This window comes from Deinococcus multiflagellatus (genome assembly GCF_020166415.1).
Classification (GTDB): Bacteria; Deinococcota; Deinococci; order Deinococcales; family Deinococcaceae; genus Deinococcus; species Deinococcus multiflagellatus.
Window position 1 is genome coordinate 56,555 of sequence record NZ_JAIQXV010000016.1, and the last position, 57,234, is coordinate 113,788.

Below are 57,234 nucleotides of genomic sequence, written 5' to 3' on the forward strand. Positions count from 1 at the left end.
CTGATGGGCCAGGTAGGCGGTGGTCAGGGACACCAGGGCCGCGACGTCCTTTTCGCCAGCGGCTTTCACGGCACGGCGGCGCAGTTCGTCGTCATGCAGATTCGTCCATTCCCGAGTTTGCGCGAGGAGCGAGCCTTGAAACGGAACGAGGGTCATGGGAAACGCCGCCCCAACTCCGCATTGAGGGCGTCCACGTTGAACGCGGCGGGGTCGTACGAGGGGCCAAGGCGTTTCAAGCCTTTTTGCCCTGCTGGACTGTCTGGCGCAGCTCGCATGGCATTCAACACGCGGGCATATTCGTCCTCACCGAAGAAGGCCTCAGGAATCGCCTGCTCCATGCCGTTCAGGCACTGGAAGCGTGGCGTGGTCGTTGGCACCAGGACGGCCCCAGTCACGCACAGAACCACGCGCCATCTGGCGCGCCAGTCGTAGAGATAGATCCCTGTCTGGCCCAAGGACAGGGCCTGATCGAGCTGTACCGTCGCGGCATCAACTGCCCCCTCACCCAACGTGGGGTCAGCGGTGCGTGCCTCATACTCGGTGTCTCCGATCCGGAATTGATTGAGATGCTCATCGCTCCAGCCGTAGGCCGTCTGGAGGGCATGGTGCAGGTCCAGCAAGGTGGCGTCCGCAGGCACTTGCAAGGTGCGGCGCAGTTGCGTTCGGCCGTGCAACCGAGTGTCGATCTGGTACATCAAGCAACTGGACTCCGGCTCGAGGTCTATCAAATCGTCATCGCCTGACTCCACATCATCTAAAGCTGGAGGGTCCTGAAGGGACCAGATCCCCCGGCTGACCTTGATGAACCGGGGGTCCCGGGTCAGACTGGCATTCAAGGTCTGTGCGCTCACCTTGCCGGCCGCCGTATTGTCCATGAGCATACGGAGAAGCTGGCGCGATTCGAAGGGCCCTTCCTGAAGCGTCATGACGTACGCCACGTAATCAGCGACGGCTGCACCCGTGCTGTACGGGTGAAACGCAGCGACCTCACCTTGCCGGCTGGGAATCTCGGTGAGCGAGGCTGTGTGTTGACCTTCGCGAGACAGGTGCACGGGACCTGAGGGGGTGTGAAGCAACACGGTCTGGTGCGGAAGGGTGATGGTCACGCCCGCCTGATCCGTAAGGGTGAGCCCTTCGCCCGTGAACCGAAGGTGGAGGGTGGGGGAGGCTCGTGGCGCCATGTCCTTATCCTACCTAAGACCGATTAGGTATGAGAAGAGCCGCATAGTTGAAATTTGATTTGCGAGGCTCCCCCACCCTCATCACCATTCGGAGGCCCCCTCCTGGCCTTCCTGGAGCCTCGCGAAATTTTCGCTGTCTAGGACAGCATGAAAATGCGAGCAAATCCGCTCAAGCCTAAATTGATGAGGGCAGACAGGTTGGGGGCAAAATTCGTGGCGTTCTCTTGTCATTTCGAACCCTCACGCCCTCAGGCTCACGCGCATGGACACGCCCTTGGCCACCCATCATCTACTGCGCGGTCTGACGCCTGGCTCTTTGCCGTACACGCAGGGGCTCCGTACCCTACTGCCGGTCATTACTTCGGGTGAGGATCGGGACCCGAACGCGCTCCATGATTGGGAGCGCCTCCGCAAGGCCCACTTGGACCTGATCGACCCCACCCACCGCCCAGACCATGCCCTGGCGCTGCTGCCCCGCGCCTTGATCCTTGGTTTTGAGGCGAGTGCCTATATCGCGGGCCTCGCTGCACTGATCATCGTGCGGCTTGCCCTGCTGTTTTTCATGCCCCACCTAGCCGAGGGGGTGTGCATTGGGCTTTCCATGGGCGCGAGCATGCTCGCACTGGTGCTGACGCAACGGCTGTACAGCCACCGCCGTCAGCAGGCATTGACGCGACTGGGGATTGAGACCCCAGTCGATGCACCGAACATCTCTGGTCCGCACTTGTAGTGCCGCCAGGGAGCGGGTGTCAGATCGGCGCGCTTCTTTCTCTGTCACCGATCAGCGCGGCTGCTGCCAAAACCCTTGCGCCGAACATCCTGACCTCTAAGTGCAGCCGCCGCAGACCGGCCCACGCTGCCCAAAGGAGACTGTATGAAGAAGATTTCCACTGCCTTATGGCTCGCTGCCCTTACAAGCGTCACTGTGCACGCGGCGTCGCTGGATCTTGCTCTGTATGAAACCGTCCGCGTGAATGGCGCAGCCACCTTGCAAAAAGTCACGACCGCGCTGCCCGGCCAAGTGCTGCGACAGGTGGCTGTAGTCACCACAGACAAGGCTGTGAGTTCGCCCCGGGCCACCATCCCGGTGCCGGCCTACACCACGTTTGCCGGCAATCTTGCCCTGCCGAGCGGCGCGACCGCCACGTTTTCACTTGACGGCAAAACCTTCAGCCCCAAGCCCATGAAGAGCGTCACGGTGAATGAAAACGGCCGCAGTGTCACGAAATTGGTGCCGGCACCCGAACAGGAGTACCGCGCGGTCCGCGTCACCCTGCCGGCCATGAAGCTCAACACCCCATACACGGTGGCGTACGACATCAAGGTCAACTGACCTCGCTTACCAAAGGACTTCCATGACCAATCACCTGCGCCACCTCACGCCGTTGCTGCTGCTGGGTGCGCTGACGTTCTCCAGCGCCAGCGCCCAGACCACACCGTCCAATCCCACTGCTGCGAGCACGACCCGAGCCGGAACGGAAATCACCAACACTGGCTACCTGGATTACCTGACAGATGAAGGTACCAACGCCACAGACACAAGCAACACGGTCACTGCGACGGTCAAGCACGTCCCAGCGGTCTCGGTGACGCCAGACGGTACCCCAGGTGCTCCCTCCGGCGGAGCGCCTGTGTGTGGGCAAACGGTCATCGGTGTGCCCGGGACAAATGCGGTACTGACGTACCAGATTCAGAACACCAGCAACGGCCCAGATGTCTACAGCCTGACCACGTCAGTCAACAATGGGCCACCTCAGCAGAACACGGCTGTGACTTATTACCTTGACGATGGCGACGGCACGTTTGATCCAGCAGTCGATCAGAGTGTCACGACCGTCAGCCTGGACGTAGGTGAAACGCGCACGCTGTTTGCCACGTTCCCCATCGGCCAGGACGAAGCAGGGACCACCCAATTTCAGATCTCGCCGGTCGCCACCAGTGAAGCGAACAAAACGGTCGCAGACACTGCCAATCTTGGATGTATCGACACCCAGGACCGAGTCGGCGCAGAACTGATGGATGACAACTTCCGTCTCACCACAGCCCCGGCCACGGTCATCACGGAGCACACCCTCCGCAACACCGGCAACGTCACGCTGACGGCAGACAGTCTGCAGCTTGACCAGCAAGGGGGCAATTACCCCACCACCTACCGCCTGGGCACGCAATCTACGGAATACGCCAGCCCTCAGCAGGCGCTGACAGCTTTTGGTGGCCTGACAGCGGGGCAGAGCGTGCAGCTGCACGTCACGCAGAGTGTGCCTGCCGGAGAAGCCAATGCCACGGTCAGCACTTTGCGGCTCTATGCATACACCCCACAGATCGGTTCGCCTGAGCGTCTTATCCTGACCCCCTACGACGCCGCCCGCTTCCGCACCGACGAACTCTATATCGGCCGAGGCATCGGCCGACTCGACAAAACCCAGGCGCTGTGCAGCCTAGACGGCGCTGGCACGCTGAACTGTCCAGCGGCGCAGACCATGTTCGATGCCATTGAGCTGTACAAGCAGCCCATCGAAGTGCAGCCCTGCAGTGTTGTGAAGTATGTCCTCTTCGCGCGCAACGACGGCGACGCACTCCTGCGGCAAGGGCGCCTGCGCGACACCATTCCTGCAAATACGACCCTCCTAGACACGGTTCCCCTGTTCAATTCGCCTGCAGCGCTTTACCGCGTGAATGGCGGAACGTGGACCAATACGGCGCCCACCAATCTGCCAGAGGGCACCAGCATTGAAGTCGGCCCTGATCTCAACGGTGATGGTCAATTTACTGCTGATGACGGTCTCCCGGCACGCAGCCGGGCGATCGGCGCGGCCCTGTACGTTCAGGTCAAAGGCCCAAACTGCGCTGTTCCCACAGCCTTCCCCGCTGAAACGTATCTCCCCTTTCAACCCACGTCGGTCGCCACCCAGACCAACTGATTGGGACGCCTCTAGACCGTTCGTTAGCCATCACGTCAGGGGCGACCGTCTGGCCGCCCCTTAAAGGACACACCATGAAACGACTATTGCTGACCTGTCTCCTCTCAGCCGCTTCGGCTGCCCTCGCTGCGGGTACCCCTGCAGGGACCATCATCACCAACACTGCCAGCCTCGAAAGCGTGGATGACGCTGGCCAGAACGTCACCACGCCCAGCAACGGGGTCACCTTGACCGTCCGCCACGTGGCCGCCGTCGAGATCACGCCCAATGGCTCAGCCACGCAGCCTGGTCAGACGGTCATTGGTCGGCCAGGACAGGACGGCGTGCTGACCTACCTCATCAGAAACCCCAGCAATGGCAACGACATCTATACCCTCGACACCCAGGCGCAGCCGGGCGTGACCAGCGCCCTGGTGACCTACTGGGCCGATGACGGTGACGGCAGATTTGACCCTGATAAGGACTCACCGGTTAGCACTGTGTCTCTACAGCCCGACGAAGAACGTGTTCTCTTCGCCACTTACCCTGTGCCGAGTGGTGCCCAGAGTGGCGCGACATTCGTGTTTGGTCCGCGGGCCACCAGTGGCGTGGACCAGGCTGTGACTGACCGGGACAACTTCGGGCAAATCAGCACTCAGGCAGTGCTCAGTCTGACCTTCAGTGCCAGTCAGAACGGTACGTCCACCAGCCCAGGCAGCGTGACGTATACCCATGAACTGCACAACACCGGCAACGCGCCACTGACAGCTCAGGCGCTGGCGCTGACAGATTCGGGCGGGGCCTGGTCGTATGCCTACCAGATCGGGGACGCTGGAGCAGCAAGCACGCTGCAAGATGCCCTGGCCCTCTGGAACGGAACCCTCGCCTCGGGCCAGCGCCTGCCTATTCGGGTCACTGTCACGGCGCCCACAGGTCTGGCGGGCGGCGTCCAGGACACCTTGCAACTGGGTGCGTCCATTGTGACGCCGTCCAGCGAGACGGTCGACAACCAGACCCCCGCGCCCCTCACACTCACCGATGTGACCATGATTCTCAAAGGTGTGCCCAGCAGCGCGAAGACCGTGCAGAGCTGCGGGCAGGACGCGACCTGCGCGGCGCCTGTTTCCATTACTGATGGGCTCGTTCAGCCCAACGAATACCTGCTGTATACCATCACCGGATCGAATGGCGGCAATGGTGGTCTGCGCCGGCCCATTCTGAAAGACACGCTGCCCCAGCACCTCAAAGGCGTGACGTTTCGCGGCGTCGCCAGCCTCAATGCCGGACAGCTGCTTTACAGCCTGGACGGACAGAGTTGGACGCTTCAGGTCCCGTCCATCCAAGACGCTGAAGGGGTGACGGTATATCTGGGCTGGGACAGCAACAGTGACGGCGTGGTCACTTCGGAAGACGTGCTGCCCGCCGGCGAGGGCCTGACCCTGACGCTCATCACGGCGGTCAAGTAAATGCGGCGGGCTGCGAATGCCGTGCGTCTCGCGCTCGCGCTGAGCCTGGGGACCGCCGCGCTCGCGGCCCCGACGCCAGCCGGCACGACCATCACCAACACAGCCATCTTCACCACTGACGAAGCCGACACTCAAAGCAACCCCGTCACGCTTACGGTTCGGGACGTGTGTGGCGTGGCCCTGAGTCCCGCAGCGCAGCAGGCCTCTGGCCAAGTAGGACAGCTCACTGCCTTCACGTTCACGCTGTTCAACACCGGCAACGTTACGTCCACCTATCCGCTGCAGGCGCTGGGCACGCAGACGGGTCAAGGCGCAACGGCAGGGGCCAATGTGGCCCTGCTGAACCTATCGGGTCAGACACTGACGCCACCCACCGTCACGCTCGCAGCGGGCGAACGCCGCGACGTGGTGCTGGGCGTGACCCCGCAGGGGGCGGGCGTTGCGGTGGGCCGACTGCGTGCTTCGTGCTCGGCGGTTGTCGATGCCGAGGGCCTGGCCCGCGTGGACGCTTCGCTTGTGCCGCTGGTTGCCACCAAAGCTGTGGATAAGGCACAGGCCAAGCCAGGGGACATCCTGACGTACACCGTCACGGTCACGAATCCCAATCTGGCCACGGTCACTGATGTGCGTGTCACTGACACGCTCGATGCACGCCTCAAATATCTGGATGCCCAGCAGCCCGCAGGGGTTGCAGGCCAGACCGTGACGTTTCAGCTGCCTTCCCTGCCTGCGGGCTCTCAGGTCTCATTCACCTTCAGGGCCCAACTCGACACCCTTACGGATGACGTGCTGGTGGACAACGCGGCGCAGGTGACCAGCACTGAACTCCGAGCTCCTGTACCCACCAACACCGTGCGGACCCATGTCTGGGATCCCAGCCTGGCCATTACCAAGGTCAGCGGGCAACTGCATGCGGGGGTCGGCGACGCCCTGAATTACACGCTGACGGTCACCAACACCAGCATGTCAGCGCGGCTGGAGCGGTTTACCGTGCAAGACCATTTGCCCCGGGGATTGCATCTGGACGCCGCAACGCTGCGCCTAAACGGACAACTCGCAACCGACCTGGATCCCGATCCTCAAGTGATCCAAGTCAGCGGTGACCACCTCGCACCTGGGCAGGCGGTGCGGCTGACCTACGTCGCCACGGTGACGCCCGAGGCGCTGGGGTACCTCACACTCCGCAACGTGGCGCAGGCCTGGGCCGTCAGTCCGTCTCGTCCGAATGAGCCTGTCCGGACGCCTGAAGTCGACGCCATCGTTCGAGTGAATGCGCCGGGGCTGGGGGTTTTGTTGGGCCGCGTTTACCTTGATCTCAACGGCAATCGGCGGTTTGACACCACTGACCGGCCTGTGAAGGGCGCCAGGCTCGTGGTTTCCGGCGTCGCGACTGCGCTCACCGATGCTGAAGGCCGCTACGCGATTCCAAACCTGCGGGCCGGTCAGTATGCCGTGGGCCTTGACCGGGCAAGCGTGCCGTACAGCGCCGACGTGCTGTCTGGCTCGCTCCTTATGCCCGGAACGCGCTTGGTCACCTTGTCTGAAGTGGTGGCCGCCGACTTTCCCCTCCTCCCACCAACAGGAACAGGGACAGCCGCCCGAAGCGCAGAGATTGATGGCGGGAGCTGGCGCGTAATGAAGACCGTGCAGCGGACCTCACCACTGGTGGTGCTGGTGACACTCACGCTCAAGGCTACAAAGCCCATCACGCTTGACTTAAGTGACCCTCTCCCCCCTGGAGCGGCCCTTCAGTCAGGCGTGCCTACCTGGCGCGGCCAGGTGGATGCAGGGCAGACCGTGACCCTCCAGTACACATTCACGTCCGCGCTACCGGACGCGTCTCTGACCACAGATCCTGCAGTGCAGGTCCAAGGAGCTGCCAAGTGAAGTCCGCCCTGAATCTTATGCTCGTGACCGGGCTCCTGAGCCTTTCTTTTCCGGCCTTTGCGGCCAGCGAGCCCCTGCCGACCGTTACCACCCAACAGGCGGGCGAAACCCGCGTCATTCTGGGTACCACGGGCCAGACACCGCGGCTGACCAGTGTCGGGGACGGTCTCCTGTGGCTCAGTGGCGACCAGGTGCTCACCCTGGACGTGGCGTCCCGTGGTCTGGTGAGTGTGCTGTTGACCTCGCCTGCCCTTGATCCTCAAGACTACCGACTCGCTGAGGAATATGGAGACGAGCAGTATGACCGTGCTGGCACGAGAACGGTCTATACCCTGACATCACCTGATGGCCGCACGGTGGCCCAGCGGGCGTATCTACCTCAATCAGGCAGTGCCCGCGACCTGTTGTTCACGGGTGTTCTCCCTGCTGGGCGCTACACCCTGCGGGTGGCCACCACAGGCGCGTCAAAAAACACGTTTGCCCTCGGGGTCGTGGGCGCCCGGGTGAGCGCGCCTCAGGTCAATGTCACGGTGCTCTCCCGGGAGTGGGTGCCACTCGCCACCTTACAGCCCAGTGCAGACAGCAGCACCCTGAGCATCTACGACACGGACGGCGAAAACGAACTGAACCTCCGGCTGCGCTTTCCAGATGGACGACTCCAGGCCCTGAGTGGCGGCAGAGACCGTGAGGTCCTCACGGTGACGGTCCCTGCCGCCACTGCAGGGGCAATTCTGCTGGAGGCCCGAATTCCTGTGGGGGCCGCTCAGCACAGCAACACCGTGGGGCTCAAGGTGCAGAACCAGGACATGACCCTGACGCCACCGGCGCCTGAGTCGCCTCCGGGCGAGGTGCACGTCACCCCGTCCGCGAAAACCCCCGCTGTGCCGCTGTCCACGCCTCCAGTTCAGGTCCGACCGCCTGAACCGACCCCTGCTGCCGTCCTGCTGACGCCGCCTGTGGTTTCACCCCCGGCCGCGTCCCCTCGCGCGCCGCTTATTCTGCCCTTCACGCGTGGAAGCACCGTCTCTTTGCGATTAGACGTGCCTTCAGGCGGCACGCTCCTGGTGGCCCACACCCTGCCGCAAGGCGCGACCCTGGTGCCGGGCAGCGCCACGGATGATCTGGGCCGCGCCGTTGATCTGCGTGTCGGACGATCCGGTCGGCTGTACTTCACTGTTCCGGCCACCGTTCGTCTGGTGTCCTACCGCATCACCCACAGCGCAGCTTTGTCTGAACTGGCGGCGCCTGCCATCGTCCGGCTGACCGAGCAGGGCCGCGACCACCTTCAGGGTCAGATCGACGAGGATGACGCCCGGACAGCTCAGCGGCCCAAAGTGATCAGCCTGTCGCGCGCGGAAGGCCTGCTCCGGTTCCCACTGGACGGCGCCGTGCTGCAGGAACGCAGCACGGCGGTTGAGGTGCATTACACCGGGAGCGAGCCGCCGCTGCTCGTGAATGGACAGGTGATCAGCCCTGAGCTGATTGGCAAGCGTGTCCAGGGCGAAGGCTTTGGCGCCCTCACGTACGTGGCGGTTCCACTGCAAACCGGCACGAACATCTTGGAGGTGGGCGGCGAAACGGTCACTGTCCGTGTTCCAGGGAAAGCCGCGCAGGTGGTATTCACCCCGGTCAGCCTTCAGGGCGATGCCCGCACCCCAGCTGTCATCGGGGTTGAAGTGCAGGATGACGCGGGCTTGCCCGTGCGCGTGCCCAACCTCACACTCAGCATTGAAGGTGCGCAGCCCCTGAATCCGGACGCGATTCCAGCAGCCCCGGGGTATCAGCTGGCCCTGACCGACGGCCGGGCCGAGCTCCGCCTCAAACCGCAGGCGAGCGGTCAGGTGATCTTGACCGCGGGAAGTTACGCTGGACGCGCGACCTTCACCCTGGGGGCTGGCCAGGGCCAGCTGATAGTGGGCCAAGCCAGCTACACCTTGGGCGGGGACAACCTGATGAGCGGCGCGGTGTTCCGCGGGCAACTTGCTGGCCGCGCCACCCTGGAGCTCCCCTGGGCGGGCGGCCAGCTTCGGCTCAATGCAGACAGTGAAGGCTTACAAGTGTTGAATGACGTTCAGACGCCCCGTCACTTGGTCACTGGCGACGCCAGTACAGTCCAGAATGATCTCACGGCGCGCGGCGCAGTGGCCGCTGAATACCGTCGAGAAGGCGTGAGTGTCCGCTACGCGCTCAAGGCAGCAGTGAATCCCCTCACCACTGCGGTGTACGACGCGGATGGGTTGGCAGCGGCGGCAGACTTGGGGGGGGCCGAAGCGTTCGTCTACCGAGCCCAGGTGACCCAGGGCCGGCAGCACCTGAGTGTCCAGCCGATCAGGAGCGTGATTGAGCTGGGCCCCGGCGTGACCCCCGCCAGCGAAACCCTTCGTGTGACTGGTCAGGTTCAGGGCGTTAGCCGCGTCCGCACGTTGACTCGCGGCATTGACTACAGCGTCACCTATGACACAGGCGTCGTCACCCTGACCCGGCCAGTTGCCCTGACGGATCCTGACCTGGAGCAGCCGCAGCTGGACATCACATTTGATCGGCCTGGGGACCCAGCGCAGCTGACCCCCGTCTGGGGCGTGGGGATGCGCCGGGCGTGGGGAAGTTTCAAAGGCAGCGGAAACAGTGGAGGAGAAGTCGTTCTGGCGTACGTTGACGAAGCGCGCAACGGCACATTCGGTGTTCGGGCCACCCTTCAGGACACCAGCCGTCTCGTTAGGTTTTTGGGGCTGGTCAATGCTGGCGTCCGCAGTGAAGTCAGCCTCAAGCAGGCCTTTGGGCAGGGGCTGGTGACCGCCAACGTCGTGGTGCAGACCGAGGGCTACCGGGGAGTCCTCGAAGGCACGCCGGGCACCACAGCGAACGTGAGTGCCGCCCTCCCGCTGTCACCGACCTTTGGTGTCCGTGCGCGCGCTGAGTACGCCAGTGCACGCCAGCGGCTGGACAGCGAAGTGCTTGGGGTCCACACGCAAGGCGCCTTTACGTTCGGCCTGGGCGCAGCGGCCAGTTCAGAGGGAAATATTCGGGCTGTCGTAGAGGCCAGTCTTACCCAGCCTGTTGCATTGAAAGTCCGGCATGAGCAGAGCTTGACTGGTCAGGGAAGTGCCACCACGCTCAGCGCCAACGTGCCACTCACCCCAGCCTTGGGCATCAAAATTGAGGACCGGATCAAGTGGGAAGGTGGCCAGGCCCAGCATCAGGGTGCTGTGGGCTTGGCGGGCCGGGCAGGCGTGAGCCAGTACGACATTTCGTATGAGCTGCCGACCTTGGCCGGCGACAGTGGACGGGTCCGGGCCGCTGTTCAGGCGGACATGCCAGTCAGCGAGCGCCTGAGTATCGGGCTTCGCGCTTCAAGCACTGTCCTGCCAGCATTAACCGCGCAGGCCAGTGTGGACGCCCGGTACCGCACCCAGACCTGGCTGGGGACTCTTGGCGCTGATGTTGACTGGCAGAACGGCTGGACCACCGGTCTGCGCGGCACCCTGACCCACAGTGACGGCCCCTGGACAACGTCGCTCAATGCCCAGAGTGTTTTCGGCGTGCGGGGTGGGCACAAGTACGCTGCCGGCCTGGCGTACCGCGGCGAAGTGCTGAACGTCCTGGCCACCGCCCGCTATGAAACGGGTGCCCTCGCGCCGATGGGTGGTCTAGCCTCGGTGTCCACCGACGCGACCTATCACTTTGGATCTGCGGCGGTACGCGCTGGCTTCGGACTGCGCAGTTCGGCGGCTTTCGAGACCTTGACGTGGCAGGCCTACACCGGCGGCACGTACTGGCTGACACCACGGTTCGGCCTTGGCGGCCAGTACCGCGTGATCGGTCAGCAGGCCACAGGCCTCCTGAGCCCGGCTGCCAGTGTCGAAGCGACGGTGGTGCCAGCCCCCGGGTTGGGGGTCACGGCCGGGTATACCTTTGCGCGTGAAGGGGCGCTGACGTGGCCGTCAGGTCAAGGTCGTGGCCCCTACGTCCGTCTGGATCTTCTGGTCAATCAACAGAAGTAAAGCAGCTGGGCGGAGGTGTCGGGTCTTGGACCCGACACCTCCGCTTTTGCCTGCGCTCCAGAGATGTGGGACATCCTTAAGTATCCCCTTCAATGCCGCAGTCGTCTGCCCTAAAGCAGTTTCTCTGGCCGTAGCCGTCAGAACCCACGCGCCAAACACCATGAAAGTATGAATGCACCCCCTGATGTGAGGCGCCGCCTCGCCCTCCTGGTGCTGGGACTTGCCGCTCTATGCGGCCGGGCCCAGGCCGAAGTGGCAATAACCAACAAATTTTCGCCGTCCACAGCTGTAGTCGGTCGCACGCTCCAGTACTCCCTGACCCTCAACAGCACCGAGGTGACCCCCCTCATGGACACGGGCCTCCGGCATACCCTGAGCGGCATTTCAAACATTCACGAGGGCACGGCTACAAGCTCTTGTGGAGGCGCCGTCGGAAGCAGTGGCAACACCCTGACCTGGACAGGCGGCACCGTGCCGGCTGCTCCGGCCAGTGGTACGGTGACCTGCACCATTACCGTGCAGGTCACCGCGAACACCACCCCCAGTACCTACACGGCCACGGTACCTGCCGGCGCCTTGACTACTGCGGCTGGGGTCAGCAACCGGTTCAGTGCCAGTGCCAGTTTCAACTCGACGCCGCTGCTTTTGCCCACGCTCGAAGCCGCGATGACGGACTCCCGCGTCGCCTACAACTATTTCGGCATGCAGTTTCTCCAGATGCCCGGCGCGACCAGCGGTGTCGCTCTTACCAACCAAAATGCGGTGCCGCTCAACCTGCGCAGCGCCGTTCTCAATGTCAACCCGCAGTTCAGCGGCGCGCCGACCCTAAGTGGGCCTGGTTGCCAAGGCACCATGGGCGCCATCAGCACCACACCTTCCTATCACACCGTCCAGATCACAGATTTGACACTCCCCGCCGCTGGACGTTGTCTCCTGACCTTTGACGTGAGACAGTCAACCGCGCTGCACTACCAGGCCTATACCGATGGCGTGCCGAGCAGTACCCCGGCGACAGTGGGTTTCACCATGCCGCAGATACGGCTGAATGAAGTCGACCAGGACACCAGCATGGCCAACAAGACGGTGAGCGCCCGTTACAGTGCCACGGGCCGAGTGCCCATCGGTTTTGCCAAACTCATCAATCACCAGGACAGGCTTACAGTCAGTGGCGGGCGGGACAACACGCTGACCCTCAGCCTTTTGGTGAAGAACAACACCCGGGAGACACGGTTTTTCTCCTACCAAGATCCCCTCATCGCGGCTGGCGATTACAGCGCGAGCAGTGTCGTCAGCGTGGCAGAAACGCGGGACCAGGAGAACACCAACGACTATTCCAGTGGCTCACAGGTGGCGCGCACCCCCCAGGCCTGCAGCACACAGGGCGTCCACTTTGACCGGCAGGCGAAATTGGTGCAGTACAGCAATGTGGCGGTGCCTGCGGCCAGCGTTTGCCGGTTTGATGTAACGTTCGTGCTCCCGAAAGGGTCGTATAGCGGCGTGGCCTACTACCTCATACGAAACAATCAGGTGCAGACGGACGTGCTTGCCACCTCATCCAACAACGGAGGGGCGGCCGCAGCGGCCCTGACGGTCCAGACTGAAGGTCAGCTGACGTTCTCGGGTTCGACCGGCTACTACCTCAACGCCTTGTGGCTCAGCGCTTCCATCAGCAACCCTTCGAACGAGGACATGACCGGTGTCGAGTTCACCGCGCCTTGGGATGACTTTCTGCCCATTGAATTTGATGCTGAGCGCTCCTACAGCACTTGCGGCGGTACGCTGTCTGGCCTCGCAGGGGGAAAAGGTGCTGTTTTCCGCGGCGGCCGGGTGCCAAGTCTGGAGGAATGCAAGGTCGTCATCGCGATACGTCCCGACAGCGTGCTGGGTACCATGAGCAGCACCGCACACGTCTCTGCGCCGGTGAACGTCACAACCACCAGTGGCCACCGGATCAACAGTCAATCAGGCGGCACGTACCTGAGCGTATATGGCAATACGCTCTTTCTCACGGCCAGCAGCTCAAAAATCCCCACTGGCGCTGCAACCCACCGGCAAGTGACCCTGACCAACTACGCCGCACAGGTGCTGCAGGATCGCCCAATAGCCCTTAGTATTGCCCCGCAGGAAACATTCCTGGCTCAGGACCTTGACGTGGTCTGTCAGACGCAACCTGGAAACATCCAGCAGGCCTACCGTATTCCGTTTGGTGCCGTCTCGGTCTCGGGTCAAACCATGACATTTACCCTGCGGGATATCCCTGCCTACACGATGGACCAATCTCGGCGGATCGATGAGCAGGTGTTCGGCGCGCGCGCGCCCACGCAATGTGTCACCACCGTAGCCATTCGGGGCAACAGTGCTGGCACCTTCACCAGCACCGCGTCGACCGCTGATCTGGCCAACTACTACGGCTCGACCCCCCCAGCCACCCTCACCCGCTCTGCCACCGCCGCCTACGTTGAGAGTCCGACCTACACCATCAATCACACGTTCGCGCCGCAAACCGTCTACGCCGGTCAGAGCACCGCCCTGCGCTTGACGGTGCCTACCCCCAGCTCATCGGCGTATGCCGGCGTCCTCACCCGATTCCGCATTGCGACGCAGTTGCCCTCCGGCATGGAGGTTGATCCACAGGCTTTGACGAAGTACGGATGGCACCAAGCGTCGGACGGCAGTCACATCTACCTGTCCGGCTATCCCTACACCACGCAGACACTCAACCCTACGTGTGATACCCAGCGTCAGTGCACGGGCGCAGGCATCCTGGTGCGCCCTGATGGTCGCTCGCTCGTGTTCTATGCCAGTGAAGGCTCAAAGCTGCCTGACGTGCCGGTACTGGTCACGAAGTTCGGTGACCTGACCAGTATCATCGCGGCCGCGCAGACCGAAGCGGCGGACGGCAGTTCCGCACGCATCATCGCTGACACCTCGGCCAGCGTGAAGGTGCTGCCGTCTATCGTGGCGCGCGCTGCCTATGATCCCCCCCGCATCGTCAGTGGTGGGGTCAGTCGCCTTCAGGTGCAGATCGTTAATGCCAATCCAGTGCAGGAGACTGTGAGGGTGCGCATCCCCCTGCCCATGCAAGTGAACATGGCAGACGCTGCACTGACCGGCTGCGCGGGCGACCTGACCCGGTCCTACAACGCCGCGACCCGTGAATTGGTGGTAGACGGCATTCAACTCCAACAAAACGAGCAGTGTGCCCTTCAAGTCCCTGTGCGTGCCACCACGGGCCGGGCCGCCTCGACCTACACGACCACCATTCCAGCTGGCCACGTTACTGGTCCAGCGTCCAATACTGGCAATCAGAGCGCTGCCGCAGCCCCCCTTGCGGTTGATCCGCTGCCCGTGTGTGTTGAAGCTGCACCAGGACAGCCCGGGCGTCAGAGCTTGACCCTGACCACGCCAGGACAAGGCCGCGCGACCCTGATCCTGATCAACAATGGCAGTCAGGACGCGACTGCGCGCAACCTCGTCTGGACGGTCAGGCTCCCGGACGGTTTCTCAGCCCACTATGCCTTTGACGGCGGCATGCCCTCTCCCTCTCTTGATCAGGCCTGGTCTGACCGAGTGGCCGCTCGCGGCGCTCTGCCCCCCGGCGAACAGACCCACTTATCGGTGACCTATCACAGCCCGGCGGGGCTGCAACGTGGCGATGTGGCCCAAGCTGAGGTATCGGTCACTGCAGACCACGCGATGTGTGCCGGCGCGCAGCAGTTCTACACCCTGACTGTGGTGCAGGCTGACCCTAGCGTTCACAAGACGCAGGCGCTGTGCCTGGTTCTGGCCAATGGAGCGTTGCAGTGCGGCTCTGAGACCGACGCGCCGCTTGAACTGCGCCCCTGTGAACGTCTGCGCTACACCCTGACCGCCACTAATACCGGCGACGGTCCACTTCAGCGACCTCAGCTGCGTGACCGGCTGGATGAGCGGTTGAGCCTGAGTGCCGCTTTAGGTGTCAGCTCACTGGGGACGTCAGTGCTGTACAGCGCAGACGGCGGGCCATTCGGACCTCGCCCCACCGATGTCCGACAGATTCGGGAGCTGCGGGTGGCGCCCGATACCAATCAGGACGGACTGATCGATGCCCGTGATGTGCTGCAGCCGGGCGAAACCCTGACGCTGGTGTTGACTGCGGGCCTTGCCAGTCCCTGTCCAGCCCCCTAAACCGTCATCTGCCGCTGCGCACCGGGTTCCATGATCCGGTGCGCAATTCTTTTTAAACCCGCCCGCTGAAACAGTGTCGGCATGACGAACGGAGAGACTTCTGTGAGCATCCTGGAATCCAGGCGGAATATGGCCCGGAAAATAAAGTGTCCCTCGTGCAAATCCGCCCATCTCAGGTTTGCGGAGCATCAACCAGGCACTGTTGAACGCTTTGAGCAGCAGGATGACTTCACCATTACCAGTGCTGGTGTCACTGCCGACACCACCGGCGAATCGTACGTGATGGCTCACTGCCAGGTGTGCAGCAATGAGTGGCGGGTGCGGGGGCTGGGGCAAGTGCGCAAGCTGGCGTATGCGCAGATTCAGTCTGCGGCTGAAAGGCATACAGCGAACTGGGACAAACCCTCACGACCTACATGATGGTTGAACTGGTGGAGCCGTCGACCTCTACCAGAGGTGTACACCACAAACACACAGGGCGCCGCATTCCGGGGGGAAAGCAGAGGCGCCCTGCGTGTTTGGTCTCAGGCGGATTTGACGAGTGCGGACAACACCGGCGTCTCACCCTGCTCGACGTCCACTTGTGCGCGCCGCAAACTGCGGATGACATCAGGACGGTCAAGCTGTTCGGCCAGCCGCAGAGCTGCCTCAAAATCTTCCTCTAAAGGCGTCGGCTCAATCTCGATCAGGCGCAGCAGATACTGCAGTCCCCGCATGGACCGGTTCCCATGCGCCGCTGCCCGGAGAAGCGCCGCTGCATGCGCGGTGAAGCGGGCGCGCATTTCTTCAGCCCAGTCGGTTTGAAGATCTTGAAGAAACGGCATGCGGTACAGCCGCATCACGTCCTCAGCTGTGCCCGCGAACAGCTCGAGCGCGTCACATTCGACGGTGACGTCGCTCGACAGGCTCATCCGCCCTTCTTTTCCGGATTCCACGTCGATAACCCGCAGTGCGGGCAGGCCTGGACGCGCCACCGCCACACTCTCGTCGAGCTCCTTGCGGTTGACCTGCAGGCGTTTGCGCTGCGGCGTGCGGCCGCCCGGCGGGATGACGCTGCTGGCCAGGCGTGTGCCCAATTCTTCCTGGCCAGGCGCCAGGGCCAGATAGGCGAGCAGCTCTGCTGTTCCAGTGCGTGTCCGCAGTTGAATGCCGTCAAGCATAAGCCGAGGTGTATCCAAAGTGGTCACCCGGAGCACTGGGCGGCGTGCAACCTTGAACGCGAGGCGGCCAAGGGCGGCCACCTGCGGCTCTCCGTGAGCTTCAAGGATCGGGGTCAGTTGCGGGAACAGCCGCAGAGGGCGGGTCAGGGCGTAAGGCGCGCGCGCCGTCATGCTTCGCCGGAGGACGTCCAGTGCCCCGCTCAAGGGCTCGCCCCGCTCATAAGCGGCCAGCAACACCACGGCGCGCGACATCATGCCGTAATCGAGCCAGTCACTGAGCTGGTGCAGTCCATGGCGCTGCACCAGAGCGGCCGCTTCCTGGAGATGCCCGCGGAGCGCCAGCAACGCCGCCTCGAACGCCAGGTACTCGTTTCGCATGTTGGCCGGGAAACGTTCTGGAACGCTTTGGGTGCGGGCGAGGGTGTGGGACGCTGCGTCCAGATCACCAGCGGCCAGCTGAATCTCCAGCTGACGGAACAGAGCGTCGAACATGATGGCCTTTCCCCACCACAACTCAGCCAGAGAAACGGCCCGGTCTGCATCGGCCAGCGCCTGACCGAGTTGCCCGGCTGTGAGGTGTACGGCGCTGCGCGCAGACAGCAGCACCGGCACCGCCTCCGGATGGGTGCGCTGCAAGCGCTGCAGCGCGACTTCCAGAATGTTCAGTGCGCCGTCCAAGTCCCCGGCCTCCCGCCGCAGGCTGGCCAGACGCTGCGCCACGAGCAGCAGGCGGTTGTTGTCGTGGCGGTGCCTCTCCACCAGCGTAAAGGTCCGCTCGTGCACTGCCAGGGCGGCCTGGTATTCCCCCTGCGCCTCCAGCTGAAAGCCGTGCAGGCTCAGCACATTGATGAGCATCGGGACGTCGCTCAGCGCGTCCGCCAGGGCCAGCGCGCCCTGAATAGCTTCTCCAGCTTCAGCGATTCGGCCCTGCTGGATCAGAACCGCCGCCAGCACGCGCTGCAGCTGGACCCGGTCACGCGATGTTCTGGCGTCCTGCAGGCCAGCCTCGCTAATTTCCAGTGTGCGTGGCAAGTCGCCTTCCCGAAAAGCACGGAGCGCACGGACAAACGCCATACCCGCAGGAGCGTGGCCACGTACTTTGAGCTGCGCCTCAATCAGGTCAACGGCGGCAAGGTCGCCCAGCTCCTGCTGTGCGGTGGCCAGATCAGCCAGAACTGGGGACGGCAACTGGGTCAAGGCAAACGGCTGGAGGCTCAGTACCACCATGCGCCAGTCGCCGGCGCGGTACCACATCGGCAGCATTTCCTGCACCAGGGGAAGCGCGTCATCGGCCGCGTCGGCCTGTGTCAGCGCCCGCACCGCCTCCAGCGTCCGGCCCCGAGTCGCGTGCCAGTGGCCGACCTGGCGCTGCATGTGACGCAGCCGCTCCGGCTGCGCGGCCAAGCGTGTCCGGAGAAGCTGGCGCAGCAGGCGGCCGGGCACCAGGCTGGTCCCCTGTCTCAACACGGGCAGCGCCTCCTCGACGGCGGCTTGCCAGTGGGGTGGAGCGTTTAACCGTAGCGCTGAGAAGACGGCGTCATCCCACCGGTACAGCAGTGCCGCGTCCGTCAGGATCTCTGTCAGGTTGGGTGCAAGCCGCGCCAGGGCCGCTTCCAGGTGGGGGTGGGCCACGTCCAGCGGCGCGGCCCAGGCGTCTGGAGCCACCAAGCTCAGCGGCGTAGCGGGCGGCCTGGGCGCAGTCAGAACAGGCGCCTCTGGCGTGCAACTGACGGCAACTTGCAGCTGATCCTTGGCGGCCCCGCACAGCATCCACAGCAGACGCGCAGACGATTCACCCAGGCGGTCGGCATCGTCAATCAACAGCACCACCTCATCTGGATGGGCTGTAAGGTCATCGGCCAGGGCCGCCACGGCCAGCTCCGGCGTGGTGTCAGCCAGTGTGGCCATCTGGTCGTAGTGCTTAACCCCAATGCCGACGTGGGCGAAGGCCCTGGCCAGGGAGCGGTTGAACTGCCGCCGGTCGACGTCATCGTGGGCCACACTCAACCATGCCACGGCCAGTGGTTCTTCCGAGGCTGCCCGCAGCGCGTGACCGAACTGGGCAAGCAGCGTGGTTTTCCCTGTGGCTTCCGGCGCGACGATGCCCACCGCTGCATGCTGGAGTATGCGCGCCAGCCGCTCGAAAAGCGGCGCCGGCAAAGTCTCTGAGGCAGAGGGGAGTTCAAAGCGTTCGAAAGAGAACAGGGTCATGACAGATCTGTCAGAGATTGTATGGGCCTTCTCAGGTCAAGGTGAACCCCACCTGCTGGGGTAACCGCGCCTCTGGTGATTGCAGGCGCCTTACCGCCGTGGGACCTGTTTTTCCCTTTTTTTCCAGAGGGGTGATTATCATGACTGTGGAAGGAAAGAACGCCGTCTTTCCTCGCCAGAGTGTGCTGAACCTAGACGTGACCTCCACTAGCGTCTATTTCTCCTTCATCATGCCGCCCAGCACACTCCGCCGTCTGGCATCAGTAAGGCGTCACGCGCATCAGCGTCAGGCTGATGATCGGCGTGGTGCTTGTTGGCATGGGGAGCCCCATCATGCAGATCACCCCAGAACTCCTCCGACAACTCAATGACGCGGGCCAGATGGCCAAGGTGATGGAACTGACCGACGCCCTCGGCCGGTCTGTTTCAGATCAGCCGGGTGAAACAGCCTTGTCTCTGATGACTGAACGCGGCGTGGCACTGATGCGTTTGGGCCGGATTCCAGAAGCCATGAATGCGCTGCGCCTGCCGATGCAGCAGGGCGTGGAGCGCGCAGCCATCGACTTTGGCGTGTGTTACGTGCACGTCGGTGACATTGAGGCCGCCCACCAACATTTCGCGGGTCTCCTGGAACGCCTCTCATCCGATGAACGTGCCAACGGCAGGCGCTGGCTGGCGCTGAGCCTTCACCTGCTGGGCCGCACGCAAGAAGCCTATGATCAGGCGCAGCTTGCCCTGATCGAAGCGCAAGGGTCGGAGCGCGCCGCCTTCTGGCTGGGTCTTATTCAAACCACGTTTGCCCTGATTTTGATGGACCGGGGGGACTATAACCTGGCCGCGCTCAATATTGAGGCGGCTCTGCAGTCGGAGTACACCCGGCTCAATCCCCTCGCCCGGGCTTTTATCCTGCAGTTCGCGATTTTGATTCATCTGCAGCGCGACAACCTGGAGCAAGCCAAAGTGCTGGCGGCTGAAGCAGAACTGCTGCTTGACCCCAGTGGCGGCCTGGGAAATTTGAATCAGCAGCAGGCCGCGTACTACGCAAATAAAGTCAGGCTGGCCCGCACCCTGATCGGCAACCTTGAAGGCGATCCGCAGGCCATCAAGGAACACGGCAACCTGGTGAGTTACGGCATGAGCCATAACGACAGTGACACCCTCGTTTTCTACGCTGCCGGTGAGATCGAGCGACTGGGAGAATCAGGCGATATTGACGGGGCCCTGAAACTGTTGGGTCAATTGCCGTCGTACCGGGTGAGTGCGCCAGGCACCTACACCACGGCGGCCATTGCGATGACGCTTGCAGGGAAGTACGAAGACGCCAAACTGCTGTTTGAGCAGGGCCTCAACGACACACTGGCGCAGGGCCTGAGACCCCTGCATGCCAGGGGTCAGCTGTACTACGGACTGTGTCAGACCTTGGAAGGCGACCCTGAAGGCCTGGACAACCTAAAGCGCGCCGCTGAGCGGCTGAGGCGGTTGGGGCTCAATGCGGTGACGCGGCGCGACCTGCAACGGGTCAGCGTCAAATTAAAGCCAGAACAGGTCAGCTACGTTTTGGACACAGTGGCCGTGTTGCAGACCAGGCGTCTGGCCCGAAAGGTACTGACCATTCGCTTGATTGGTCAGGGTGAACTGCTGCTGGACGGAGTGCGAGTGGATTTGCGCGGGCATACAGCGCGGGCCGCCGTTTTGCTCAATCAACTGCACCTCCAGCCAGAGATGAACACCGCTCAAATCGCCAAAGAAGTCTTTGACGAACACCTGGCGCATATGCCCACCAGTGAGGCGCGCAAGATCAAGACGCAGGTCAGTGGACTGGTGTTGAAAATCCGTAAGGCACTTGGCGACGCGCTGATTCTCAGAACCGGTAGTCAGAACGACAGCATGTACCAACTGAACCGGGCCCTGTATCAGGTCGTCATCGATGTCGACCAGCTGGAAGACGACCTGCGGGCCGGGTCAGAACGACTGCCTCATGTGGTGCACGCGCTGCGGCCAGGCATCTTGAACAGCGAAACCTTGACCTGGGTCATTGAACGTCGTGAACAGGTGTTTGGCCATTGCCGTGACGCCCTTCTGGAAGCCATCACCAGATGCGAAAGCGAAGTTCACTTGGCCGAGTTGACCAGCAGTGTTGCTGTGTTCGGTGCCGTTGAGGGTGTTCTGGAGGAAGAAGTTCACCCCTTGCTCGTGGCGCTCAATCAGGTCAGGACAAAGCGTCCGGCGTAGGACACCTTGTGTGTTGATGCGGCAACCGGCATTTTGAGGCTATGACAGGCCCACTCGTTTCTCCGAATAGCCTGTGGTTACCGCTGTACCGCTTCAATGATCATGCCCTGACCGAGTTGGCAGCCTTCTCCCCTGATGAGTTGAAGGCTGCGGCGCTGGCCTTACAAACTGCGCTCGATCAGCATCCCGAGGGCTCACCAGACCTACCGGACTGGGTACAGCGCCTGTACCTTGAGGGCACGTCCACAGTGGTTGAGACATTGGTGCTGCTGCACTTGGCCGCCGTGATCGTAGACCTGTTAACGAGGTCCCGGATCAGCTGGGCGCCAGAACAATTGAACGTCGCCTTAGGTGTCGCGCTCTCGCTGTACACCCTAGACGCGATGACCGTGCCACTCGGCAATCAGCTGGAGCACGGCCTCTACCGCGCGGGTGCCACGTCGGGGGGCTCCTGTCTTCTGCCGGCGGAACTGCCTGCGGCGGTGGCCACCCTCGAACAGCTGGCCCATGAGCAGGGCGTGCCTGTGACCGGTCTGGCCGGAAGCGCAGAATTCCGAACCTGGCTGGAGGTGCTGGCTGCGTCGGTCCCACTCGGCAGACCGGCCAACCGCGTATCCAGTCTCCAGTCTGACCGGGCAGCGCGCTTTTTGGCGTGGGAATGTGCCCCCCTGCCTCCTGGGGACACGCTCGACGCCGCAGTGGCGCACCTGGCCAGTGCCGCCGCGGCGCTGGCTCTTCTGGTGGAGGATCGGGCAGCCTTACCACTTTTGGACGCCTCCGATCTGCTGAACTGGGCTGCTGTAGCTGTCCAGGCGGCCCTGAGCCTGAGCGGCCGGCACCGACTGCCCGACCTTGATCTCAAAGACCTGTGGCGAGACCTGCGAGCTCTGCATCAAGAGATTGGCCGCCCCCCATTGCCCAGTTTCAAATTCGGGTTCACCGTGCCCAGCCACATCAACGCGCTGCACGAAGCGCGGCATGCCCTCCGGCGGGGGCAGTATGTGCGCCTGGGCCGACCCACTGCCCGCAGCCGGGGCCTGGACGCCATGCTGTGGGACATCTTTGACCGGTTGCACGCGCGGCCACTGCCCTACACGCCTGTCGATGAAATAACTCTGGCATTGGCTGGACGCTGGGCCCTGACCCAGACGCCGCGCAGCAGAGGCATGGCGCTGACTGACACCGTCGCACTGGCCGCCGAACTGGGTCAGGTTGACGTGCTGTGGGCCTGGCCTCTCCGAGGCGACCTGACCGAGGAGCTGAGTCACGCCCTCAAGACGGTGGTGCTGGTGTTGATGGAATGGCCGCAGGCTTCTGACGACGCCGAACTGCATGAGGTTCTGCGGCGCGCGACCGGTCACCTGCTGGCCCTGGTGCGGCGCGCAGGCGTCAGGTTGCCCGAGTCCGATCAGCTGGTCGCGCTGGTGGGCGGGGAAAGGCTGTTGCGGGCCACGCCTCTGAACCGCGCCGAGTTGCATGTCCTGGCCGACCACTACTTGGCCGTCCAGGAGGCCCTGAGACGACGTGAGCTACCCGAGCCTGAGCCGCCGGCCGACCCGATTGAAGAGAGCACGCCAGTTCTGGAAGAGGCGCCCACTGCGGCGCCCACATGGCCGCCGCACGTCGAGCAGGCCCGCGCGCTGCTGGCCGGTAAGCGGGTGGTGCTCCTGGGTGGGGTGCCTGATCCCGCACACCATCAGGCGCTGGTCGAGGCGCTGGGCCTGGCCGAACTGGACTGGATACCTTCTGACCGGTATGACCACGGCCTCCAGGCTGCCGCGCATCTGCGGCAGCCTGGCACGGCCCTGGCCATCTTTGCCCTGCGGTGGGGAGCACATGCCCACGGCTCTTTACGTGCCGCAGCGCGTGAGGAAGGCGTGCCGTACCTGCTTCACCCTGCCGGCCTCAATCCGAGCCAGATTGCCTGGCAGGTGATGCGCCAGGTCAGCGGTGCTCTGGCCAGGGCCTGACGATTAGAGCGGGTGGACGTGAGGCAGCTGGCGGGCCTGGAGCCGCGCGAACAGCGCCTGCGCCCCCAGTTCAGCCGCACGAGACACCTGGTCTTCAGCAATGACCAGGAGCGTCTGTTCACCCGTGGTTGGGTCGGTGAGCTTCAGCTGGCGCCCTTGAGCCACTGTCCCTGGAGCGGTGAGGTACGTCACCGGGGCCGGGAGCAGCCGCACGCCGCTCTGCAGCGCGGGCATACAGTGAGCAGGATCGAGTCTGAGCACGACCACGCTTTCTGTGGGGGCGTAGCGCAGCAGCTTAATGCGGGTGTGGCTGTACACGAGGCCAGGCAGGCGCTGTACGCCACCGCCTTCTGCCTCGTATTGGTATTGGCCGTTCTGGCGCCGGTCCAGTGAGTCCATCTCCGTGATGGCGCCGGGATGCTGCTGCCGGTCATACAGTTCACCGTAGAAGGTCAGCGCGCCGCTGATGCCAGAGACCAGCGAGGTGGCCAGAAACACCTGATGCTTGAAATGCAGGGCTTCTCTGAGAGTCAGGCCGTCGCGGTCGAGATACAGGTGCCCGACCGTCAGGTCATGGACTCCCAAGCCCAGCCGCTCCAGGATCTCGCGGGCCGTTTGAATCATGGTGGGGGTGGCGTCTGCATGAACCTGCACGAGGACCCGCAGCAGGTAGTGCGGAGCGTCAACAGGGGTGAGAGGCGGTCCAGGAATCAGCGCCTCATAGACCGTGGGGGGACGGTGATCAGGGTTTGGACCTGAAAAAGGGAGGATGTGCAGCCATCCCTTTTTCACCAGATCGGCCAGATTGCGGCCAGTGACGCGGGCGTTTCGACCCAGAGCGGTGCCCACAGCCTCTGCTGAGTAGGGTCCAGGACCGTTCTCCCAGATGTATTGCCAGAGAAGCTTTTCGCCGTCGTTGCCTTGCCTGATAGATTGTGGGAGCTGCATAGCTTCCCTCCTTTGTGTACTAAAAGTACATAAAGATGGAAGAGGCGTCAACCTACCCCCACAGGGGTCATTGCCCATTCAACTACCGCTCTTTTCTTTCGCCCAGTATGCTGTCAGCGACTTATGTCTTGTGTTTTCCCCACTTTTTCACGGCGTATAACGGCAACCTGCGAACCAGCGTGGGCCGCGTGAAATTATGACCGTCAGACGGTGGCCGGCAGTCGCAGCAGGTGAACTTTTAGCTGATGTGCTTGAGCGCGGCGGTGTCCAATCTGTGTCGCTTCACTTTGACGAGCCGGTACTCAACACCACGTTTCTGCTGGCAGATGGAGATATCTGCGGCGTTCAAAGCCCGTTCCTGCCCCAGTGGAGTGCGTCGCTGACACACATGGGCATCACCGAGACTATGCTCGAGACGGCACGCATGGGCGCTGAGACACCGCACGAACTGATTCGCAATCTGTTGCAAGCGGGTCATCTGACGGAGAGTCGCCTGACAGACCTGCTGCGCCTGCGCGTTGAAATGGCGCTGGTTCCTATTGTCCTCCAGCCGGCTCAGATCCACGTGAAGCCGCAGGTGTCAGTCCCATGGATTGCCCATGTCGATGGCAGAGTAGCCCTCCAGATGGCTGAACTGAGCGCGCGTCAACTAGAAGACGACGCCCTGAGCATCAAGCCAACCGACCTTCTGGAGGTGGCCCCTTACCTGGCCCCAGAGAGTACGGTTGCCGCCCAGGCACTTCATCAGGGGGCTCTGGCCGGACTACCTCTACTGGAAAGTGCTCGGCGAGCCCACCTACGCTGGGATGACGTGGCCCGTGGGGCCGCTTCGCTGATTCAGCGGGGGGTGGCGCGCATTGCACCGTCTCACAACACGCCTGTGAGGCACTTGAAGGCGGGTGACCCCGCGCCTGATTTCCTTTTGCCTTCCATCCAAGGTCCAGCGGTAACGCTCAAACAGTTCCGCGGTCGGCGTGTGTGGCTGATGATGCACCGGATGTCCAATTGCACCCACTGCAATCCGCATCACCGCACAGTTATGCGGCTGCAACCACAGATGGAGGAAGCGGGTGTCGCTATCGTGGAGGTGTGGGCCACAACCGTGGATAAGCTCCAGCGCACGGTTGGCCGGACGCAGCCGACGTTCTCGGTGTTGTGCGATGAGACGGCGGCCACTCACCGGGCGTATGGCCTGGACCGGTCATTGAAGCGACTCGTCGATCTGCGCAATTACGACATGATTAAAGAGGGGTTCGCCATGATGGGCGCGCGCGGCTGGATCTCTGAAGGGGTCATGTTTTTGGTTCCCGCAGAATTCCTCATCAACGAACAAGGGCAAATCGAACAGGCCCATTACAACGAGTACATGGCCGACTTCCTGAGTCCTGAGAGCGTGCTGCAATGGGCGCTGGACGGACACTGACAACATCATGGAGCTCACCAGTCCTGCCCAGGCTGGTGAGCTGGCGGCAGCCGTGACAGTGCCGCGCAATACGCCAAGCGTTCGTCGGCTTGAGCGTGATCGGCTGTACTTCGCGTTCGAGCGGCCCTTCGCACCGCTCCATCTGGCGCTCGTGGCCCCCAGTGGGTATGGAAAAAGCACCCTCCTGGGGCAGTTGGCCAGTCGGCACACGTGTGTGTTGATTGACTGCAGTGAGATGGACGGCACGGCGCGCGGTCTGGCTTGGGCCATCGCGGATGAGGTGGCACTGCTTGTCCCCCAGGCGGCCGTGGGCTTGACGCGTCTCCTGGAGCGGGCTGCTGGGCCGGTTCCAGCGCGTGCATTTGCGGCCACGCTGGCATCTGCAGGGCCATTGATTTTGATGCTAGACCGCGCAGAGCACAGTGGTTCTGACGCTCAGCAGTGGATCACTCAACTGATGGAGCGACTGGTTGATACTCAGCGGATCATCCTGGCTGGCCGGGTTCTTGATGCATTTGACCTGTCATATCAGATCGCCGAGGGGAAGCTTCAAGTGCTCGGCATGGATGCGCTGGCCTTCACGCCGCAAGAGGCACTGGCACTGGCCGATCAGCGCGGCGTCCTCCTAGAAGGCACCGAGCATTTCGGCGGCTGGCCACTGGCCATAGGGCTGCTGACAGCAGCAAACAGCAACCTAACCCCGCAGGACCTCGTGCGCCGACAGTTGCAGGCATTGCCCGTCTTGATTCGGCTCGCCTTGCCAGCTTTGGCCGTGTTTCGAGTGTGGGACGACGACAGTGCCCGGGAAGTCACTCACCTTCCGGCCGGGTGGCTGGCTGATGTGCTGCGCGCAGGCCTGCTGCTGCGTCCCTTGGGCGACGGCCGTTTCGAACCCCATCCTCTTGTCCGCGAACTGCTTCACAATGAGCTGCGCCGAACCACTGAGCGTTGGACACTGGCGCACCGACACGCCGCGCGGCAGGCAGTCAGTCGCGGTCAGATATTTGACGCGCTCGAACATCTGGTGACGATTGGGGACACGCCGGCCATCTTGGAACTAACGGAGCAGCACGTGCCCCTGCTGATGGAACGGGGATTGTATGCGGAGGCGACCGCCTTCCTGGATGCGATCCCTGACGGCATTCTGCCGGCGTCCCTGGCGCTGCATTACGGCTTGGCGCTGGTCGAAACGCGCTGCACGTCCCGGGGTCTCGACCTGCTCCAGCAACTGGGCGGACAGATGCCAGGCAGCGCGCTGGCGGCGTTGCTGGCAGCTCACAATGCGTATATCCGTGCCGACTTTCACGCTCAACTGGCGGCCTCCGAACAGGCGCTCGAGGGGGCTGCGGAGTTGTCTGGGCTGATGGTGATGCAAATGAATGGTACGCGGGTGCACGCGCTGGCCAACCTGGGACGACTCGAAGAGGCGCAGCGCGTGGCAGAAGGGGCTGTCAAGCAGGCCAGAGCGCAAGGTCCCGCAGAAGGCCTGGCGTATGTGTTGTTTGCATGGGCATTCGCCGCTCAGCGGGCCGGACAGTTCATGCGCGCCACCGAGCTCTTGGAAGAGTCACTGACGATTTACCGGCAGCTCCGCATGTCCGCAAAAACCCTGGGGCCGGTCATGTTGCTCGCCGATATCGTGCTGGATATAGGCGACAGCGGGCGGGCAGCAGAACTGTTGGCGGAAGCGTTGACGCTGGCCACACAGCAGCAGTCGAGGTGGGTGGGCTGCTTACAGCAGACCGAGGGCCGGCGACTGCTGCTCGACGGCCACCTGAATGATGCGGTGCGCGCCTTCGAGCAGGCAGTGACGGCTGGGCGCGAAGCCCAGCGGCCGGACCGGCTGTTCATGTCGTATTGCCTGCTGGCCGACACGCAGATCAAACGGGGGGCGTACGGCGCCGCTGCAAATGCGCTCAACGCAGCCAGCGCCATCAACGCCAGCCAGCAGGGTTGGCAGGATGTTCCGGAGTTCACGGCGCTCCTGGCTTTTGAGGCAGGTCACCTGGCCTTCGCACTGGGCCAGGACGAGGAAGCCCGCACCCGACTGGAAATCGCCACTTGGTACACCGGGCTCTCTGGCGTCCGGGCTTCGGCCTTCCTGACAGAATTGGCCCGGCGGCGCGGGGAGTTGACCGAGCAGCATGCCATTACCCTGGCTGCCCGCATGCGGACCTTTGGTGAGGGCCACCCGCCAGCCGCGTGGGATGCGGACGAATTGAAGGGGCTGTACCGCAACCTGGCGCAGCGCGAAGGGGCCGGAGCCGTGTTTGGGGCCTGGACGTCTGCAAAATCTGATCCGGGCGTTACCCGGGTTGAACTGTCCGGCCAGCTGATCGGCGGACCCGTGTTCCGGGTCCAGGGACGCGTCCTGACGCTGGAGGGCCGTCAGTCCAGGCTCCTGACGGCTCTGATGGTGCGCGGCGAGCAAACCAAGGATGAACTGCAAGAAGCGGTCTTCGGTGATGACAGCAAAGACATCCGGGATCCCCTCAAAGTCCTCCGGCGCAAGCTGCGGGCCGTCACGGGGGTTGAAGAGCCGGTACCCTTGATTGCCCACAGCGGGGTCTACGCCCTCGCTGACGGCTTGGAAATCAATCTGGATACCGTCCGGTTGCAGCGTGCCTTGACGCTTGGTGATGTGGCCGCTATCCGGGCCATCCTGCCGGCGCCTGCCGCAGTGCTTCCTCACATGGATGGCCTTTGGATTGAGGACCTGCGGCGTGAGGTTAACCCCCTGCTCCTTCAGAGCTATCTGCTGCTGGGCCATGATGCAGCAAGCGCCGGCGACAGCGTTTTAGCCCTCGCAACTTACGAGGCCGCCCTGGATCTGGTCGAGAACGACACGGATCTGAAGGACGTGCTCAGGCCGATTGAGCAGGTCCTCCGAGACTGCGGCGCAGATGTTCAGGCCCAGCTCCGGGCTTACCGAGAGCGCGCACTTGGGCTATGAGTTAAGACGGTAGAGCACCGCCGTGGTGGCCTCACCATAAGGCCCGGTTCCTAAGACTTCGCTGTTCAGATGCACCGCTTCTGCGTCAGCCAGGAGCAGTTGTAGGTCTGCAGGACTGGTATAGGTTTGGCACAGCAGCAGCAGCTGACCCTGATCATCCCTCCAGTAGGAAGGGTGATCGTAAAGCACGTGGCGCGTGTCTTTCAGGTTGTGGTGGTCCAGCAGGGCGTACACCTGATCCCGGAGCTGTCGGCGCTCCAGCCGGTCTCCAAGCTGGTCTCTGCTCAGGCCGTACTGGGCCATAAACTGCGCATCACGGGCTTCGACGGCATCTGGGTGCTCAAATGTCTGGGCCATTTCCTGGGCGGCGTCGACGGCCGCTTGGAGCACCCGGTGCCGGGACGGGTGCAGACTCCAATCCACATCCAATGACAGATTCAGCAGACCGTTGATCCGCCAGCTCAAATTCTGGGCCAGGATGCCACTTTCGATGTCGCCCCAGCGCTCGCCTGCCAGAAAATCTGGCGCCCGCTCCAAGCTGTCGCCGTCGCGCGCGACCCAGAGGTCACAGTGTTCGCCGTGGCAGCGTGCGTACCGCGCCACGTAGTGGGCAGCCAAGGTATTCAGAGGGGCTTCGGAATGGGTCATGAACGCGCAATCCATTATCAAGGAAAACCTGAGTCCTTCTCAATGCCCCCACACCCGTTCTCCCATTTGCCTCTGCTTGCCCCAAGGGTAACGCTAGGGTGCGCCTCGGTGAAATCACTGAAATCACCCCCCTGTTAATTTGACTTTAAGAACGCCCCCCCGTCCGCCCCGCTCTCCTCCTTCTTTCTGCGTCCCACAAAACAAGATTGGCCCGGGCTCCACCCCAGACCAATCTCGGAGGAACGCAATAGCGCTCAACTCTGTTGTTGCCAGTCCGTCGACGCCGTCGCCGTAGCCAGCACCGAAAGTATACGCGCCCATTGTCAGGGCGCCTAGAGCCCCTATGTACATTTGCGTAGGCCAAATGGCGTAGTGACCTATCGGTGCCGGAACCCTTCCCCCGGAGGTTTCGGATTATGTCCCCCCATCAGACCCACTTACTTGACACGGTTGGCCACCTTGGCCGCCCCACCCTCCGTCAGCTTTGCGAGGAAGTTGCGCAGGCCACTGGCGGCACCATTCATGGCTGCTACAAAAGCATCCGCGCCGAACTTGACCAGTACGTGCGTGCAGGGACCGTGGTCTGCTGGTCAACGGCGAAGCCGATGTATGTGCTGGCCCACGACGCGCCGCGGCTGTGGAGTGAACTCAAGGCCCACCTTTACGAAGCGATCTGCCGGCGGGGCCAGGCAACCCCCGGCAGGCTCAAAAGTGTGCCTTTGGGCGGCGCCGTGATCGCCATGGACCTGATGCAGGACCTGGCGCAGGAACTCATGGATGAAGGAAAAATCGTCAATGTCGGGCGCAAGGGCACCGGCCGCACAAAAATCTATGTTCCCGTCGAGAACAACCTCCAGCAGGAAATGGACCTCGGCGCCGCTGGACAGGTGCTGCGTTATCTCAAAAAGCGGTATGACAACAACTTTTTCCGCGAGACTGCACTGAAAATTGCCAGTGAACTCAAGCTGGCGCGCGAAGAGGTCGACAACGCACTGCGCCACCTTGAAGAGCGCGGTCTGCTCGAAATCACCCAGAATGGGTTCCTCAAGATGTACGGCTACGCCGCGCGCACGATGGTCATTCGCCAGGTAGACCCCGGCACCCTGAGTTACGGCCACGTCGTCTACGCGCAGCCGGCCGCAGAACAACCCACCACCCCGACTCCTGAGACGCACGATGACGTGCGTCCTGCGCAGCGCCAGCGTCTGGCTGGTCTCACGCAAGCTCTGCGCACGCGTCTGGGCTCAATCGGGCAGCTTATGCGTGTCCAGGTTCTCCAGGTGGTTCAAGTCGTACCCCTTCGCGCTGAAACGGCGCTGTTACTGTCCCCCGTTCCCCTGGGTACACGAGATCCACAGGTAAAGACGCCAAGAAGAGAGCATCGGTTGAGGAAAGAAATAATTCACAAGCAGGCAATGACTTCCTTACCCATGGAGGGTGGCCAATCTCCGCCCAGTCCAGTACAGGGAATGGAGAAAACCTCTACTGCTCCCGCTGCACCACAAAATAGAAGCCCTGAGCGGCTACAGAAAGCATGGGCAGCTGCCAAAGCCTGGTCAACCCCGCCAATGAGGAACTGGGGCTACCGAAGGCCGATGCCTACTCGACTGCCTACTCGACAAAGGCACCCAACCTATAACCGACTTCACCCTTTGGCTTCTGCAGCAGCGTCAGCAGCTCCGTGGGCAACGTCTCCGCCCTATGGCGGGGTAACAGCCCCCTTCTCCGGCCAGGGGTAAGAGGGGTGCCCCTGCTTGTGAATTATTTCTTGTGAAGATTACGGATGATGCGGAGAATAAGTGTCGCCGGTTCGCAGGCCTCGCGCTGGCAAGGTGGCCCGTATGGCACCTCCCAGCAAAGCAGCGACGCGCGGACCGTCCAAACGACGGGCCACGACCTCGCCTGACCCAGCACTTCAGCCAACGTCTGAGGCTCCCGCAGAGGCGGCCCCTGAGACGCCGCCCGTTTCAGACTCTGCCCCATCTCGTCGGCGTCGGCGCGCCACACCCGACGGCGCCGCCACGCCCGGCGCAGACCAGCCGCGTGGTCCCAACCCCAACCGCATCGGGTTGACCCGCAACAGTGGGACCCGCGCGACCCTGAAACGCGGCGCGCGCCTGGTCGACCCCGTCAAAGTTGATCTCTCTGTCAGCACGCGGCGCCGCGGAGGGCATGCAGGCGCCCGGCAAACCACGATTACTATCACCAGCAGGCCGAGCAAGGAAGACAACTCGATCTTTTTGATCGGACTGTGCATCAAGGACGAAACAGGGCTGCGCTTTGACGTACATCCAACGCCAGGCCCCCTCGATGCGGCGCTGCCACTTGCGCTGGAGAACGCGGTTCTGCGCACTCCGGCACTGCGCGACCTGATCCTCTCGACCCCGTACAAAACCCTGTGGAACCCTGCCAACCACACCAAGGCCACGCGCGACTATGTGCGCAGTCACGGGTGCCACCTGTCACCCAGCCATCCCCTGCCCTTCGACCTCGGACATGTCCTGGCGCACGCGGCTGCGCGCGGCGAGATGGGGCCGAAGTTGGTCGACTTTCACCTGTATACCGCGAGCATCACTGACGGCGAACGCAGCTATGTCAGCGGCATTCTGTATGGACGCAGCCGCGCCTATCAGTTCACCCAAACACTGCCTCATGCCAATCTGGCCGCTGCCGAAGCTGCCGTCTCACACTGGGCTTTCAAGCAAATGCCGGAACACACGGACATCATGATTCACAATGCCAACCCACTGATGCGCGATATCTGGGTAAACCCAAGTGCAGGCACGCCAGAGGTCCGTGACGCCCTTAAAGGCGTCGGACAGCAGATCCGACTGAAAAACCTGAAATTCAAGCAGGGCATCGAGCCGTATGTGGCCAGCATCGCCCGTGTCGCGCGCGAAATTGCTTCTCACGCCTATGCGGGTGCGAATCTGCACCGATCGACACCTGCCAAGGGGCGCAGATGATGCCCCTTTCTGCCGCAGAAGCAGAGCAACTGGAGCTGCTGTCCAGTCTGGGGACCTTAACGCCGCAGCAACTTGAAGCTGTCACACGGGAATGCCACCGCGGCTCTACCCTGACCACTGCGCTGACCCTGCTCACCGATGAACGCCAGGTCTGGGCCGCATTGGCAGAAGACGCCGGCAAACCGTTCTACGACTCGCATCTTGCACTCCAGGTGTTTTGTACCGACATGTTCGACTTCCGTGTGGCCCTGGAACACCAGATTTTGCCGCACCGGCCTCAAGGAGACCTGATGGAGGTCATCACCTACAACACCGGTCGACTGGATGGCCCGGCGGCCGCCATTGACCATCAACACCTGGTCCATTCCGTGGTCTCCCCTACGGTATGGCGCTACCTGTACGACCTTGCCTATCCGACCTGCCTCACAGGGACATTGGACGCCTTACAGGCGCGGGCACTCATTACCTGCACGCCACTTGGCACGCCCACCACCTGCACCCCAGAGCAGGACGCCGAGATTCTTGCTATGACCCATGGCCTTCATGCCATTGACGTGCGCCGGCAACCCGTTGATGAGAATGTACGTGACTTGATCAGTCCCGCAGTCAAAGCCCTCTGCCGGGCCTATCCCCACCGTCTGGAAGGTGCAGCTCTGGTCGTCATGATGGTCGATCCCCACGACGAGCTGGCACTTCACAGACTGCGCCAGCAAACGCAGCGGCCCATCGTCCCCAACGTCACCACGCAGAGTGTCATTGACGCCCTGATCGAAGAGGACTGGTCCAGCGGGCGCTGGCCAGAGCTATGAGCCGGGCAATTGCCGAACTCCTGCGTGCCGCTGATGACCACCTGGTCTTGGGCCGCAGCCTGTTGCCTGTTGGCCACGACAAACGACCACATGGTCAGGCCCTGCTGAGTACTGGACACCAGGCGCCGCGAAAAGAGGGGGGCTTTAAAGGCAGCTGGCTCCCGCTGCAAACCACTCCAGCCAGCCGTGATCAGATCCTAACTTGGCTGCAGCCAGGCTGGCGGGGCCTGGGCCTGGTCACTGGCCAGGTCAGTGGCATGGTGGTCATTGATGTCGACAAAGGCGAGGGCGTTGACCGGTTCGGTCAATGGGGCCTGCACGAGCGTGCCCATGTCCGCACCCCGTCAGGGGGACTTCACTGGTATCTCAAACATCCGGGTTGGCCTGTCAAGACGGTACAGAGCCAAACCAACCACCGGCTGGAAAGCATTCGTGGCATTGACGTGCGGGGAGATGGAGGGTACGTCGTGATTCCCCCCACCTGCTTTGGCAAGGCTGGCTATCAGGCGCTGCGGGATCATCACGATTTGGATGACGCGGCGTGGTTGCCCCAGGACGTTCAGGATCTTCTGGGGCTCCGGTGCCCGCCAATGCCTCAACCAACCGCACCCCTATCCCCTCAGCGGAGCAATTCTCACCCGCAGTGGAAGGCCAAGGACGGAACAACGCTTGAGCGCGAACTCCTATTCCTGGCACTCGAACTTGCGCATAGCGAAGGACGCCGGAATGAAACAGGTTTTTGGCTGGCTTGTCAGCTGCGTGATAACCGCTTCAGCCAGATTGATGCCGAACTCGTCATGAGAGACTATGCACAGCAGGTTCCGGGGACCAACAGCAAGGGAGAGGCTGAAGCATACACCTTTGAGGAGGCCCAGCACTCTTTGGAACAGGCCTACAGCCGGGCCGCCAGGGCGCCCTGGCGCGCGCCTGCAGCCACGCTGCTGGGCCGCTTGGAAGAGGCGTGGCCTTCTCTGGGACCATTGGCCCGCCTAGAGGCCGCACGCTGCGTCGTTGGAGCCAGAGGTCCAGTACGTGCTGAAGGGGTGTCACTCCTCAGAAAGCTAGGCTTTGACGGCCTGGAAGACGTCATGATGCAGCTTGAGGCCGAGGTGCGATCAGGTGTGGCAGTGCCAGGCAGTACAGCCCTTCATAAATTGCTGCGCGCACAAGTCTAAGAGGGATCTACCTGACATCAGTGATCGTGGCTTTGTGACGATTTTTCAGCACTAGGACAGGAGATTCTCGAAAAACCCCCGAGGTTAGACGACAGAAGAGGGGAGCAGGTGTAACCGCACCTGCTCCCCTCTTCTCGTCCAGCTCAAATCAGCTTGATCAGCTCTCCGAATTCCAATCCCCTCATCAAGGCTTGATTCACTGCAGAAGCAAGCGAAGGCGCACTACACTGCCCACTTGTGACCATGGCCCGCAGGTCATCGAGCTGGGCAATGGTATAACCTCGCCGCACGAGGAGTTGCTTGTTGAAATCCGAGAGCGCAGCCTCGGCAGCCAGCTCAAGATCACTGGACATTAGAGCAGGAAATGCTAGCTCCTGGAAGCTATCAGCATAGAGCTCATGCTTTCTGAGCTTTTCTGTTTCTCGCGTCTGTCTTTCCTTCTCTTTCTGGGCTTGCAGTTCCGCCTTCTCTTTTTCAAATCGAATAAGGTCTTGATCAAGAAGACGAGCTAAATATCCGCCTGTGTTGTCAAATTTCTCTCCTTTCTTCAGTTTTTCTTCGAGGAGTGCAACAGCAATACGGACATCCTCACCCAGTACGGCGACAAACCACTTTGCCCGATTTGGATGCACGCCATACCCCTCGAGCAGCTTAACGAGCTCAGGGTTGACGGGAGGCTTGTCACTTTCAACCTTTTGATACGACTCCCGACTGCCATAATAAAAGTGCACCCGGGTCTTGGCGCCTCGTCCAACGAATTCCACCTTCTTTAAGTAGGATTTGGCCAAGAGAGGTGCGCACATCGCTTCAATCGACTTCCTCAGGTGGTCCGTGCGCTTTCCTACCAAGCCACAATCATGCCCCAGCAGCACCATGTCTATTGACCACTGTCTCAAACGAGTTCGAGATTGTCCATCTCTATCCAAACGGGCATCCAGATATCTGTAAAGATTCCGTGAGCCTACTGTTTTCAAGCTTCCGTAGAAATCCAAATCGAACGATTTGATGTATCCGGCCCTTATACTTCTGGTAATTTCGTCGTTCAATCTGATCTTAATGATAGACCTTCGATCAAGAATTATCTGTTCGCCCGAAGGCGCCTCATGCGTGCGCGAAAGGTTATCAATTAGGCGAAATGAAACCGTTGTATATCGTTTTTTGTGAGAATCAAACCAGCCGTCTGTGATATAAAAAGTTGTATTTAACATCCGCTCCAACCCCTGAGAAAGGGATTGATAGTATTGCCCACTCGTCCTCATACCGGCCAGCTTCAGTAAACCGTACGCCGTCGTGGTGATGACGCCATCTTCTGGGCAACCCGCATCAATAAATGCATTGATAAGGGCCACGAGAATATCGTTGTCACTGCCACGTGTCAGTCCAATTCCAGGTACACCGACACTCACCACCGTGTACGGGTTACCTGCTGGATTGATTGACGTGCGTTCATGCCTCAAAACGTCATCGGGGAGCCACTCCTGGGAGATGATCAGGTTGATGACGGCGGCGTTCTGCTCGTCACGACCCTTGATCATGTCCCGCTCATTGAGGTTGGCCATGAAAGCATTCTACGAAGGATCACGATGCCCATGGCTGCACGGTGATGGCGCGAGGGTCAAAAAGTCTACTTGCCCTGCCGCTCCCCTATCGTCTTACCTCGGGGATACCGGAAATCTGCCCCACGTCTAATTTCGGGGGTTTCCGAGGAATTAGCCATCCCAGACACAAAAATCGGCGTTCAAAACTCTGCATCGTCTAACTTTGGGAATCCGAGGCATGGGCCTATCGTCTGACTTCGGGAGTTTTGCCACAAGAGTCGTCAAACCACGGGAATCCGTCCAAATGCGGCCACGTCTAACTTCTGGAGAAACTATCGATTAACCATTGGAAATCGGATTACTGCGTTTCGTCTAACTTTGGGGAAAATTCACGTCTAACTTTGGGGAAAATATCGTCTTACTTCGGGAGACAGAAGCACTTTCCTACGATTCCATCGGAAAATCCCCGAATTCTATGATGATGTTGTCATCAATCTTTTAACCCATGTTTTAAAAGATTTTGTTCATCATAGAGAGGGAAAAACAGGTGCACCGCGTCTTACCAGAACCCTCGCGCCTCTACGGTACCTCTATGCCGGCCCGATTCGTGTTTCTGGGGGCTCTTTGTGGCCCTGTCAATGGTCCGCTCTTTACCCTTGCTGGTACAGAGACCATCAACCACCGTGGCAGAGTGCGCGAAATGCCCTTTTACCATACGCTCACAGCGGCGACGCCTGAACTATTAAAGGGCTTGACCACAGGCGCGCCCTATTTGGCCGAAGGGGAAGTGCGCCCGTTGCCGGGCAGCACAGGTCAGGTCGCGCTGCAGGTAGAGCAGCTCACAACCGTGGCGGCTCTTCCAACGACCACCGACAGGGCGGGAGGATACGTTCTGACGCGCGGTATCAACCAGGTGATTGCCTCTGGTCATCTGGCGAGCGACATCCGACTTCAAATTCTTCCAGGCCCGGATCAAGCGTCTGTGGTCAATGTCAGCCTGCGGATCTTCAGAGAGACTGGTCTGCTGGAAACCAGCAGTTATGGCCGGGCTGCTCAGGCGCTGGCAGGTGGCCGAAAGGGAGATCCGGTGGTGCTGTTTGGCCGGCTGCACAGTGAACGGAAAACAAATGGGGCTGGCCTATCAAGAACCTATTCGAGACTTGAAACGTACCGTCCCACGGTGGGCTCAACCTGAGCACTGAGCTGCGCGATCGCCCTGTAAGCTAGTCCATATGGCGCGTCCCCTTGACAAACTGCTGCCTGGGCAAGAACAACGGGGCCAGGAGGATTCCGCCATGACCACCACGACCGCCCCTGCCCGCTCACGCCGCCTGGCCCCTGCACCTCAGAATCTGGTTCTCCCTCTGCCGGAGGGTGTGCCTGACCCTGGTGTGATCGCGCCGGCCGGGCGCTCACCCCGAATCAGAGAACCGGGGCGACGTGAACTCACCGCTCAGCAACACCAGCGGGAAACGCAGCTGTACAGGCTGGAGTATCTCCTGCAGGTGGCCTGGGTTCTGATGCGGCTGATACTTGTGGTGGCGCCGGTGGTTTTCCTGGCTGCGTGGTGCTTTGAGGTTTATCAGGCTTTCAAGGTGGGCGGGCCACACATTACCCTGGCGGCGATCGGTTTTGGGATTCTGGTACTGCTGGGCGCTGTGACCACATCGGTAGAGCGCATGCGCAGTGCCCGGGCAGCGCGGCGTTTGCTCACGCAGCACCAGCGCCGTTGGTAGCCTTGACAAAAGCCGGGCAGGCACATACCCTCCGAGATACCTGAAGTATCAGGCACTTGTTCCTCCAAGCGAGCACAGTGACCTGGTAATTCAAGTACCGCCAATTCGGAAGCCGCAAGGTGGATGAGTACTGCTCCTGGAACCTCGGTTCCAGGAGCAGTCTTTCTATTGACAGATCGGGCATTGACATATACCCTCCCGGCTTAGAACTTGGCGGTTCTACTTGAATTACCTCAGTCACCTGATCACTTTTGTGATCGTTTCTCGCCCTCCACAAGAGGGAATTCCGCCTTACCGCGAATTCAAGGAGTGGTCTCATGACGGATATGAACCAGCAAGACGGCAATCTTCAGGGTGCTGCCCAGAGCTTTCTGAGCACAAGAAAGACGCTCAAGACCGCAACGCAGGAAGCGTGGAGCAGATACGTTCCTAGCGATGAGGTAATGCAAATTCGTCAGACCGTCCAGGTCGAAACGCTCGGCCAGACGGAACGGCAGGTACGCGAGTGGTCCACTGTCCTTCGGAACTTGATTCAGTATGACGGTGACCCCGCAGAAGTGAACGCCATCAAGGAAATCCTTGCTCGCAGCGTTCTTCCCGTGACAGCTGTGGTTGCCCTTCGCAACCACTGGCGTTTCTCAAGTCCGACAGCCGCCTTTAATGCCTTTTGGACCGAGAGCCTCCAAGCTGTTACCCGCTTTAACCCCGCATCAGGTCGCCTCCGCTTTGCCGCGTTCATGGAGAACACGTTGTCCAGACGCGCTGAGGCAGTGGCAGAAGATGCAGAGGGCGGGGAACGGAAGCTTCTGGAACGGATTGACAGTCTCAAAGCGTGGATCGAGGAATTTGGGTTGACCCCATCCGTGACCGCCGACGAACTGTTTCACCGCATCCAGACTTTCCTGACCGAGGCAGAATTTGAGCACCAGTACTTCACGACGGTTCGCCGCGTTGAAAATGCACTGGAAGCTCTGCGCGTTCGAGGTTCAGGCAATCTGCTCAGCATCGACTTCACCGGCAACGATGAGGACGAGACGGGCAGCCTGGCTGACACCCTGATGGTGGACGATGAGGTCGCAGAGAGAAGTCGGCTGCGCAGTGAAGTTGGCTCTGTGCTGACCGAACTGGAAGCCGCTGGCCTGCTCGATGAAGTGATGGCACTTCCGGAAGGAATGCTGAATGAACTTCTCGAGTCTGCAGCCAAAGCCAAAGACGACGCCTGGCTCACACCAATGGCGATGGTTTTTGGTCTCTCAGCAACGTTTGTCAAAGAGGTGGTCAGAATCGCTCTGCCCTTCTTCAAAAACGCTGCCTGACTTTATCCACACTTCCCGCACCCTATTCAGACGCTTCTACAGCTGATGAATGGGAGTCTGCGCTCCGATTCATCAGCACCCCGTGCTGACGCACGTCGGAAAGCAGGTACCTATGGCCAGTCAACGTGTGAAAGCAGATGTCGCCGTTTTTCTTGAACGCAAGCTGTTTGTACCGCTTCAGGAGGAAGAGGGAAGTAGCCTTGGGAATATCCTTCTCAATGTCAAAGCCCGGCACCCACATCTGGCCCAGCAACTGGACGTTCGCGTTGTGACCCTTCATGACGTGTCCATTCCACACTGGTAATCACCAGTTGCCTTTCCAGCCCTGATCCTCTGACCCGTTTCTGAGGAGTCCCCCATTCAACCTTCCGGTTGTCTGGGCCCCCCAGCAACCGGACACAGGAGTGATCATCATGACGACTTTTAACCTGCCTACTGCCGTTTCTATCGCCTACACGCTCGATAACACCCTCGCGACACTTCCCATGGTGCAGCTGGAAGGATTGAGCCTGAAGGTCATTCGCCATAAGTTTCGCGAATGGTTTGAGGCGACTGTCAAAAAATTGATGGTCACCGAAAACGAACAGGATAAGAAGTCTCTCCTGGGATCGGCTGTGGATTACAGGACCCGGGCCGCCGTATGGACCTTGAAGAAGGAACGGAACCTCGAATTTGACGAGGAGTTTGTTGCCAACTTCAGGTACGCCATTATGAATGTGCTCCGGGATGAAGCGTTCGCTCGGTCCAATCCGGATGAACGTTTTGCCTCGCCTCATGTGGTGAAAGGCCGCGAAGATGAGCAACAAGTGCTGGTGTTTCGCGCCATGGACGAAATCGACGACATCACCAAGAGCTACTCCCCGGTTTATCGTGGCAGCAAGTTCTCGGAAGCCAACCAGAGTCAGTATGCGAACGACGCCAAAGAGTTGATCGCTCCTGAAGTGGAAGGTGAAGTTGACCGTCTCTTGAGACTCGCCCGCCTGAACATCGGCCACGGCGAGACCCCCGCTGAGCAGCTCCAGACGTTGCAAAGGGCCCATGAGTTGTTGACGACACACAAAGTGTGGAACGACATTCTCAAGACCCCTGCTGACCATCTGGACCGCCTCAAGTTGGCTTTGTCCTTGGAGTCACAACTCGCTGCCGCCCAGTCTGACCGCGTCAAAGCGCATCAGTATCAGATTGCCGGTGATGACGTTGTGGTGCCCCGCATCGCTCCGCACAGTGTGCCTGGAGTCGATAAGGTTGAGCGGCTGTATCAGCGTACCTTCTGCTTTGTGATCACGGAGGGTTGGGATTTTGTGGAGTCTGGATACGTCTATGCGCGCTCGTTTGACGATGCCCGCGCTGCCGTTCTTGCTCAGCATGTTCCACAGGACGAGTTCACCGCAGATGAAGGTCAGCGCCGTGAGGTTCACCTGGCCTGACCTGTTCCATAGGCCCCTTGCCTATGACCGACCCCCTGTCCGCGTTGCTCGCCCCGGACAGTTGGATTTCAGAGCACCGACACAGAGTCATTCTGTGAGAACCGATCAGGTCATCTGAAGGTTCGGCTCGGAAACACCAGTCTTGAAGAAGCGTCTTGCTTCCTCAGTTCTGTCTGTTTCCGGGTTTCTCTTTTTGATTCTCAACATCGGAACTTAAAAGCCAAAACCCTCACGCGCGGCAGGGTGAGATATGGCCATTTTACTGACTGAATCGGTGAAAACACTGTCTTGGCAAGGTGCGACCTCGTGGGCCCAGGTGAACGTCTATGCCTAAGCGAAACCGCAGGCAATCGCTGACCGAACGTCTGCAGTACTGGGGCGAACGCAGCGGCGTCGTCGTGAATCGACAGAAGCAAGCCGAAATCTGCGTTGGCTTCGATCTGCCGTCGGCGGCCGAAGTGACAGACGGTGCACGTGAGCAGCTGGCGGAGGCGGTCCGGATGATCATGATCCAGGCTGTACCTCAGCGCTGCCGGGGCCGAATCATTATTGAATCGGCCCCCGTGAGCGACGATGAAATGTTGCGCGTCAACCGCGAACAGCATATGGGCAATGACCTGCTGAGCTTCCTGGCCAGTGAGGACGCCCGGGCGATGGAGGAAAGTCGCGTGCGGGGAGAACTCAGCACCTGGCGCTATTACTTCACGCTCCGACTCGACACCAAACGGCGCCGCTCTCTCGTGCCTGTCTCGTTCACGGAAACCGAGCTTCAGGCGTTGGTCCAGCGCGGCGTTCAGATGCGCAAAACGCTGGTCAACATGCTGAATGCCGCAGGTTTCCCTGCCTGGGAGGTCTTGGGGCAGGAAGCCTGCAGTCTGATGTACCGGTGGTTCAATCCTGGTCTGGCTTCGGGGAAGCCGCCCATGTTCAAGAGCATGTTCCGTCCGCCCAACGTTCCACTGAAACAGCTCAGGGGCATGTTCCAAGTTCATTCCGATACCCTCCGTGCTCAGATCGCTCATTCCGATATCGATACGAGCCGAATTGACGCGCTGGTGGTTGGAGACCGCTTCGTTCAGACCGTGAATATGCTGTCGCCCGGCGACAGCACCTACCCCGGCATGACGGAGCGGATGCTGCGGCGGTTGAGTGGCCACCACGTCTATCTGGTCATCGACCTGAACCACCTGTACCAGCCCGACGTGCGAAAGAAATTGAACAATGCGGCGCGTGGCGCTCAGATCGCCGCCACAGACGGCTCGCTGGGCACACCCGATGTGGGCAATAGCGCTGTGCTCGACAACATCAGCAACGTTTTGTACCAGCTCACGCAGGCAGAAGAGCACGTCTTTGAGTTCGGCATCAGCATGGTGTTGATCGCGCGTGACAAAGCCGAGCTGGAGCACATGAAAGAAATTGCCCAGACGGAAATGAGCATGATGGGCGGCACCAAATCGGTGTACGGCACTGTGCAAAACATTCCGCAGTACCTGGACCGGCTGGCGCCGCTGAACGGTCAGGACAACGACTTTATGTTCAAGTGCTTCAGCATCAATGTGGCTCATATGGTGCCGCTGGTAGGGCCGTGGCAGGGCAGTCGCCGACCTGTGGCGGTGATGCGCTCCCGGTGGGGCAGCCTAACCGGCCTGAATCCCTCTGATGGCACGTTGAACTACGGCACCCTGCTCATGGGGAGCGCCGGCAGTGGCAAAACGTTTCTCACCCAAGGCTGGGCGGCTCGCACGGGCGCGCAAAATGCTGAATTTATCATTGTCGACCAGAAACGCGATTACGAGTCCTTTATCGCTTCACTGGGTGACGAAGGGCAGTTCATCCCCTTTGCCCCAGGGCAATTTGTCAATGGTCAGGTGGTGCGCTACAACGCGTTCGAGCTGCCAGCGGGTGTGATTGAACCCGACGACGAGCACAAACTGTTTCTTCTGGGATTCGTCACGGCGCTGCTGGGCGACAAAGACCTCAACGGAATTGAGAAGGCTGTGGTCACGGCTGCTATCGAGGCGGTGTATGTGGGGGCTGTGTCCTACAACAACCGGGGCGATCCGGAATACACACCGGTCACCCTGTCGAAGTTCGTCAGGGCGCTAAAAAATCTCAATGCTGTGGGCACCGAGTCGCTGAGACGCTTTGACCAAGCCCAGCAGACAATTAAACATCTGTCTCTGGCCCTGCAGACATACATCGGGGACACACCGATGGGCATCTTCCTGGATGGTGAAAGCACAGTCCGGGTCAACGCCAAGTACGTGTATTTCGACCTTTCGAAGATCCGCGCACAGAAGGACCTCACGCGCATCGCGCTCCTGCTGGTAATTCAGCAGATCTGGGCCCGGGCCAAAGCCGACCCAGACCAGGTCATCGTGCCGATCATTGAAGAAATCGGTGTGCTGTTCAAGATCGAGGCGGCACGCGACTTTGTGGCTGCCCTGTACAAGTTGGGCCGGACCTACAACCTCTGGCCTGTTGGCATCACACAGGAAATTGGTGACTTCCAGCTGGGCAAAGGGCTCGTCAACAATTCGAGTCAGTTCATTATCGGCCAGGTCTCTGCTGAAGAGGCCGCCATCATCGCCGATGTGCTGGGTCTGAATGAGGCGGCCCACAACCTGATTTTGAGCCTGAGCGGTGAAAAAGGGCGGTACCGCGAATTTCTCGTGATCGTGAACAAGGAAAGCGGCATGACGGGCGATGTGGTGCGGTACTTCCCGAACAAGGTGGAGTACTGGCTGTTCACCTCCGCCCCAGCCGAGCGGGCACACCGAGACCGAACCGTTGCGCTGTACGGCGGGAACACGCTCGAAGCCGTGCGTGCCTTGGCCGGAGCAGTCTAAAGGAGTATCCATGAACCGATTTCTCCGCACCACCACCCTCGCGCTGAGCCTCTCCCTCTCGACAGGTGCCGCAGCCATCAACCCGGGGAACCTGGGTCAGGCCGGGGAGGTCTGGCAATTCATCCAGCAGTTACAGCAGTGGGCCAAAAGCCTGACTGACCTGGGCGCCCTAAAAGACCAGGTACTTGGTGACGTCAACTATCAAGATATTGGACAGCAGCTGCTTGGCCGCGCCCTGGACTATGGTTTGAAGACCGCTGGCATCGACGTTAAGGCCTATATGGGCAAGATGTCCGAATGGCAAGCCAAGATCAACGAGATGCGCAATCAGTTGATCGCGCAGGCCCGGGGTGTGGTCAATCTGGCCTTCCTCGATCCTAAGGAAGACGCCTACGGCATGCGCGGGAGCCTGGCACTGAATCCCAACATGGCTCAGAATCGCTTTCTGGCGGCCAAAACAATTGCCCAGGTCACCAAGGCGACAGCGGACAACACCCAGGCCATTGCCGACGGCGTCAAGATGGTTGAAGAATCCAAACTGACGGTGGCCCAGACCAAAGAACGCGCCGATCAGGCCGTTAAGAACGCGTCTTCTTTGACCCAGGCGGCGACGACCATTCAGTCCACCCGGGAGGGGGTGCAGCTGCTGGTGCGTGCCCAGGCCGAGGCCATCATGTCGTCGGCCTACAACGCCACGGCACTCACGACTGCGCTAAGTCAGCAGGTGCGGCAGACGCAAGTCACCAACGAGCAACTGAGCGACCTGGTTGAAGGCATGCTGACCGAACGCACCAGCGCGGCAAAACAGGCGCTTGAGGAAATACGTGCCCGTCAGGCTCAGGCCAGCGCCGCTGGTAAGCAGGTGCAGAGCGTGATCGAGACTGCGGCGTCTGGCATCAGTTCGGCCTTTACGGTGACCCCAGGAGTGATTGATGTCAAAGACATGTTTTAGGCTCCTGGTTGTGCTGCTGGTCCTGGTTCTGGGACAAGCCTCGGCGACCAGCAGCGGCTCCATGAATGTTGATCTCCTGGTGCCGCGCGCGGAACAGTGGATTGCCGGCACTTTCGCTCTGATCAAAGAGTTCAAGGTGTTTCCAGCCATGGGGCTGGTTGGCTGCACCCTGGTTCTGTGCTTCTTCGTCTTGGGCTTCCTGAAAAACTGGCCTGCCAGAAACATGGCAGCCATCTTCCGATCGCTGGTCCTGTCCGTCTTGGCTGTGACGCTGATCAATGACGCCACACGGAACGTGGGGGCACTCGGGACGATGTTCACCCTGCCCATGATCACCTGGCAAAAGGCATATACCGCCAGCACCACAGCTGTGAAGCCCAAGCTCGAAAATGGGGTGATCAACGACACTCGAAACCTGGCCATCACGATGAACTCGTTTGTCAGCAACGCCATGATGAGTGTCAATGCGATGGGTGCCTTCGACGGTTCCCAGGTGACAGGCAGTGACCCAAAAGCGGCGGCAGCGGCAGCGGCCGATCAGGCCATTCTGAGCGTTAAGAACCGCACGGCCGAGGAGACGAAGACACTGCAAAGCCTCAGCAGCGTCTACCAAATCGGCTACCTCATTATCATGGTCATGTTCATGGGCTTTGCAGGCGTGATCTACGGCAGCGCCATGTTCGTTGTGCTGGGCATGGCCATGCTCCCCGTGGGTCTTGGTTTCTGGGCCGGGGGCAACAGCAGCGGCCTGCAGAGCATTTTGAAAACTTGGCTGGCGGCTATTCTCACTGTGACGTTGGCGCCGCCAATCATGCTGATGGTTTCGACGTCAGCTATGAAGCAGCCGACCGCTTATATCAAAGGGCAAATCGACCCCTTGAACGCCCAGGCGAAGGCCACCATGCAGCAGTACGCCACGGCCTATTCCACTTGTGCGGCCACGCATAAAGACGACTGGATCATGGCCAATACGGCGACTGAAGTGTGCAATGTCGGAAGCAACTTCGGCCTGTTCGCTTCAAATTTCGGCAGCGCAGCCTGGAAGATCATCCAGGGCTTCGGATTCATGATCGTCATCATGATTGTCTGTCTATCGGTGGGTGCTTACCTGATTCGGGCCTTGCCGGGGATGCTGACCTCACTGATGGCGGGCGGAGCCAGCAGTGGCGGCCCGGAAATGAGCATGGCCCGGGCAGCGAGTGGCATGCAGCAGGCGGCGCGGACCATGCAAGCGGCCCTGACTGGTGGCGGTGCAGCCCTGGCCGGCGCGGCGCGAGGCGCTGTCGACACTGGAGTGGTTGGCGCGCGAGGCGCCGTTGCGGCTGGCAGTGTGGGCGGGCGAGCGGCGGCGGCAACGGGCGGCGCTCTGCGGTCCGCTGGCGAAGCTGGGATTAACGCCATGCGCGACAATGCGGCCGTCAACGCGACCACTGCTCGCCGCAACGAGCAGACGCGGGTGGCCAATGTGGCCCGCGAGGCCGCTGGTCTGTCTCCAGAACAGGGAACCAACCCCCGCGAGGTACGGGCTCAGCTGGCGGCTGCAGGTGGGCTGCCCAGCCAGGCAGCCGCTGCAAGTAAGGCGCGTGCGGCCAGCGAAGGAGCAGCCCTCACAGCTGCCGACGCTGGTGCGGCGCGCAGCCACGCCGCTGCCTACAATGCCCAGGAACAGAACAAAGGCGTGACGACGCCCGGCTACGCCCCGAAGACCATGACGGATCAGCAGGCCCACAGTCAGCTCAAGGCAGCAGGTGGGCTGCCCAGCCAGCGCGGCGCTGCAGACGCCCGGTACAGCGCGGGGAACCCCATGAAGCCCACTGCTGGTGAGCAGGCGCGGGCCGACGCATCCAAACAGGGATACGGGCAGCCCTACCGGGATGCGAAGATGCAAGGTGGTGACGCCGGTTCTCTGCGAAAGGAGAATGACGCCCGCGCAGCGGCCCAGAAGGCGCGCCTGGCCGGCGGCGGCGAGATCAACGGCCGTGGCGATGCCTCAAGCCGCAGTCCGTCGTCGGGCGCCACGCCCTCAAGTGCAGGGCGAGATGCCGAGAAAAAAGTAGGGTAAGCGCCCTTCCCCGACCGCCCAGCGTGCTGCGCCGCTGGGCGGCGTTGTTTGGCAAACTCTCACGCCGCCCAAGGTCAGGGCATGACTACCCTACGCGCACCCCGCACAAGCCGGTGGTCCAGGTCCCAGCATCTATTGATTGCCTGGGTCTGTACCCTTGCGGCTCTCCTCGCTCTGAGCTACCTGGTCTACGCCGCGGCTCAGGTCTCACTGGCCATCGGCCAGAACCTCCTCACCGCGCCTGTCCAGACTGCCGCCGGCACATCAACCTGGGGACAAGTCCTCGGCGCTGATTCAGCGGGAATGGCGGCGCTGAAATGCAACTTTCAAACCGCCTGCGCGACCTGGTTCGGCGAGAGTTTAAACCTGCGCTTCAACCTGCAACTGCAGGTGCTGCCGATGATGATCACGTTCATGGCCATGGTCTTTGCCTGGCGCCAGGTGCCAGACACTCTGATTCGGAAGGACCCTGGACAAGGGGCTTGGGCCAGCCTGGAAGATAAACAACTGGCTTTGCTGGCCAAGGTTCCTGTCAAAGACAAAAAGTTTCGCGCCGAGTTGGACAAGATCGCCAAAAGGAGTCCGCCGTCGCTGTACCTGGGACACCTGATCCCCTGGATTCCGGCCAGCAACGAGTTTTTGTGGCACTCTCCCAAGCTGGCGCTGCTGGGTGAGCGTCTGCGCCATGAGAATGTGCTGGTCACAGGCGCACCAGGCTCAGGTAAGACGCGCGGCCTGTTCAGGCAAAACATCGTTTTAGACGCGCACTACGGGCGGACAGCCATCGTATTCGACATGAAGTGGCCGCAAATGGACAGCGGCTTCGGGGACCTCGCCCTGTACTGGCACCGCCTGGGAAGGCCGGTCTACGTGTTTGCGCCCTTCTCTCCGACGAGCATGAGGATGCCGCTGCTGGACGGCATCAACACTCTGGACGAGGCCTTGAAATTGAGTCGGGCAATTATTGCCCCGCCGGAGTACAAGGATGAATCAGGCGCCTACTACAAGGACAACGAAAGGCGTGCGCTTGCGGCCATGATCCTGGCCATTGCCAATGGCCCCACGCCGAACATGCGTGAATTGAAACGTCTGGGTGAAATGAACTTTGAGGAGTTCACCGATTGGTACAAGCGCCAGCAGAACCCGGAAATCCGAAGTGCGCTTAAAGCCCTATTCGACATGCGGCCCGACCAGATTGCCGCCATGCTCGCCGGCGTGGTCAACAAGCTGTCGGTGTTTTACAACCCCGAGGTCTCCCGCGCCACAAGTGCAGGTGACAATCCTGACGAGCACATTGACCTGCACAAAATCTACCGGGAAGGCGGCCTGCTGATTGTCGGTATCTCCAGCAAAGATATTCAGGCGGGTGAAGGCGAAATTCTCCTGCAACTGATCAAGCGCCGGTCCGACCGGGCGCTGCTGGATGTGGCAGACGAGAGCCCTGGTGGCCACCTTCCGATCACCGCCACCTATTACCTGGACGAGCTGCCCGGCCTGGGGCGTCTCCCCTACCTGATGGCCAACCTGGCCCAGCTGCGGTCGAAGTGGGTGTGCCTGATGCTGGGGGTTCAGAACTCGGATCAGGGTGGACTGGTCTACAGCCGGGAGTACTGGCAAGCGCTAAGCACCAACAATCTTGGCACGCGGGTCGACTTCATTCAGGGGTCTTCCAAAGAGGACGCCAAGAACCTGTCGGAAGAAATCGGCGAATACACCGTCGATGAAACCAGCATCAACAAAACCGGCCACCCCATGTTCAACACGCCGTGGAGTGATCAGGCCCGCAAGGGCGAGGGCGTCAAGCTGGCCAGACGCCGGCTGTTGACTCCAGAAGAAATCAAACGCTTTCCGCGGGACCTCGCCGCTGTCTTTACAAAGGGGCAGAACCCTCTTCTGGTCGCCACACCTGCGATTGATTCCCCAACCCTGGAGCTGATGACCCCAGATGGGCGCGTGGTTACCGTTCGCAACGAGCTCTATCCCCTGTGGAACCGGACCATGAGTGGCGTGCAGAACATCGAGCAGGAGACCAAAGCGCTGATTGCCAGTCTGGGCATTGGCGCCAAGGACCTGACGAAGCCTGAGCCTGTGCTATGCGCGCCGGACTACTGGATGACCTGGCTGCAAGAACTTATGTCCAGCGGCGCGATGGCGCGTATTCAAAAAAGCGACGACAAGCTCAAAGTCATGATTCGCCGGGATTCGCTGGCACCTGAACTAAGCCGTGAGCGAGACATCAACTACTTCCTCGGGGAAGGGTGGTTGAACGTGGCCACCAACGAAGAGGAATTGACCATTACCCAGGCAGGGCTGAACACGGCCGGCAAACTGCTGGAGCGCGCGCTGCAACATTTCGTGGTTACTGGCCCCGCCCTGTACTGGGCGCGTACCCACGCGGCGAAGGTCAAAGGCTACCCCGGTCACGACAGTGCAGCGGAGCCGGATGCCGTGTACTCGGCCGAGCTGCTGTCGATCAGTGAGGAGGTGGCCCAGCAACTGTACGGCGTTGTCCCTGATCTGCCGGTCGTCACGCTGCATGGCCGCGCGCTGATTCAGATTCCCCTGAGTGATCCGCAGGCCCTGAGAGAGGCCATTGAGCGGGCTATTCAGAAAGCGGACAGCGGTGAAATGGCACCGGCCAGCGGCAGTTCGCCTGCAACCAAGACCAAGTCGAAGCCACATAAGAAGGAGATGGGATGGAAAAAGACGGTCGCTCCCACCACCGAGCAGCGCTCAGTTGAGCCGCCTGCCGGTCTCGCGCAATCCAGTGCCCCGACTGGCTCCGAGGCGCATTCAACGCCCAACACCGATTCGCCTCTTCCCCACGACCCCAATGTCAACGCTTTTCTCGACGCCTACGGAGATGACTAATGCGCGCCGCTGCTCTACTGATCCTGTCCCTGTCCCTGGCCTCCGCCCAGCCGGCCTTGCCCTCCCCTGCTGCGCCCTTGGCCGCCACTCAGCTCAACGTCTCAAATCAACTTCCCGCCATGATTCTCTCGGCCAATCAGGTGGTGTTGTATGCCCCAGCGCTTATGCGTCCCGACGTTGCCGAGGCGGTGCGCCGGGCCATTACCGAGCGGGGGACCCAGGTGTTTTTGCTGACCACGCGGCCTCCACTGTTCTCAGACAACAGTCTGACGTTCAGGTTGATGCTGATGAAGGTGCCGACCTACCTCACCAGTGGCAGCGGCCTGCCCTTCGCACTGCTTGACGGTCAGGCCATCAGTGGCCCTGGCGTAGCTGGCCCAGGGACCGCCACGTTGGCCTCCAGAGAGACTGCAGCGCGCCTGACCCGTTGGACTCAGGACGTCACGCAGGCCAAGCCGCTGAACCCCGTCGAGATGGTCAAGGTGTGGGTCGAGCAAAAACATGGCGTGCGACTGAAATGAGGCGCGCAAAACTCTCGCGCTTAGAGGATAGGCCCATGAAGAAATTGTTGCTCTCTGCCGCTTTGCTTCTGTCGACCGCCTCTGCCCAGCTCACTGCCCCTGCCGGGAGTAGTCCTTATCTGGGGGCGAACATCACCCGCACCTACAGTGTGGATGACCTGATGACGCGGCCAGGTCTCCTGGCGATCGGGAAGGGTGACCTGTACACACTTGACTTTCCGTCTGATGTCGTGGCTGTGGTGACGCCTCAAAGCGCGTCTCTCGATATTCCGGAGCCGATTGGCAACGTCTTGTCAATCACTTCCAAGGTGTCGAACGGAACGGCTCAGATGACGGTGTATCTGGAGAATGGCAAATATGCCCAGTTCATGCTGACGTTTACTCCCGGCGGCACAGGCATGAAGCGCATCAAGGTCCTGGACGTCCCGAAAATTGATTACGCGCAGCCTATTCCGGCGCCCGTGCCAGCAGCGACCAGCATGCCCAGTTTTACAGCGCCGGCGCCCATCTTTACACCCACCACAGCCAAAACGGTGACAGGTGTTTCGACTGACCGCCAGCAGGTCCAGAGTGTGCTGGCGCCAGTCGCCGGACTTCCCGCTGCAGTGCCAGCAATTACCCGCGCGCAACCTGAGTGGTTGACCTTTGGCGCTGCCCTGGCTCCTGAAGCCCAGGGTGACGTGCTGGCCGTGACCGTGACCAACAGCGGGGCCAGACCACTCGTGTTCAACGGCAAGGACGTCGCCGTGACAGTTGATGGCCGCCAGATGCTGGCGACATCGGCTGCAGAGATTCGTGTGGAGCCGGGACAAACGCAGCGCATTGTGCTGACGCTGGGCGGTCGCGTTGAACCTGGTGCGGCCCTGACCTTGGAGTGGCTGGCGTTCGATGCGGGGGCAAATGCGTTTTACCGCGTGGCCACCCGCACGTTTTGAAGCCCAGGACGAAACCCCAGGGGATCGTTGCGTTTGACGAAGTGCGCCCCTCCTTTTTGTGGGGCGCACTTCTGACGGGAGCCGGCCTGTTTGCGGCCACGCACATTCTCTTGGGCCCACCCTGGACCCTGCTGGCAGCCGCCATCCTGCCGCTCGTGATGGTACCAACGACCCTGTTTGTGCAGACCTGTTGGGATTTTTACACCTGGAGGCCTTGTAATGATGCGAATTCAAACGGCAGCGCTCAGTCTGATGGCGATATTGACAGCAGCGGGCCAGACAGCAGGCGCCGAAGCGCTCCTGAGTCTGATTGAGAAAGGTGGACAGGACCAGAGCAGTGTCAACCGGGTGATGCCTTTTGTGGAGTTGCGGGACACCGCCGGGCGGGACCGGGAATACAGCGTGCCTTACGTTCCAGAACTCAGCGTCAAAAACGTCGCAGCAGACTTCGTTGCCAACTGGAAGTCGTACCAAGACACCCTGCACTGGGCCATGATGGTGGGGATCAACAACAACGTGACTGCACTGGGGTTGCCGCACGACCTGCACTTTGCGAACTGCACGCTTCAACTTCCTGCAGATCTCACCATCTCCGCTGGCCAGCTTCTAACCGGCTCCAGCTGGATCAAAGCCGATCCTGCCTCCATCAAACTGAAGACCAGCAACCCCAGTAGTGAGCGGGCCAAAACCTTACCCGAGGGAGGCGTGAACGGCTGGCGAGATGACGGGGTATCGCTGGAAAATTACGATATTCCCCGCGTTGATCGTCGGCGCTACTGCGCGTATTCCAACATCGAGCTAATTCCCGATGAGCTGATGATGTATGTGCCGGGCGTGCGCGTCTGCTCTCCGTTTGGCTGCGTGGCCACCCCCGATTATCCAAAGCCGACCTACGTCAACTGGGATGGCCTGCGGGGGCGCCTGCAGGCTGTGTGCGCAGCAGCCAACAAGGGTGAAACGTCCAACTATCAGAAGGAGAATCTGCTGACGCTGTCGAAAAATACACCTCTGGCCATTCACTGGAATGGCGTGGGCACCGTCACGGGCACGCGCAGTGGCACCACCATGGCGCCGTTTTACGCTCTGGGGACCAATCTTCTGAGTGTGGCCAGCATGGCCAAAACGGACCCGCGGTTTCCAGCCTATGTCAGTGGTCGACTTCCAGTTGATCCTTCGGCCGTACTTAGCAAGGGCCACGTGGGAGTCCCTGAGCTGGAAGTGTTGAAACGCTATCTGGAGCCGGGGAATCTCGAAGAGCAAGAGGCGCAGGGAGAAGCCACCTTCTTCCAGGCCTGGCAGCAACTGGACACACTCAATGATTTTCGTCCCCTGCGGTACTGGGCCAAAGCAATGGAGTGCAACATTTTTGGCACATGTACACCGGTTCCCCTGCCGCTGCTGGCCCCAAATGCGGTGGTTACGCCGGTGAATTGCACGGTCCCCAGTGCGGCCGTACGGACTGGCACCACGACGATCAATCAGTACCGGTACCGGTGGGGAGTCGTCAGCACCCCAGAGGGATTTACGGTGCCGAACGTCACGGGGTCGCCCGTCTTGCGGCCCGACAAGGAGTAATCGGTGAAACGCTTTGTGTCTGTTCTGCTGCTGGTCAGTGTATTTGGGACCAGTGTTCAGGCTGCATCTCAGCCGCTCGTCTCTGGCCCTGGCGGTTATCAGTACACGCCGGGTCTCACCCCAGCGCAACAGCAGCAGCTGAAAGCCAGCCTGGAGGCCGTGGTGGCCCCTCCAACAGTGGTCGGCACTGGTCTCAAGCCTGCAGTAACGGCCATTTTGAACAGTCGGAGCCAGATCAGCGGTTTGGTGGGCCCTCTGCCCCGTGAACTGGAAGAAGCGCTGAACCGCGCGGCCATTCGCACGCCCGTGCGCCTAGTCATGGCTACCAAAACGGCTCCTGTCACGGCAGCGCTGGCCCGCGCGAAACGGATTCTGATTCCTACCAGCTCTGTAACCACCATGATTGCCGCAGATCACCTGCTCATCACAGTCACGCCGCAGGGCATCACGGTGCTCAAGTCAAGCCATTTGGCGGCTCAGATTCATGCACGGGTTGATCAGGTGGAAACAGCCACAGCACCTGCCAGATAACAGCCTAGGCATTCTCAAGCCTCCGCGCCTGGCGCGGAGGCTTTGTCGTCCAACCCTCGCGCTGCCCAGACTGGGGCATGAAGAATGTCTTGGACCGGCTTCGCAAGCGCCCACCGACCCTTTCACCTGATCTGCCACCTGGCGCCCGCATGGCCGTCACCTCTGACCTAGACCCTTTTGCAGCGGCCCCTACGTCCGTGCCCGAAGAGGCGAGCGAACTGGTCTATGACCCCAGTCAGCTAGAGGTTCTGAAGCCTCAGATCGAGTCGTTGGGGCATCAGTTACCGGATGATCCCGCGTCACCTGAGTTCAAAGAGCTGATTGACAAGCTGCGCCCCGGGCACCCGCATCTGGCTGTCGCGGTCCAAGGGATGGTTCGGAATACAGCGCTGGACGAAAGCAATCAAATCATGCAGGAAGCAGAGCGCAATGCCCGGCGAGCCAATGCTCCCATAGAGAAGCTCCGCGAAATCTTCTTTGTCCCGAATGCCAACGGTGAGGCGGTTTTCAATAAGAAGGCAGCTGCAGTCGCTGCAGTGACGGGTGGCCTGCTCCTTTTTGCGGCGATTGCCACGTACAACCCAGGCGGCGGCGCGGCAGCAACAAAGCCAGCAACGGCCAGCCAGGGTGTAACGGTCACCAACGGTGATGGCAGCACGACCACCACCTACCCTGACGGCAGCATCCTGATCAAAAAGACAGATGGCAGCCAGGAGGTCAAAAAGCCAAATGGTGAAGTGGTGGTCAAAACAGCGGATGGCACGATCACCACGACCTATCCGGACGGGCACACCATGGTGAAAACTGCAGATGGCAGCAGTGTTGAAACCCTGAGTGACGGCTCCAAAGTCAACAGAGACGCCGCTGGAAACATCATCAGCACCACGCCCCCCGCCAGCGTGACTGGAGCAGAAAACGCCCTGTTGACCGGTGGACCTGATGGGACCACGACAACTGAAGCTGCAGAGTTGCCCGTCCCCCCAACTGGAGGCGCGCCAGCGCCCACCGCGCAGACCGATTCGTACAACCCCTCTGAGGTTGGCTATACGCCGGCGCCAGCGCCTTATCCCACCGATGCGGAGTTGGCGAGCGGAGTCAGTACAGAGAGTCCCCCTGCGGCGTCTGACGACCCCTTTTCCGGAACCCCATACGAAGCGGGAATCTACAATCCCACCGACGCGGAGGTGGCAGCCGGATACACGGCAGGAAAAGCGCCTGTCAGTGTGCCAGCGCCAGTCACTGAACGTGTGCCCGTGACCTTCACGCCACCGGCAAGCATGGCAGAGCAGGAAAGTGCACTGTCAACTCCAGTTAATCAGGCCGAGCAGAGCTCCGTTGCGGCCGTGACCACATCTGCACCAAGCCCTGCCAGTGTCCGTCTGATGGTGTACAGGATGGGCCAGAACCAGCAAGGTGGTGCTCAAGGCAGTGGGGAGGACAACAGTGGAGCCAATGCGCAACCAGCCACATCCAGCTCCGCCAGCAGTGGAGGGAACGCAGGTGCCACTGTCGTGTACCGCAAGGCGTCGGCTGCGCCTCTCCAGGTTATTCGGGCTGGTGGGGCAGTAAGTACGCCCAACACGCCTGAGGCTGTCAAAAATGGACCCAGTACAGCTGGGACGGCGACATCTGAGACAGGTGGGATGACCGTGTTCAAAAAGGCAACGCCCTCAACTTCCCTGACCCGTATTGTCAGGCCCACGAGCACCAGCGTTGAGAACGCGCCAGCTGAATCTGCCCCCGCACCGACGCCGCTGGCCCCGACGACCGACACGGGCGCTCCACCGCAGCCAACCACACTCCTGGCCTACGCGGCCAACAACAAGGTCGAGGGAGAAGCCCCTGCCACGGCCAGTCCTTATCGTCTGGGGCAGCGTGTTCTGGCCACACTGGAAACAGGCGTTTATGTCGCGCAGGGCGGCGGCACATTGCCTATCTATGCCAGCACCCAGGACGGCACCCTATGGCGCGGCACGGTAAGCCTGGACCGGACAAAGCGGGTCCTGATCGTATTTGACCGCGCCGTGTTGCGAGACGGAACGGAGGTGGAGGTTCAGGCATCGGCATACAACCTGGACGGCACACCTGGACTGGTGGCGCAGTACCGGGATATCGCGCCCACCCTCGCTAATGACCTGATCCGTTCGGCTGTCTCCGGGGTTCGGGATTACGTGGACGCGAAATTGCAGGCAACGTCAACCACCACGTCAACTGGGGGCGCCGTAACTGTCGAGCGTCAGGTGCCGACCATCTGGGAGAGTGTGGCAGGAAGTGCAACAGGTATATTCCAGCTGCCAACCACACAGAACACGTTCGTGACTGTGGCGCAGATCAAAGTTGGCATGCAGTTCGCCTTGGTGTACGGACCAGTGAAAACGGAACAAGACGCGGGCCGCTGAGCCGCTCAGCCGGGCGGGTGGGTTTCAAAACCCACCCGCCCTTCTTGTGGCTTGGAAGACTGCGGAAGAGGCGGCAGGCGGTTCAGAGGTGTGGTGAAGTGCAGCAAACATAAGCGGATGCAGCGCCCGTGCACTCGCGGCAGGAGGCACTGGTTCTGGTGGGCTTTCAGCTCATGCTGAACAGTCATCGCCTTTCAATATTTGGGAAAAAGTGTTGTCACCGCAGTGCTCTGCAACCGCATCTCAACGGCCAAATTTGGAATCAACGGCTCCACATACGCCTGCACTAACTCCGCAAAACTCTCGCGCCAATGACCCTGAGATCGGAGGTGCAACAGCACATGCAAACCACTACCCTTGACCGTTCCTCGACCCCTCGTCCTGCTTTCCGCTCCATCCTTCTGCTGATGATCGTTACGGTGGCGATCGGTGTGCTCATGGCCGTGATGAGCCCGGCCGCCAGCGCTGCTGGTCTGGACACGCAGCTGAACCCTGCGGCTGCACAGATCTGCGCCAACCTCAACGCCGTGGCCAAGTCTGCTTTCGTGTCTGTAATCGCCCTGTGTATGTTTGCAGCCGGCGGCGCCATGATCTGGTTCAAGGTGCGCGGCGGCCTCGGCATGATGGCGTTCGGCCTGGTGGGTTTCTTCGTGGTCAAGAACCTGGTGCCGATCGCAAAGAGCTTCGGCATCGTGCCTGCGGGCATCACCTGCTGAGCAATCATTTCGCTCTGTGAGTGGCGGACGCTGAGGCTTCCGCCACTCTTCTTCAAGGAGAAGCGCCCGTGCGAACGACCAAGCTCTACAGCTTCAACACTGGCACCAGCGTGGCCGGCATCAACGGCAACGTTCTGGTACTGGGTGCCGTCCTCGAGTTTCCTTTTGGCTACGTCATCAACATGTTTCTTGAAGGCTTGCCAGCCATCCTTTTGATTGGAGTCCTCTACTGGCGGGGGTTCTTGAAGTTGGCCGAATGGCTCGTCGAAGTCATTCCACCGAAGTATTTTGTCCACCTGATTGAGTGGGTCCGGGTGGGTAATGCGCTTTATGTCACCAATGATTCCTCTCCTCTGCCCCTGAGCGTTCCTGACCGCACGCTTTCGGGGGCTGTCAGAGAAGGGCCGCGCGTTGCTGTGCCGGCCCTGAACCGCGTGTCTTAAATCGTTAACAGAAGAGTTGCAGGCGGGGTGCAATTTTGCACCCCGCCGCGCTGCTGTCCCTGCCCGGACTCTCGCGCCAGTAGAGATATGGCGTGGAGGAAATCACATGAAAAGCGTCAAATGGCCATTGATCTATATCGCCCTCGGTGTCTTGGCGGGAATTCTGATTCTGGGTGGGCAGTGGGGGGCAGGCGTCATCAGCCTGGCGCTGACCGTTGGCCTCTCGCAGCTGGTCAAGATTCGTAGGGTTCTGGAGACCCTGACGGAGGTCTCTACCGAGCTTGGTGAACGGAGCACGGCGCAGGACACCGCTTGATGCGCCGCGCCGTTCTGACGACCCTGCTGACCTGCACAGGCGCCGCTGCAGCCGTTTGCTCAGCAGACGTGAGCACGCGCCAACTGGTGGAGCGAACTGCCGCCGCCCACGGCCTACCGCCCTTCATTCTGACTGCGTTGGTCTTCCACGAATCTGGTTTTTGCGCGCAGGCCCTCAGCCCTGCTGGGGCGATTGGCTATGGCCAATTGATGCCGGCCACCGCACGGGGTCTGGGTGTCAATCCCTACGTCCCTCGCGAAAACATTTGGGGTGCGGCCAAGTACCTCCGGCAACAGTGGAATACCTTCGCCAACTGGCCACTGGCCCTGGCTGCCTATAACGCTGGCCCTGGCGCTGTGCGTCAATTCGGACGCGTGCCGCCATATGCCGAAACGCAGGCCTACGTGCGGAAGGTACTCGCTACCTACGCCGCGCTGGCCAGTCAACACCGCACCGTCACCCAGAGGGTGCAAGTCCCATTCCGCCCAGGGCTCCAGCGCCCTGTTATCAGCCCTGCACAGTCCTCCCCTCGCGCCGTGATAACCACCCCTCTGCCTCGTACGCCCGTGGTGTCGGCAGCGACGCCAGCCACACGTGAGACGGCCCCAGTCGGTCCCCATGCGGCGCCACGTGAAGACCAGAGCAGAAGCAGCCTGCTGGTCTATCGCGCGGCATCTGCCCGCTAACTGATGACTGGTGGCCACCCAGGCCACAGGCAGCTGATTGCAGAAGAACGGAAGCATTTACGGAAGACCTGGTGTAGCGCAGAGGCGTTTCACCAGGTGTTGTTTGGGTGGTGCCTCTGCGCCACTTTCTGTTTTCGCCAGCCACCCGCTGAGGCCCTTTCCAGAGCTTTCAAGGAGCACCATATGTTTGTCAAAGATGTCACCACAACGCGTGAGTACCAGGCGGCGCTGAACATTCTGCCTGGTGACATTCGGGAGATTGTT

Annotated in this window: 40 protein-coding genes (1 of these 40 running past the window's edge); 32 read left to right on the forward strand and 8 right to left on the reverse strand. The window is 61.1% G+C overall.

Translation table 11 applies throughout. The annotated features are described in order from the left end of the window. Both K7W41_RS16805 and K7W41_RS23730 read right to left on the reverse strand, forming a co-directional pair. Positions 1-156, reverse strand: partial view of a tyrosine-type recombinase/integrase gene (locus tag K7W41_RS16805; protein WP_224610926.1) — the 5' end (the start) only. It extends 837 nt beyond the left edge of the window; only the first 156 of its 993 coding nucleotides appear in the window; its start codon is at positions 154-156; its stop codon lies off the left edge, out of view. Beyond that, on the reverse strand, positions 153-1,106 hold the full coding sequence (locus K7W41_RS23730) for a plasmid pRiA4b ORF-3 family protein (RefSeq protein ID WP_224610928.1): 954 nt from the start codon (positions 1,104-1,106) through the stop codon (positions 153-155). Before K7W41_RS23730 ends, K7W41_RS16805 begins: the two co-directional genes overlap by 4 nt. A 337-nt stretch (positions 1,107-1,443) precedes the next feature. On the opposite strand from K7W41_RS23730, the gene K7W41_RS16815 reads away from it, so the two are divergent. The 7 genes from K7W41_RS16815 (at position 1,444) to K7W41_RS16845 (ending at position 15,602) form a co-directional block, all read left to right on the forward strand. Continuing rightward, a complete protein-coding gene (locus K7W41_RS16815) occupies positions 1,444-1,911 on the forward strand; it encodes a hypothetical protein (RefSeq protein ID WP_224610930.1) in 468 nt (155 codons plus the stop codon). A 144-nt stretch (positions 1,912-2,055) separates the two neighbouring features. Further along, positions 2,056-2,514 (forward strand): hypothetical protein, encoded by a 459-nt coding sequence (locus K7W41_RS16820; RefSeq protein ID WP_224610932.1) that lies wholly within the window; start codon positions 2,056-2,058, stop codon positions 2,512-2,514. A 22-nt stretch (positions 2,515-2,536) separates the two neighbouring features. Then, positions 2,537-4,102: a hypothetical protein gene (locus K7W41_RS16825; protein WP_224610934.1), complete on the forward strand. Its 1,566-nt coding sequence runs from the start codon at positions 2,537-2,539 to the stop codon at positions 4,100-4,102. Between the two features lie 74 nt (positions 4,103-4,176). Next, the gene (locus K7W41_RS16830; protein WP_224610935.1) at positions 4,177-5,547 is read left to right on the forward strand and encodes a hypothetical protein; all 1,371 of its coding nucleotides are present in this window, start codon (positions 4,177-4,179) and stop codon (positions 5,545-5,547) included. 21 nt (positions 5,548-5,568) lie between these two features. Next, on the forward strand, positions 5,569-7,434 hold the full coding sequence (locus K7W41_RS16835) for an isopeptide-forming domain-containing fimbrial protein (protein WP_224610937.1): 1,866 nt from the start codon (positions 5,569-5,571) through the stop codon (positions 7,432-7,434). After that, the gene (locus tag K7W41_RS16840) at positions 7,431-11,435 is read left to right on the forward strand and encodes a hypothetical protein (RefSeq protein ID WP_224610939.1); all 4,005 of its coding nucleotides are present in this window, start codon (positions 7,431-7,433) and stop codon (positions 11,433-11,435) included. The genes K7W41_RS16835 and K7W41_RS16840 overlap by 4 nt, the downstream gene beginning before the upstream one ends. A 168-nt stretch (positions 11,436-11,603) precedes the next feature. Next, positions 11,604-15,602 carry a hypothetical protein gene (locus K7W41_RS16845; RefSeq protein ID WP_224610941.1) on the forward strand — a complete coding sequence of 1,333 codons (3,999 nt, stop codon included), beginning with the start codon at positions 11,604-11,606 and terminating at the stop codon, positions 15,600-15,602. Positions 15,603-16,126: 524 nt separating this feature from the next. Here K7W41_RS16845 and K7W41_RS16850 read toward each other — a convergent pair. Further along, the gene (locus K7W41_RS16850; protein ID WP_224610943.1) at positions 16,127-18,973 is read right to left on the reverse strand and encodes an AAA family ATPase; all 2,847 of its coding nucleotides are present in this window, start codon (positions 18,971-18,973) and stop codon (positions 16,127-16,129) included. 294 nt (positions 18,974-19,267) lie between these two features. Between K7W41_RS16850 and K7W41_RS16855 the strand changes: the two genes are divergently transcribed. Further along, positions 19,268-21,205, forward strand: a complete 1,938-nt coding sequence (locus K7W41_RS16855) for a hypothetical protein (protein WP_224610946.1) — start codon at positions 19,268-19,270, stop codon at positions 21,203-21,205. 767 nt (positions 21,206-21,972) lie between these two features. Next, the gene (locus K7W41_RS16860) at positions 21,973-23,175 is read left to right on the forward strand and encodes a hypothetical protein (RefSeq protein WP_224610948.1); all 1,203 of its coding nucleotides are present in this window, start codon (positions 21,973-21,975) and stop codon (positions 23,173-23,175) included. A 3-nt stretch (positions 23,176-23,178) separates the two neighbouring features. Here K7W41_RS16860 and K7W41_RS16865 read toward each other — a convergent pair whose 3' ends face one another. Then, the gene (locus tag K7W41_RS16865; protein WP_224610950.1) at positions 23,179-24,024 is read right to left on the reverse strand and encodes a hypothetical protein; all 846 of its coding nucleotides are present in this window, start codon (positions 24,022-24,024) and stop codon (positions 23,179-23,181) included. 373 nt (positions 24,025-24,397) lie between these two features. Between K7W41_RS16865 and K7W41_RS16870 the strand changes: the two genes are divergently transcribed. Both K7W41_RS16870 and K7W41_RS16875 read left to right on the forward strand, forming a co-directional pair. Further along, positions 24,398-25,546, forward strand: coding sequence for a redoxin domain-containing protein (locus K7W41_RS16870; protein ID WP_224610960.1), 1,149 nt, complete (start codon positions 24,398-24,400; stop codon positions 25,544-25,546). A gap of 7 nt (positions 25,547-25,553) precedes the next feature. Beyond that, on the forward strand, positions 25,554-28,499 hold the full coding sequence (locus K7W41_RS16875) for a hypothetical protein (RefSeq protein ID WP_224610961.1): 2,946 nt from the start codon (positions 25,554-25,556) through the stop codon (positions 28,497-28,499). Here the strand turns inward: K7W41_RS16875 and K7W41_RS16880 are convergent. Continuing rightward, positions 28,494-29,147 carry a hypothetical protein gene (locus K7W41_RS16880; RefSeq protein WP_224610970.1) on the reverse strand — a complete coding sequence of 218 codons (654 nt, stop codon included), beginning with the start codon at positions 29,145-29,147 and terminating at the stop codon, positions 28,494-28,496. The genes K7W41_RS16875 and K7W41_RS16880 overlap by 6 nt on opposite strands. A gap of 416 nt (positions 29,148-29,563) precedes the next feature. Between K7W41_RS16880 and K7W41_RS16885 the strand changes: the two genes are divergently transcribed. From K7W41_RS16885 to K7W41_RS16900, 4 genes are all read left to right on the forward strand, one after another. Then, positions 29,564-30,886: a hypothetical protein gene (locus K7W41_RS16885; RefSeq protein ID WP_224610972.1), complete on the forward strand. Its 1,323-nt coding sequence runs from the start codon at positions 29,564-29,566 to the stop codon at positions 30,884-30,886. A gap of 330 nt (positions 30,887-31,216) precedes the next feature. After that, on the forward strand, positions 31,217-32,113 hold the full coding sequence (locus tag K7W41_RS16890; RefSeq protein WP_224610974.1) for a hypothetical protein: 897 nt from the start codon (positions 31,217-31,219) through the stop codon (positions 32,111-32,113). Then, a complete protein-coding gene (locus K7W41_RS16895) occupies positions 32,110-32,922 on the forward strand; it encodes a GspE/PulE/PilB domain-containing protein (protein WP_224610976.1) in 813 nt (270 codons plus the stop codon). Before K7W41_RS16890 ends, K7W41_RS16895 begins: the two co-directional genes overlap by 4 nt. Further along, positions 32,919-34,097, forward strand: a complete 1,179-nt coding sequence (locus K7W41_RS16900) for a bifunctional DNA primase/polymerase (RefSeq protein ID WP_224610978.1) — start codon at positions 32,919-32,921, stop codon at positions 34,095-34,097. The genes K7W41_RS16895 and K7W41_RS16900 overlap by 4 nt, the downstream gene beginning before the upstream one ends. Before the next feature lie 143 nt (positions 34,098-34,240). Here K7W41_RS16900 and K7W41_RS16905 read toward each other — a convergent pair whose 3' ends face one another. After that, positions 34,241-35,656: a replication initiator protein A gene (locus K7W41_RS16905; RefSeq protein ID WP_224610980.1), complete on the reverse strand. Its 1,416-nt coding sequence runs from the start codon at positions 35,654-35,656 to the stop codon at positions 34,241-34,243. Between the two features lie 571 nt (positions 35,657-36,227). Here K7W41_RS16905 and K7W41_RS16910 point away from each other — a divergent pair. The 3 genes from K7W41_RS16910 (at position 36,228) to K7W41_RS16920 (ending at position 38,687) form a co-directional block, all read left to right on the forward strand. Then, a complete protein-coding gene (locus K7W41_RS16910) occupies positions 36,228-36,830 on the forward strand; it encodes a single stranded DNA-binding domain-containing protein (RefSeq protein ID WP_224610982.1) in 603 nt (200 codons plus the stop codon). A gap of 100 nt (positions 36,831-36,930) precedes the next feature. Then, a complete protein-coding gene (locus tag K7W41_RS16915) occupies positions 36,931-37,371 on the forward strand; it encodes a hypothetical protein (RefSeq protein WP_224610984.1) in 441 nt (146 codons plus the stop codon). A 317-nt stretch (positions 37,372-37,688) separates the two neighbouring features. After that, positions 37,689-38,687: a hypothetical protein gene (locus K7W41_RS16920; protein ID WP_224610986.1), complete on the forward strand. Its 999-nt coding sequence runs from the start codon at positions 37,689-37,691 to the stop codon at positions 38,685-38,687. Positions 38,688-38,709: 22 nt separating this feature from the next. Here K7W41_RS16920 and K7W41_RS16925 read toward each other — a convergent pair whose 3' ends face one another. Beyond that, a complete protein-coding gene (locus K7W41_RS16925) occupies positions 38,710-38,967 on the reverse strand; it encodes a hypothetical protein (protein ID WP_224610988.1) in 258 nt (85 codons plus the stop codon). Positions 38,968-39,100: 133 nt separating this feature from the next. Between K7W41_RS16925 and K7W41_RS16930 the strand changes: the two genes are divergently transcribed. The 14 genes from K7W41_RS16930 to K7W41_RS16995 all read left to right on the forward strand — a co-directional run bounded on the left by K7W41_RS16930 (position 39,101) and on the right by K7W41_RS16995 (position 56,970). Continuing rightward, positions 39,101-40,114 (forward strand): hypothetical protein, encoded by a 1,014-nt coding sequence (locus tag K7W41_RS16930; RefSeq protein WP_224610990.1) that lies wholly within the window; start codon positions 39,101-39,103, stop codon positions 40,112-40,114. A 326-nt stretch (positions 40,115-40,440) separates the two neighbouring features. Beyond that, positions 40,441-42,963, forward strand: a complete 2,523-nt coding sequence (locus tag K7W41_RS16935; protein WP_224610997.1) for a VirB4 family type IV secretion system protein — start codon at positions 40,441-40,443, stop codon at positions 42,961-42,963. Between the two features lie 10 nt (positions 42,964-42,973). Next, positions 42,974-43,915: a hypothetical protein gene (locus tag K7W41_RS16940; RefSeq protein ID WP_224610999.1), complete on the forward strand. Its 942-nt coding sequence runs from the start codon at positions 42,974-42,976 to the stop codon at positions 43,913-43,915. 10 nt (positions 43,916-43,925) lie between these two features. After that, complete coding sequence (locus K7W41_RS16945) at positions 43,926-45,977, forward strand: conjugal transfer protein TrbL (RefSeq protein WP_224611001.1); 2,052 nt, start codon at positions 43,926-43,928, stop codon at positions 45,975-45,977. A gap of 135 nt (positions 45,978-46,112) precedes the next feature. Beyond that, positions 46,113-48,848: a type IV secretory system conjugative DNA transfer family protein gene (locus K7W41_RS16950; RefSeq protein WP_224611003.1), complete on the forward strand. Its 2,736-nt coding sequence runs from the start codon at positions 46,113-46,115 to the stop codon at positions 48,846-48,848. Further along, a complete protein-coding gene (locus K7W41_RS16955; protein WP_224611005.1) occupies positions 48,848-49,369 on the forward strand; it encodes a hypothetical protein in 522 nt (173 codons plus the stop codon). The genes K7W41_RS16950 and K7W41_RS16955 overlap by 1 nt, the downstream gene beginning before the upstream one ends. A gap of 35 nt (positions 49,370-49,404) precedes the next feature. Beyond that, positions 49,405-50,304 (forward strand): hypothetical protein, encoded by a 900-nt coding sequence (locus tag K7W41_RS16960; protein WP_224611015.1) that lies wholly within the window; start codon positions 49,405-49,407, stop codon positions 50,302-50,304. A gap of 219 nt (positions 50,305-50,523) precedes the next feature. Then, positions 50,524-51,879, forward strand: a complete 1,356-nt coding sequence (locus K7W41_RS16965; protein ID WP_224611017.1) for a hypothetical protein — start codon at positions 50,524-50,526, stop codon at positions 51,877-51,879. A gap of 3 nt (positions 51,880-51,882) precedes the next feature. Beyond that, positions 51,883-52,410, forward strand: a complete 528-nt coding sequence (locus K7W41_RS16970; protein ID WP_224611019.1) for a hypothetical protein — start codon at positions 51,883-51,885, stop codon at positions 52,408-52,410. Between the two features lie 77 nt (positions 52,411-52,487). Then, a complete protein-coding gene (locus K7W41_RS16975) occupies positions 52,488-54,809 on the forward strand; it encodes a hypothetical protein (RefSeq protein ID WP_224611025.1) in 2,322 nt (773 codons plus the stop codon). A 407-nt stretch (positions 54,810-55,216) separates the two neighbouring features. Further along, on the forward strand, positions 55,217-55,525 hold the full coding sequence (locus tag K7W41_RS16980; protein WP_224611027.1) for a hypothetical protein: 309 nt from the start codon (positions 55,217-55,219) through the stop codon (positions 55,523-55,525). Positions 55,526-55,593: 68 nt separating this feature from the next. Next, complete coding sequence (locus K7W41_RS16985) at positions 55,594-55,968, forward strand: hypothetical protein (protein WP_224611029.1); 375 nt, start codon at positions 55,594-55,596, stop codon at positions 55,966-55,968. Positions 55,969-56,074: 106 nt separating this feature from the next. Continuing rightward, positions 56,075-56,284 (forward strand): hypothetical protein, encoded by a 210-nt coding sequence (locus K7W41_RS16990; RefSeq protein WP_224611031.1) that lies wholly within the window; start codon positions 56,075-56,077, stop codon positions 56,282-56,284. Next, complete coding sequence (locus K7W41_RS16995) at positions 56,284-56,970, forward strand: lytic transglycosylase domain-containing protein (protein ID WP_224611033.1); 687 nt, start codon at positions 56,284-56,286, stop codon at positions 56,968-56,970. The genes K7W41_RS16990 and K7W41_RS16995 overlap by 1 nt, the downstream gene beginning before the upstream one ends. 57 nt (positions 56,971-57,027) lie before the next feature. On the opposite strand, the gene K7W41_RS17000 is transcribed toward K7W41_RS16995, so the two are convergent. Then, on the reverse strand, positions 57,028-57,234 hold a 207-nt coding region (locus tag K7W41_RS17000; protein WP_224611035.1), incomplete at its 5' end, for a hypothetical protein.

Excerpts from the sequence above, each read along its gene's own strand:
- K7W41_RS16855 (WP_224610946.1), top strand. The coding sequence starts at position 19,268 with ATGATCGGCGTGGTGCTTGTTGGCATGGGGAGCCCCATCATGCAGATC.
- K7W41_RS16850 (WP_224610943.1), bottom strand. The coding sequence starts at position 18,973 with ATGACCCTGTTCTCTTTCGAACGCTTTGAACTCCCCTCTGCCTCAGAG.
- K7W41_RS16990 (WP_224611031.1), top strand. The coding sequence starts at position 56,075 with ATGAAAAGCGTCAAATGGCCATTGATCTATATCGCCCTCGGTGTCTTG.
- K7W41_RS16995 (WP_224611033.1), top strand. The coding sequence starts at position 56,284 with ATGCGCCGCGCCGTTCTGACGACCCTGCTGACCTGCACAGGCGCCGCT.
- K7W41_RS16940 (WP_224610999.1), top strand. The coding sequence starts at position 42,974 with ATGAACCGATTTCTCCGCACCACCACCCTCGCGCTGAGCCTCTCCCTC.
- K7W41_RS16830 (WP_224610935.1), top strand. The coding sequence starts at position 4,177 with ATGAAACGACTATTGCTGACCTGTCTCCTCTCAGCCGCTTCGGCTGCC.
- K7W41_RS16875 (WP_224610961.1), top strand. The coding sequence starts at position 25,554 with ATGGAGCTCACCAGTCCTGCCCAGGCTGGTGAGCTGGCGGCAGCCGTG.
- K7W41_RS16885 (WP_224610972.1), top strand. The coding sequence starts at position 29,564 with ATGTCCCCCCATCAGACCCACTTACTTGACACGGTTGGCCACCTTGGC.
- K7W41_RS16900 (WP_224610978.1), top strand. The coding sequence starts at position 32,919 with ATGAGCCGGGCAATTGCCGAACTCCTGCGTGCCGCTGATGACCACCTG.
- K7W41_RS16915 (WP_224610984.1), top strand. The coding sequence starts at position 36,931 with ATGACCACCACGACCGCCCCTGCCCGCTCACGCCGCCTGGCCCCTGCA.
- K7W41_RS16820 (WP_224610932.1), top strand. The coding sequence starts at position 2,056 with ATGAAGAAGATTTCCACTGCCTTATGGCTCGCTGCCCTTACAAGCGTC.
- K7W41_RS16930 (WP_224610990.1), top strand. The coding sequence starts at position 39,101 with ATGACGACTTTTAACCTGCCTACTGCCGTTTCTATCGCCTACACGCTC.
- K7W41_RS16910 (WP_224610982.1), top strand. The coding sequence starts at position 36,228 with ATGCCGGCCCGATTCGTGTTTCTGGGGGCTCTTTGTGGCCCTGTCAAT.
- K7W41_RS16960 (WP_224611015.1), top strand. The coding sequence starts at position 49,405 with ATGAAGAAATTGTTGCTCTCTGCCGCTTTGCTTCTGTCGACCGCCTCT.
- K7W41_RS16825 (WP_224610934.1), top strand. The coding sequence starts at position 2,537 with ATGACCAATCACCTGCGCCACCTCACGCCGTTGCTGCTGCTGGGTGCG.
- K7W41_RS16975 (WP_224611025.1), top strand. The coding sequence starts at position 52,488 with ATGAAGAATGTCTTGGACCGGCTTCGCAAGCGCCCACCGACCCTTTCA.
- K7W41_RS16955 (WP_224611005.1), top strand. The coding sequence starts at position 48,848 with ATGCGCGCCGCTGCTCTACTGATCCTGTCCCTGTCCCTGGCCTCCGCC.
- K7W41_RS16905 (WP_224610980.1), bottom strand. The coding sequence starts at position 35,656 with ATGGCCAACCTCAATGAGCGGGACATGATCAAGGGTCGTGACGAGCAG.
- K7W41_RS16895 (WP_224610976.1), top strand. The coding sequence starts at position 32,110 with ATGATGCCCCTTTCTGCCGCAGAAGCAGAGCAACTGGAGCTGCTGTCC.
- K7W41_RS16815 (WP_224610930.1), top strand. The coding sequence starts at position 1,444 with ATGGACACGCCCTTGGCCACCCATCATCTACTGCGCGGTCTGACGCCT.
- K7W41_RS16920 (WP_224610986.1), top strand. The coding sequence starts at position 37,689 with ATGACGGATATGAACCAGCAAGACGGCAATCTTCAGGGTGCTGCCCAG.
- K7W41_RS16935 (WP_224610997.1), top strand. The coding sequence starts at position 40,441 with ATGCCTAAGCGAAACCGCAGGCAATCGCTGACCGAACGTCTGCAGTAC.
- K7W41_RS16880 (WP_224610970.1), bottom strand. The coding sequence starts at position 29,147 with ATGACCCATTCCGAAGCCCCTCTGAATACCTTGGCTGCCCACTACGTG.
- K7W41_RS16925 (WP_224610988.1), bottom strand. The coding sequence starts at position 38,967 with ATGAAGGGTCACAACGCGAACGTCCAGTTGCTGGGCCAGATGTGGGTG.
- K7W41_RS16980 (WP_224611027.1), top strand. The coding sequence starts at position 55,217 with ATGATCGTTACGGTGGCGATCGGTGTGCTCATGGCCGTGATGAGCCCG.
- K7W41_RS16845 (WP_224610941.1), top strand. The coding sequence starts at position 11,604 with ATGAATGCACCCCCTGATGTGAGGCGCCGCCTCGCCCTCCTGGTGCTG.
- K7W41_RS16965 (WP_224611017.1), top strand. The coding sequence starts at position 50,524 with ATGATGCGAATTCAAACGGCAGCGCTCAGTCTGATGGCGATATTGACA.